This is a genomic window from Janthinobacterium sp. BJB401 (genome assembly GCF_013372745.1).
Classification (GTDB): Bacteria; Pseudomonadota; Gammaproteobacteria; order Burkholderiales; family Burkholderiaceae_D; genus Janthinobacterium; species Janthinobacterium rivuli.
On record NZ_JABXFH010000004.1, the window covers coordinates 1 to 57,671 of the forward strand.

General features: G+C 64.9%; 48 protein-coding genes (1 of these 48 running past the window's edge). 23 read left to right on the forward strand and 25 right to left on the reverse strand.

Annotation, left to right across the window (positions count from 1 at the left end; all coding sequences use genetic code 11):
• Window positions 1–18 precede the first annotated feature (18 nt).
• From HWE17_RS04145 to HWE17_RS04155, 3 genes are all read right to left on the reverse strand, one after another.
• Window positions 19–666, reverse strand: coding sequence for a response regulator transcription factor (locus HWE17_RS04145; RefSeq protein WP_255206107.1), 648 nt, complete (start codon window positions 664–666; stop codon window positions 19–21).
• Between the two features lie 8 nt (window positions 667–674).
• The gene (locus HWE17_RS04150) at window positions 675–1,409 is read right to left on the reverse strand and encodes a sensor histidine kinase (RefSeq protein ID WP_176387909.1); all 735 of its coding nucleotides are present in this window, start codon (window positions 1,407–1,409) and stop codon (window positions 675–677) included.
• Window positions 1,410–1,573: 164 nt separating this feature from the next.
• Entirely contained in the window at window positions 1,574–2,551 is a 978-nt protein-coding gene (locus HWE17_RS04155) for an alpha/beta fold hydrolase (RefSeq protein WP_176387910.1), read from the reverse strand.
• Between the two features lie 187 nt (window positions 2,552–2,738).
• Here HWE17_RS04155 and HWE17_RS04160 point away from each other — a divergent pair, with 187 nt between their 5' ends.
• Window positions 2,739–3,152: a DoxX family protein gene (locus tag HWE17_RS04160; RefSeq protein WP_200880283.1), complete on the forward strand. Its 414-nt coding sequence runs from the start codon at window positions 2,739–2,741 to the stop codon at window positions 3,150–3,152.
• On the opposite strand, the gene HWE17_RS04165 is transcribed toward HWE17_RS04160, so the two are convergent.
• On the reverse strand, window positions 3,149–4,549 hold the full coding sequence (locus HWE17_RS04165) for a PLP-dependent aminotransferase family protein (RefSeq protein WP_176387911.1): 1,401 nt from the start codon (window positions 4,547–4,549) through the stop codon (window positions 3,149–3,151). The two genes, HWE17_RS04160 and HWE17_RS04165, sit on opposite strands and share 4 nt — an antisense overlap.
• Window positions 4,550–4,880: 331 nt before the next feature.
• Between HWE17_RS04165 and HWE17_RS04170 the strand changes: the two genes are divergently transcribed.
• The 6 genes from HWE17_RS04170 to HWE17_RS04195 all read left to right on the forward strand — a co-directional run bounded on the left by HWE17_RS04170 (window position 4,881) and on the right by HWE17_RS04195 (window position 13,183).
• A complete protein-coding gene (locus HWE17_RS04170) occupies window positions 4,881–5,234 on the forward strand; it encodes a YqjD family protein (RefSeq protein ID WP_176387912.1) in 354 nt (117 codons plus the stop codon).
• 256 nt (window positions 5,235–5,490) lie between these two features.
• Entirely contained in the window at window positions 5,491–7,902 is a 2,412-nt protein-coding gene (locus HWE17_RS04175; protein WP_303624189.1) for a catalase, read from the forward strand.
• 207 nt (window positions 7,903–8,109) lie between these two features.
• The gene (locus HWE17_RS04180) at window positions 8,110–9,804 is read left to right on the forward strand and encodes an MFS transporter (protein WP_035821724.1); all 1,695 of its coding nucleotides are present in this window, start codon (window positions 8,110–8,112) and stop codon (window positions 9,802–9,804) included.
• Window positions 9,791–10,960, forward strand: coding sequence for an HlyD family secretion protein (locus HWE17_RS04185; RefSeq protein WP_176387913.1), 1,170 nt, complete (start codon window positions 9,791–9,793; stop codon window positions 10,958–10,960). The genes HWE17_RS04180 and HWE17_RS04185 overlap by 14 nt, the downstream gene beginning before the upstream one ends.
• A complete protein-coding gene (locus HWE17_RS04190; RefSeq protein WP_176387914.1) occupies window positions 10,957–12,351 on the forward strand; it encodes an efflux transporter outer membrane subunit in 1,395 nt (464 codons plus the stop codon). The genes HWE17_RS04185 and HWE17_RS04190 overlap by 4 nt, the downstream gene beginning before the upstream one ends.
• 91 nt (window positions 12,352–12,442) lie before the next feature.
• A complete protein-coding gene (locus HWE17_RS04195; RefSeq protein ID WP_176387915.1) occupies window positions 12,443–13,183 on the forward strand; it encodes a hypothetical protein in 741 nt (246 codons plus the stop codon).
• Between the two features lie 39 nt (window positions 13,184–13,222).
• Here HWE17_RS04195 and HWE17_RS04200 read toward each other — a convergent pair whose 3' ends face one another.
• The 12 genes from HWE17_RS04200 to HWE17_RS04255 form a co-directional block, all read right to left on the reverse strand.
• The gene (locus HWE17_RS04200) at window positions 13,223–14,200 is read right to left on the reverse strand and encodes a hypothetical protein (RefSeq protein WP_176387916.1); all 978 of its coding nucleotides are present in this window, start codon (window positions 14,198–14,200) and stop codon (window positions 13,223–13,225) included.
• A gap of 131 nt (window positions 14,201–14,331) precedes the next feature.
• The gene (locus tag HWE17_RS04205) at window positions 14,332–17,448 is read right to left on the reverse strand and encodes an efflux RND transporter permease subunit (RefSeq protein WP_176387917.1); all 3,117 of its coding nucleotides are present in this window, start codon (window positions 17,446–17,448) and stop codon (window positions 14,332–14,334) included.
• Between the two features lie 9 nt (window positions 17,449–17,457).
• The gene (locus tag HWE17_RS04210) at window positions 17,458–18,615 is read right to left on the reverse strand and encodes an efflux RND transporter periplasmic adaptor subunit (protein ID WP_176387918.1); all 1,158 of its coding nucleotides are present in this window, start codon (window positions 18,613–18,615) and stop codon (window positions 17,458–17,460) included.
• Between the two features lie 12 nt (window positions 18,616–18,627).
• Complete coding sequence (locus HWE17_RS04215; RefSeq protein ID WP_255206108.1) at window positions 18,628–20,040, reverse strand: efflux transporter outer membrane subunit; 1,413 nt, start codon at window positions 20,038–20,040, stop codon at window positions 18,628–18,630.
• Window positions 20,037–20,765 (reverse strand): CerR family C-terminal domain-containing protein, encoded by a 729-nt coding sequence (locus tag HWE17_RS04220; protein ID WP_176387919.1) that lies wholly within the window; start codon window positions 20,763–20,765, stop codon window positions 20,037–20,039. Before HWE17_RS04220 ends, HWE17_RS04215 begins: the two co-directional genes overlap by 4 nt.
• Before the next feature lie 264 nt (window positions 20,766–21,029).
• The gene (locus HWE17_RS04225) at window positions 21,030–22,391 is read right to left on the reverse strand and encodes a response regulator (RefSeq protein ID WP_176387920.1); all 1,362 of its coding nucleotides are present in this window, start codon (window positions 22,389–22,391) and stop codon (window positions 21,030–21,032) included.
• Between the two features lie 142 nt (window positions 22,392–22,533).
• Window positions 22,534–23,268: a 2OG-Fe dioxygenase family protein gene (locus tag HWE17_RS04230; RefSeq protein ID WP_035821707.1), complete on the reverse strand. Its 735-nt coding sequence runs from the start codon at window positions 23,266–23,268 to the stop codon at window positions 22,534–22,536.
• Between the two features lie 102 nt (window positions 23,269–23,370).
• Window positions 23,371–25,407: a TonB-dependent receptor gene (locus tag HWE17_RS04235; RefSeq protein WP_176387921.1), complete on the reverse strand. Its 2,037-nt coding sequence runs from the start codon at window positions 25,405–25,407 to the stop codon at window positions 23,371–23,373.
• A gap of 13 nt (window positions 25,408–25,420) precedes the next feature.
• A complete protein-coding gene (locus HWE17_RS04240) occupies window positions 25,421–25,909 on the reverse strand; it encodes a DUF6702 family protein (RefSeq protein ID WP_176387922.1) in 489 nt (162 codons plus the stop codon).
• On the reverse strand, window positions 25,906–28,281 hold the full coding sequence (locus HWE17_RS04245) for a M1 family metallopeptidase (RefSeq protein WP_176387923.1): 2,376 nt from the start codon (window positions 28,279–28,281) through the stop codon (window positions 25,906–25,908). Before HWE17_RS04245 ends, HWE17_RS04240 begins: the two co-directional genes overlap by 4 nt.
• A gap of 165 nt (window positions 28,282–28,446) precedes the next feature.
• Complete coding sequence (locus HWE17_RS04250) at window positions 28,447–28,908, reverse strand: MarR family winged helix-turn-helix transcriptional regulator (RefSeq protein ID WP_176387924.1); 462 nt, start codon at window positions 28,906–28,908, stop codon at window positions 28,447–28,449.
• Window positions 28,909–28,929: 21 nt separating this feature from the next.
• Window positions 28,930–29,805, reverse strand: coding sequence for an aldo/keto reductase family oxidoreductase (locus HWE17_RS04255; protein ID WP_176387925.1), 876 nt, complete (start codon window positions 29,803–29,805; stop codon window positions 28,930–28,932).
• Window positions 29,806–29,924: 119 nt separating this feature from the next.
• Here HWE17_RS04255 and HWE17_RS04260 point away from each other — a divergent pair, with 119 nt between their 5' ends.
• Entirely contained in the window at window positions 29,925–30,842 is a 918-nt protein-coding gene (locus tag HWE17_RS04260; protein ID WP_176387926.1) for a LysR family transcriptional regulator, read from the forward strand.
• 5 nt (window positions 30,843–30,847) lie between these two features.
• On the opposite strand, the gene HWE17_RS04265 is transcribed toward HWE17_RS04260, so the two are convergent.
• Together HWE17_RS04265 and HWE17_RS04270 are read right to left on the reverse strand one after the other, a co-directional pair.
• The gene (locus HWE17_RS04265) at window positions 30,848–31,669 is read right to left on the reverse strand and encodes a sugar phosphate isomerase/epimerase (protein WP_176387927.1); all 822 of its coding nucleotides are present in this window, start codon (window positions 31,667–31,669) and stop codon (window positions 30,848–30,850) included.
• Window positions 31,669–32,508, reverse strand: coding sequence for a phytanoyl-CoA dioxygenase family protein (locus HWE17_RS04270; protein ID WP_176387928.1), 840 nt, complete (start codon window positions 32,506–32,508; stop codon window positions 31,669–31,671). Before HWE17_RS04270 ends, HWE17_RS04265 begins: the two co-directional genes overlap by 1 nt.
• A 110-nt stretch (window positions 32,509–32,618) precedes the next feature.
• Between HWE17_RS04270 and HWE17_RS04275 the strand changes: the two genes are divergently transcribed.
• Window positions 32,619–33,578 (forward strand): LysR family transcriptional regulator, encoded by a 960-nt coding sequence (locus HWE17_RS04275; protein WP_255206109.1) that lies wholly within the window; start codon window positions 32,619–32,621, stop codon window positions 33,576–33,578.
• 3 nt (window positions 33,579–33,581) lie between these two features.
• On the opposite strand, the gene HWE17_RS04280 is transcribed toward HWE17_RS04275, so the two are convergent.
• Window positions 33,582–34,652 (reverse strand): hypothetical protein, encoded by a 1,071-nt coding sequence (locus HWE17_RS04280; protein WP_176387929.1) that lies wholly within the window; start codon window positions 34,650–34,652, stop codon window positions 33,582–33,584.
• Between the two features lie 258 nt (window positions 34,653–34,910).
• On the opposite strand from HWE17_RS04280, the gene HWE17_RS04285 reads away from it, so the two are divergent.
• Window positions 34,911–35,357 (forward strand): hypothetical protein, encoded by a 447-nt coding sequence (locus HWE17_RS04285; protein ID WP_255206119.1) that lies wholly within the window; start codon window positions 34,911–34,913, stop codon window positions 35,355–35,357.
• 84 nt (window positions 35,358–35,441) lie between these two features.
• Here the strand turns inward: HWE17_RS04285 and HWE17_RS04290 are convergent, their stop codons facing one another.
• On the reverse strand, window positions 35,442–36,944 hold the full coding sequence (locus tag HWE17_RS04290; protein WP_176387930.1) for a hypothetical protein: 1,503 nt from the start codon (window positions 36,942–36,944) through the stop codon (window positions 35,442–35,444).
• The gene (locus tag HWE17_RS04295) at window positions 36,941–37,825 is read right to left on the reverse strand and encodes a hypothetical protein (protein WP_176387931.1); all 885 of its coding nucleotides are present in this window, start codon (window positions 37,823–37,825) and stop codon (window positions 36,941–36,943) included. Before HWE17_RS04295 ends, HWE17_RS04290 begins: the two co-directional genes overlap by 4 nt.
• A gap of 168 nt (window positions 37,826–37,993) precedes the next feature.
• On the opposite strand from HWE17_RS04295, the gene HWE17_RS04300 reads away from it, so the two are divergent.
• Window positions 37,994–38,911: a hypothetical protein gene (locus HWE17_RS04300; protein ID WP_176387932.1), complete on the forward strand. Its 918-nt coding sequence runs from the start codon at window positions 37,994–37,996 to the stop codon at window positions 38,909–38,911.
• A 143-nt stretch (window positions 38,912–39,054) separates the two neighbouring features.
• Window positions 39,055–39,429 carry an apolipophorin gene (locus HWE17_RS04305; protein ID WP_255206110.1) on the forward strand — a complete coding sequence of 125 codons (375 nt, stop codon included), beginning with the start codon at window positions 39,055–39,057 and terminating at the stop codon, window positions 39,427–39,429.
• A gap of 45 nt (window positions 39,430–39,474) precedes the next feature.
• Here HWE17_RS04305 and HWE17_RS04310 read toward each other — a convergent pair whose 3' ends face one another.
• From HWE17_RS04310 to HWE17_RS04325, 4 genes are all read right to left on the reverse strand, one after another.
• The gene (locus tag HWE17_RS04310) at window positions 39,475–41,517 is read right to left on the reverse strand and encodes a tetratricopeptide repeat-containing diguanylate cyclase (RefSeq protein WP_255206111.1); all 2,043 of its coding nucleotides are present in this window, start codon (window positions 41,515–41,517) and stop codon (window positions 39,475–39,477) included.
• A 183-nt stretch (window positions 41,518–41,700) separates the two neighbouring features.
• Complete coding sequence (locus HWE17_RS04315; protein ID WP_176387933.1) at window positions 41,701–43,506, reverse strand: ABC transporter ATP-binding protein; 1,806 nt, start codon at window positions 43,504–43,506, stop codon at window positions 41,701–41,703.
• Window positions 43,496–45,247 carry an ABC transporter ATP-binding protein gene (locus tag HWE17_RS04320; protein WP_176387934.1) on the reverse strand — a complete coding sequence of 584 codons (1,752 nt, stop codon included), beginning with the start codon at window positions 45,245–45,247 and terminating at the stop codon, window positions 43,496–43,498. The genes HWE17_RS04315 and HWE17_RS04320 overlap by 11 nt, the downstream gene beginning before the upstream one ends.
• Before the next feature lie 165 nt (window positions 45,248–45,412).
• Window positions 45,413–46,303, reverse strand: coding sequence for a phasin family protein (locus HWE17_RS04325; protein ID WP_176387935.1), 891 nt, complete (start codon window positions 46,301–46,303; stop codon window positions 45,413–45,415).
• Window positions 46,304–46,672: 369 nt separating this feature from the next.
• On the opposite strand from HWE17_RS04325, the gene HWE17_RS04330 reads away from it, so the two are divergent.
• From HWE17_RS04330 to HWE17_RS04380, 11 genes are all read left to right on the forward strand, one after another.
• Window positions 46,673–47,947 carry an amidohydrolase family protein gene (locus tag HWE17_RS04330; RefSeq protein WP_176387936.1) on the forward strand — a complete coding sequence of 425 codons (1,275 nt, stop codon included), beginning with the start codon at window positions 46,673–46,675 and terminating at the stop codon, window positions 47,945–47,947.
• A 35-nt stretch (window positions 47,948–47,982) separates the two neighbouring features.
• Window positions 47,983–48,501, forward strand: a complete 519-nt coding sequence (locus HWE17_RS04335) for a GNAT family N-acetyltransferase (RefSeq protein WP_176387937.1) — start codon at window positions 47,983–47,985, stop codon at window positions 48,499–48,501.
• A complete protein-coding gene (locus tag HWE17_RS04340) occupies window positions 48,498–49,040 on the forward strand; it encodes a GNAT family N-acetyltransferase (RefSeq protein WP_255206112.1) in 543 nt (180 codons plus the stop codon). The genes HWE17_RS04335 and HWE17_RS04340 overlap by 4 nt, the downstream gene beginning before the upstream one ends.
• 145 nt (window positions 49,041–49,185) lie before the next feature.
• On the forward strand, window positions 49,186–50,448 hold the full coding sequence (locus HWE17_RS04345; RefSeq protein WP_255206113.1) for a sugar ABC transporter substrate-binding protein: 1,263 nt from the start codon (window positions 49,186–49,188) through the stop codon (window positions 50,446–50,448).
• A 169-nt stretch (window positions 50,449–50,617) separates the two neighbouring features.
• Window positions 50,618–51,508, forward strand: a complete 891-nt coding sequence (locus HWE17_RS04350) for a carbohydrate ABC transporter permease (protein ID WP_176387939.1) — start codon at window positions 50,618–50,620, stop codon at window positions 51,506–51,508.
• Between the two features lie 176 nt (window positions 51,509–51,684).
• Complete coding sequence (locus HWE17_RS04355) at window positions 51,685–52,461, forward strand: carbohydrate ABC transporter permease (protein ID WP_369681705.1); 777 nt, start codon at window positions 51,685–51,687, stop codon at window positions 52,459–52,461.
• A gap of 10 nt (window positions 52,462–52,471) precedes the next feature.
• Complete coding sequence (locus tag HWE17_RS04360) at window positions 52,472–53,512, forward strand: NAD(P)-dependent alcohol dehydrogenase (protein WP_176387941.1); 1,041 nt, start codon at window positions 52,472–52,474, stop codon at window positions 53,510–53,512.
• Between the two features lie 2 nt (window positions 53,513–53,514).
• Window positions 53,515–54,639, forward strand: coding sequence for an ABC transporter ATP-binding protein (locus tag HWE17_RS04365; RefSeq protein WP_176387942.1), 1,125 nt, complete (start codon window positions 53,515–53,517; stop codon window positions 54,637–54,639).
• A 35-nt stretch (window positions 54,640–54,674) separates the two neighbouring features.
• Window positions 54,675–55,565, forward strand: coding sequence for an AraC family transcriptional regulator (locus tag HWE17_RS04370; protein ID WP_035821643.1), 891 nt, complete (start codon window positions 54,675–54,677; stop codon window positions 55,563–55,565).
• Between the two features lie 17 nt (window positions 55,566–55,582).
• Window positions 55,583–57,064 carry a xylulokinase gene (gene xylB, locus HWE17_RS04375; protein WP_176387943.1) on the forward strand — a complete coding sequence of 494 codons (1,482 nt, stop codon included), beginning with the start codon at window positions 55,583–55,585 and terminating at the stop codon, window positions 57,062–57,064.
• 167 nt (window positions 57,065–57,231) lie between these two features.
• Window positions 57,232–57,671: the start of a methyl-accepting chemotaxis protein gene (locus HWE17_RS04380; RefSeq protein ID WP_176387944.1), read on the forward strand. It continues 1,186 nt past the right edge of the window; 440 of the gene's 1,626 nt are visible here — the first part of the coding sequence; its start codon is at window positions 57,232–57,234; its stop codon lies off the right edge, out of view.

The window sequence follows — 57,671 nt, forward strand, 5'->3', positions numbered from 1 at the left end:
TCCCCCCGGTTCCGGCAGCTAGAACGCGCCCAGCAAGCCGCGCCGGGCGGCCACCGTGGCCGCCTCGGTGCGGCTTGATACGTTGAGCTTGGTCAAAATATTATTCACGTGAAATTTCACGGTACCCACCTCGATGCCGGCGCTGCGCGCGATCATCTTGTTGCTCTTGCCCGCGGACAGGTGCAGCAGGATGTCGTGCTCGCGTTTCGACAGGCGGTTCGCCTCGATGCGGCCGGCTTGCTGCGCCGCCAGTTCCGGCGGCAGGTAATGTCTGCCGGCGGCTACCTGGCGGATGCACTGTGTCAGTTGCAGGAAGCCGGAATCCTTCAGCAGGTAGCCGCGCGCGCCGGCGCGCAAGGCCCGGTGCACGCTGTCCTCGCCCTGGTAGGTGGTGAGGATGACGATCTTCGCTTGCGCGTCGTCCGCGCAGATGCGCTCGATCGCCTCGACGCCATGCATCTCCGGCATGTTCAAATCCATCAGCACCACGTCGGGCCGCAGCTCCCGGTACAGCTCCACGGCGGCGCGGCCCGTGCCGGCCTGGCCCAGCAGGAGGAAACCTGGGAGGGATGCGATCAGCGAGGCCAGGCCGGCCAGGATCAGCGGGTGGTCGTCGGCGATCAAGAGGGTAATCGGCGGATCGGCCAGGGGCGTGGTCATGTCCATGGTTGTCCTCATAACGCTGGCAGGGTGAAGTGGAAGACGCTGCCGTGGGACGCTCCGGGCGCATGCCACAGGCGGCCGCCATGCGCGTCGACGATGCGGCGGCAGATGGCCAGTCCCATGCCCATGCCGTCCGGCTTGCTGGAATACAGGGTATCGTACAGGCGGCCGGCCGCCTGCGGCGCGATGCCGGCGCCATTGTCGGCGATGCTGAAATGCTGCACGCCCCCATCCAGTTGCGAAGACAGCAGCACCGTGCGCGGCCGGCCGCTCGTGCCCTGCAAGGCTTCGATGGCGTTCATCAGCAGATTCAGGATGACTTGCCGGAATTGCACCGGGTCGGCGTGCAGCAGCGGGCGGCCCGGTGCCAGCTGCGTTTCCAGGTGGATGGCGTGGCGTTGCAGTGGCGCGCGCAGCAACGGCAGCAGGTCTTGCACGGCGTCGTCGGCCACAAAATGATCGTGGCTGCCCGGCGAATTGCAGGCCAGGCCGTGCACGCTGCGCAACACGGCGCTGGCATGGCTGCCGGCGCTGGCGACCAGGGCCAGCGCCGCGCGCGCCTCGTCGATGCGGGGCGGATCGTGGTCGAGCCAGCGCAAGGCGGCGTCGGTATTGAGCGCGATGGCCGCCAGCGGCTGGCGCACCTCGTGCGCGACCGATGCGGCAAATTCGTCCATGCTGCCCATGCGCTGCGCCTGCGCCAGGCTGGCGTCTTGCGTCTGAGGGAAATAATGCATGCTGGCCATCGCCGTGCTCCTGTCGCTGTCGCGGCGGATGCCGCACTGCAACAAGTATGCACGCGCCGTCAGGCAAGGCAGTTATACGAATGGGGGAGGCGGGCGGGTTTTTTATGCGGCGGAGGCGATAAACACCGCCGGGCGGGCCGGCAGTGCGGGGAGCGCAGAACGGATCAGGACTTGATAAAGGCCAGCAAGTCTTCGTTCAGGCGGTCCTTGTGGGTGGCCGGCAAGCCGTGCGGCGCGCCTTCATAGATGACCAGTTTGGCATTCTTGATGAGCTTTGCCGCAGCCTTGCCGGACGCGTCGATCGGCACGATCTGGTCGTCGCCGCCGTGCACCACCAGGGTCGGCACGGAGATTTTCTTCAGGTCGGCCGTGAAGTCCGTCTCGGAAAACTGCTTGATGCAATCGTAGGCGTTCTTGATGCCGCATTGCATGCCCTGCAGCCAGAAGGTGTCGCGCATGCCTTGCGATACCTTGTTGCCTGGACGGTTGGCGCCAAAGAACGGCACCGTCAGGTCCTTGAAAAATTGCGAGCGGTCGGCCAGCACGCCGGCGCGGATGCCGTCAAACACCGACATCGGCAAGCCGCCCGGATTCGTCTCCGACTTGACCATCTGCGGCGGCACGGCGCCCACCAGCACGGCCTTGGCCACGCGTTTTTCGCCATGGCGGCCAATATAGCGCGCCACTTCGCCGCCGCCCGTCGAATGGCCGACCAGGGTCGCGCCCTTGATGTCGAGCGCGTCGAGCAGGGTGGCCAGGTCGTCGGCGTAGGTATCCATGTCATTGCCCTGCCATGGCTGGCTGGACAGGCCGTGGCCGCGGCGGTCGTGCGCGATCACGCGGTAGCCGTGGCTGGCCAGGAACATCATCTGGTCTTCCCAGGCGTCGCCCTGCAATGGCCAGCCGTGGCTGAAGACGACGGGCGTGCCCGTGCCCCAGTCCTTGAAGTGGATGACGGTGCCGTCCTTGACGGTAACGCTATTGACGCTGAGCTTGCCCGGTGCGCTGGCGGCAGCGGCAGGCTTGGCGGCGGCGCTGGCGCCACCGGCGGCCAGCAGGCCCGCACCGGCGGCGACACCGGCGACGCTGACGAGCAGCTTGCGGCGGGAAGTGACTTCTTCGGCTTCGATTTTCTTCGACATGATGCATTTCCTTCGGGGATGGGGGAGGGCGGCCGGTTACGGCCTGGGCCAGTGATGGCATCGGCCAGTCTAGGCCTTCGCGCGCGCCGGCGCCTCTGCCAAAAGACCAGTCGCGCCCAAGTGTCCGCCTGCCTATGATGGCTGGCAGCGGCGCGCCGCGCCGACTGGCTTTCCCACTGGAGTAATCATGAAGAAAAACTCGATGGCGGCGCTGGCCGGCCCCTTTTTACCCGATGCCGGCTTGCTGTTTGCGCGCGTGGCGGGCGCGCTGCTGGTGCTGCACGTGCACGGCTTGCCCAAGCTGCTGCATTTTTCCGAGGAACTGGCGCACATCGACGACCCGCTGCACCTGGGCCGCGCCGTCACCCTGTATTGCGCCCTGTTCGCGGAAATCGTCTGCCCGCTGCTGGTCGCCGCCGGCTTGCTGACGCGCCTGGCCTGCCTGCCTTTGCTGTTCCTGCTGGGCGTATCGATGCTGCTCGTGCACCCTGACTGGAGCATCGCCGACGGCCAGTTCGGCTGGCTGCTGATCATCGTCTTCGGCACGATTGCCATCAGCGGCGCGGGCAGGTATTCGGTCGATGCGCGTTTGCGCCGTTAAATGACGAATTCCCCGTGTACGGCCGGCTTGTGCGCCAGCAGCAGCGATAATTTCTTCAATGCGCTGGCCAGGCGCGCGCGATCGCGGAGGCTGCCCAGCGAGATGCGGATGGCGTTCGGCGGGCGGCTGTCGTAGAAGGCGTCCGAGGCCGTGACGGCCACGCCCTGGGCGCGGGCCGTGGCGGCCAGTTCGCGCGAGGTCCAGTAGCTGGGCAGTGAAAACCAGACATGGATGCCGTCGCTGCGCGGGTGGCTGGCGCCGGTGAGGATGGTGCGGATGATGTCCTGGCGCGCATCCGCTTCGCTGCGCACGCCGGCCAGCAGCGCGTGCGCGGAACCGTCGTGTATCCATTGCGTCGCCAGCGCCGTCGTCAGCGGCGTGGCCATCAGGCTGAAGGACCGCAGCGCCTGCAGCAAGCGCTCGCGCAGCTGCGCGTCGGGCACCAGTGCATAGGCCATGCGCAAGCCGGGCGCCAGGCATTTCGACAGGGTGGCGATATACGACACGTGGCCAGGCGCGTAATGGGCCAGCGGGGGCGGCGCGTCGGACGCCAGCAGCCAGTACGGATCGTCCTCGATGATGTGCATGCCGCAGCGGATGGCCACTTCCGTGATGGCCAGGCGGCGCGCGGCCGGCATGGTGTGCGCCGTCGGATTTTGCAGGGTGGGATTCAGGTAGACGAGGCGCGCATGGTGCTTGCGGCTGGCTTTTTCCAGCGCCTCGGGCAGCATGCCGTCCGCATCCTTTTCCACGACGATGACCTTGCGGTTCAACTGCCCCGCCGCCGAGCGCAAGCCCGGGTACACGGCGCCTTCCGTGAGGATGGCGTCGCCGGGCCGGCTCAGGGTCAGGATCAGCGCCGCCAGCGCCGCCTGCGCGCCAGGGCAGGCCACCACGTGTTCCGCATCGACGTCGCCGAACATGGGCGCCAGCCAGACGGCGCCTGCCGCGCGATCGGCCTTGCCGCCGCCGCCCAGGTGATAGCTCATCAACAGATCGCTGTCCGTGCGCATCAGCACCTGCGCCACGCCCTGTTTCAGCAAGTCGTCAAAATCCACGCCCACCGGCGGCGGCGGGATATTCATGCTCAGGTCCAGCATCTGCGTCAATTCCACTTTCGGCGCCGCCACATAGGTGCCGCGCGCGCCATGCCCTTCCAGCAGATTGCGGCGCTTGGCTTCGTCGTAGGCGCGCGTCACCGTCGTCAGGTCGATCTGGAACAGCGCGGCCAGACTGCGCTGCGGCGGCAAGCGGTCGCCCGGGCGCAGGCTGCCATCGGACAACGCGCGCTCGAGCATGTCGGCAATCTGCAGGTAGCGCGGACCGCCGTGCTGCACGAACGGCGTGATCCACGCATGGGCCCGGCTTTCTTCTTGTATGGCTTTTGATTTGGACATTTGTTTATATGTATGGATATTGCCTCTCGCAATTATGCGGAAAATCCGCTTAAAAATCCATACATATTTGGCTTCCCCGCCCGCCCCACCAGGCCGGTGGGGATTGTTATTTCCAACAGGAATTTAAGTCTGCGCCTCAAGGTGTGGCAGCGCACGGTGGCGCGTGGCGTGGGCAGTTAAGGTAGTGCCAACAGCTTGCTGCTGATCCACTGTTTGATATGGCTCAGTCCGGCAGCGTTTAGCCGCTTCTTTTTCCCCGAAGCGAGGAGAATCATGATTCGGTCACGGCATCGAGCATGGTTGAAATTATTCACTGTTAAAGGAAACCATCATGAACGCGATTGAAAAAACCAGCTCCGATATGAACGGCACCGTCCAGGATACCCGCCAGGATTTGCACCGCACCATCGACAAGGTGGCAAGCCAGGCCCAGCCCCTGGCCGACAAGGTTGCCACGCGCGCCCATGACGGCGTGGACCAGGTGGGCGACCGCATCGGCCAGGTCAGCGACAGCGTCAACAAGGCTTCCGAACGCCTGATGGCGCGCGGCAAGCAATTGGGCGCCGCCTGCCAGCGCGCCGGCGAAACGGGCCGCGATTATGTGCGCGAGCGCCCGGCCGTGTCCCTGCTGATCGCGGCGGCCGCCGGTTATGGCCTGTCGAAACTGCTGGGCTCGCGCAAATAAGCGTAAATAAGCTTTGCGCCTGCCTGGAAGGTTTTGTCGTGGGCGCCGTTCCCTTCGCCGTCATGGCGGGGCGGGCCGGCGCCCACGCGCACAAGGTACAAGGTAGTAGCAGGCAGTAAAGGAGAGTGATGATGCGCTCCATTTTGTTGTGGTTGATCGGCATACCTATTCCCATCATTATTTTGATTGCCCTGTTCGTGCGCTGAATGAGGGAGTTGTAGCGTTCTCCCGGGGCAAACTACTCACAGGAGACGTAATGGCTACCAACAAGAAAACGCCGTCCACGGACGGTGCTGGCTCCGTCATGAGCAGCATGTCCGGCCCATCCGACAGCAATGCGCCGCACAGCTTGGGCGCGGACAACGACGTGACCCGCGCCCTGCTGCGAAAGACGGCCGCCGGCCAGCAGCTGTCCGCCGCCATGGCCGTCAATCCCAAGGAAGACGGGCAGTATGGCGAGGCGGCGCGCACGCCGCCCGAAGGCGTGCATGTGGCAACGGGCGAACCGCTGGCCACGGCCAGCACCACGGGCGAAACGCTACCTTCTCCGAAGACGGGCGCTGGCCAGCCGGCGCTGGGAGAAAATGCGCTGAATAGCTCGCTGGATGGCGCCCGTAGCGACGACAGCGGCTGCGTGCTGACGACGAACCAGGGCGTGCCCGTGGGCGACAACCAGAACTCGCTGAAGGCGGGCTTGCGCGGCCCCACCTTGATGGAAGATTTTATTTTGCGTGAAAAGCTCACGCATTTCGACCATGAGCGCATCCCCGAGCGCGTCGTGCATGCGCGCGGTTCGGCCGCCCACGGCTACTTCGAATGCTACAAGGAGCAAAGCAAGCTGACACGCGCCGCGCCGTTCGCCAGGGCGGGCAAGCGCACGCCCGTCTTCGTGCGCTTTTCCACGGTGGCCGGTGAACGCGGTTCGACCGATACGGCGCGCGACGTGCGCGGCTTTGCCGTGAAATTTTATACGGACGAGGGCAACTGGGATTTGGTCGGCAATAACATCCCCGTCTTCTTCATCCAGGATGCGATGAAGTTCCCCGACGTGGTGCATGCCGTCAAGCCCGAGCCGCACCATGGCATGCCGCAGGCGGCCAGCGCGCACGACACCTTCTGGGACTTCGCCTCGCTGTCGCCGGAAATCACGCACATGCTGATGTGGGTCATGTCGGACCGCGCCATCCCGCGCAGTTATCGGATGATGCAGGGCTTCGGCGTGCACACCTTCCGCCTCGTCAATGCCAAGGGCCAGTCCGTGTTCTGCAAATTCCACTGGTCGCCGATGGCCGGCACGCATTCGCTCGTGTGGGATGAAGCCGTCAAGATCAGCGGCGCCGATTCCGACTTCCACCGGCGCGACCTGTGGGAATCCATCGAGTGCGGAGAATACCCGGAATACGAGCTGTCGTTCCAGGTCTTCACGGAAGCGCAGGCGGAAGCGTTTCCCTTCGACGTGCTCGACCCGACCAAGCTGATTCCCGAAGAAGTCGTCCCGCTCATCCCCGTCGGGAAAATGGTCTTGAACCGCAATCCCGACAATTTTTTCGCCGAGACGGAGCAGGTAGCCTTTTGCACGGCGCACATCGTGCCCGGCATCGATTTCAGTAACGACCCGCTGCTGCAGGGACGCATCCATTCCTATGTCGATACCCAGCTGACGCGCCTGGGCGGCCCGAATTTCCACGAAATTCCCATCAATGCGCCGCTGGCGCCCGTGCACAACAACCAGCGCGACGGCATGCACCGCCAGGCCATCAACCGGGGCCGGGTCGCGTACGAGCCCAATTCGCTGGCGGGCGGCTGTCCGTTCCAGGCGGGCGCGAAGGGCTTCAACAGTTTTCCCGCTTCCGCCGAGGGCGACAAGGTGCGCGGCAAGCCCGAGAAATTCGCCGAACACTACGCCCAGGCGCGCCTGTTCTGGATCAGTCAGACGCCCGTCGAACAAGACCATATCGTGCATGCGTTCCGCTTTGAACTGAGCAAGGTGCAAACGGTGGCCATCCGCCAGCGCATCGTCGCCATGCTGCGCAACGTCGACGAGACCCTGGCGCAGCGCCTGGCCGATGGCCTGGGCCTGGCCCTGCCGCCCGCCATGCCGCGCGCCTCGCTGCAGCCGCTGCCGGCGTATCCGCCATCGCCCGCGCTGTCGCTGTTTTTCCGCCCCGGCAAGACGGGCATTCACACCCTGCGCGTGGCCATCCTGGTGGGACCGGGCAGCGATGGCGCGCAGGTGCGCAACATCTATGCCGCGCTGCTGGCCGATGGCGCCGTACCGCGCCTGGTGGGCAGCCACCTGGGGAAAGTCGACACCAGCGGCGGCGCGCCGCTCGACGTGGAAATTGCGCTTGAAGCGGGACCGTCCGTGCTGTTCGACGCCGTCGTGGTGCCGGACGGCCAGGGCGCCGTGCAGCAGCTGGCCAGCGACGCCAATGCGCTCGACTTCCTGCGCCTGCAATACCGCCACTGCAAGCCGATGCTGGCCATCGGCGCGGGCAAGGACTTGCTGGACAAGGCGGGTGTGCCGCTGACCCTGCCTGATGGCAAGCCGGATCCCGCCATCATCGTCGCGCCGTCCGGCGACCTGGCGAAAGCCGTGGCTGCGTTCAAGAAAGCGCTGGCCGCGCACCGGGCGTTTGCGCGCGAGACGGATCCGCCCCGGGTGTAATTGGCGGCATCAGCACAGGGCCGGCGCCGCCGGCCCTGTTGCCTACCCCGTTTGCGCCGCAGGCGCAACGCCATGCAACAATGTAAACAATAAAAACGTCCTGCGGTGATATGCTGCTGACTAGAACTGTTCATTTGCAACTATTTGCTTGAAGGAAGCAGAACGGCAGCAAGGAACGGCTTCAGCAAACCGGATCGCGATTACTGCATGGACAAGTACACACCTCGCACCTGGGGGCCGGGCGAACGCCCGACCTTGCCCGGGTCGCCATCGATGCCCGAACATTCGACGCCCAAGCGTGTCGCGTATTTCATCGTCGGCCTGATCGTCGCGCTGACGGGGGGGCTGGGCAACGGCCTGGTGACGGCCAATTTGCTGAACCTGCAAGGATCGCTGGCCGCCTATGCCTATCAGATGCAGTGGCTGCCGGCCGCCTACGTGATGACCATCGTCTCCATGAATCTGCTGCTGGTGAAGTTCCGCCAGCAGTTCGGCCTGCGCCTGTTCACGGAAGCGTTCCTGGTGCTGTATGCGCTCGTCACCTTCGCCCACCTGTATGCGAATACCTTGCCGTCGGCGATCGCCGTGCGCGCCGCGCATGGCATGGTGGGCGGCGCGCTCGGGGTGCTGGGGCTGTACTACACCCTGCAGGCGTTTCCCGCGCGCCACCGCCTGAAAGGCGTGGTGCTGGGCCTGGGTTTTGCCCAGCTGGCCTTGCCGCTGGCGCGCATCTTCACCTCCGAACTGCTGCAGATCGGCGAGTGGCATGGCCTGTACCTGTTCGAACTGGGACTGGCCCTGCTGGCGCTGGGCTGCGTGCTGGCCCTGAAACTGCCGCCCGGTGACCGCGTGCAGACGTTCGAGCCGCTCGATTTCCTCACTTTCATCCTGTTCGCGCCCGGCGTGGCCCTGCTGTGCGCCGTGCTGGCGCAGGGGCGCACGGCGTGGTGGATGGAATCGGAGTGGGTGGGCGTGTGCCTGGCGTGCTCCATCGTGCTGATCGCCGCGTCGCTGGCCATCGAACATAACCGCGCGCGCCCGCTGCTCAACACGCGCTGGCTCACCACGGGCAAGATCGCCAAGCTGTTTTTATCCGTGCTGCTGTTTCGCATCGTGCTGTCCGAATCGACGGGCGCCGTGGGGTTTTTGCAGGCGCTGGGCCTGAACACGGACCAGATGCAGAACCTGTTCATCGTGGTCCTGCTGGGCAGCGTGGCTGGCCTGGTGGTCAGCGCGCTGACGATCAATCCGGCCACCCTGAACCGCTCGCTGATGTTCGCGCTGCTGCTGATCGCAGCCGGCGCCCTGATCGACGCGCACGCCACCAGCCAGACGCGCCCCGTGAACATGTATGTCAGCCAGTTTCTGCTGGCCTTTGGCGGCACGTATTTCCTCGGCCCTACCATGGTGGCTGGCATGGGCGCCGTGATCGCCGAACCGCGCAACCTGGTGAGTTTTTCCGTGATGTTTACCATGACGCAGAACCTGGGCGGCTTGCTCGGTGCGGCCATCGTCGGCACCATCCAGACGGCGCGCGAAAAATACCATTCCAGCTACCTGGTCGAGCATCTCACCATGCTTGACCCGCAGGTGGCCGCGCGCGTGCAGTCGGGCGCCGCAAGCTACGGCGGCGTGCTGACGGATCCCGCCTTGCGCAGCGCCCAGGGCGTGGCACGCCTGGGCGCCATCGCCACGCGCGAAGCCAACGTGCTGGCTTACAACGACGTTTTTTTGATGATCGCAGGCGTCGCCATCGCCACCCTGATCTGGATGCTGGTCAGCCAGTCCTGGACCCGCATCACCACCGGCGCGCGCCGCCTGGTCGGCCCCGTGCGCGATGCGCAGACGGCCATGGCCATCGTCCCCATTACCAATTCGGAACCGAGCAATGACAGAAAATAACACCACGCCGCCAGTACAGCCCACCGCACCCGCACCCGCCGCCCCTTCCACGGCGCAGCCGGACCGGCGCCACCAGTGGTTGTCCGCGCTGGCCTTTGCCGCCGTGGCCCTGGTGGGCGTGCTGATCGTGCTGTACGCGTGGCGGCTGCCGCCGTTCACCAGTCCCATCGTGACGACGGAAAACGCCACCGTGCGCGGGCAGGTGACCATCATCGGCACGCAGTTGTCCGGTTATGTGGTGGAGGTGACGGTGCAGGATTTCATGGACGTCAAGGAAGGCCAGCTGCTGGTGCGCATCGATGACCGCATCTACCAGCAGCGCTACGAGCAGGCGCAGGCCCAGCTGGCCGCGCAGCAGGCGGCGCTGTCGAACTGGGCGCAGCAAAAGGCCAGCGCGCAGGCGGGCATTTCCGTCAGCGAGGCCGTGATGGCGAATGCGGAAGCGCAGGCGCGCAAGGCCAGCGCCGACCTCAATCGGGTGGAGCAGCTGGTGGCCGACGGTTCATTGTCGCAGCGCGAACACGACCAGTCGCGCGCCACGCAGGCGCAGATGGCGGCAGCGCTGGCGCAGGCGCGCGCCAATCTCGACATCGCCCAGCAAAGCGTGCATAGCGTGGTGGTCAACAAGCAGGCGCTGGAAGCGGCCGTGGCGAATGCGCAGGCGGCCGTCAAGGCGGCGAAAATCGACCTCGATAACACGCGCATCGTGGCGCCGTCCGATGGCCAGCTGGGTCAGGTGACGGTGCGCCAGGGCGCCTACGTGAATTCGGGCGCGCAGCTGATGGCGCTGGTGCCGCGCCAGATGTGGGTGATCGCCAATTTCAAGGAAACGCAGATGAATGGCGTGCAGGAAGGGCAGAGCGCCACCTTCCACGTCGACGCGCTCGACGGCGCCGTGCTGACGGGGCAGGTCGAGCGCATCTCGCCAGCCACCGGCTCCGAGTTTTCCGTGCTGCCGGCCGATAACGCGACGGGCAACTACCTCAAAATCGCCCAGCGCATTCCCGTGCGCATCCGCATCGATGCGGGGCAGGCAAATGCGCGCCGTCTCGTGCCGGGCATGTCGGTGGTGGTCAGCGTCGACACGTCGGCCATGCTGAACGACTCGGCGGAGAATCCCGCGCCGCCGCCTGCAACGAAGAAGGCCAAGCCATGAAGCGCCGTTTCCTGCTGATGGCTGGCGCGCTGGCGCTGGCCGGCTGCGCCGCCAACGCGCCGCCGCAGCCCGCATCGGCACTGCAGCTGCCATCCGGCTGGCGTGCGCAAGCCATCGGCGCACCGGCGGCGACCGAGGCCCATGTCGAGCAGCTGTGGTGGCAGGCCTTCGGTGATCCGGTCTTGAGCGACCTGGTGGGCGAGGCGCTGGCGCGCAATGGCGACTTGCGCGTGGCGCGCGCCCGCGTGCAGGAGTACCGCGCGCGCCTGGCGCAGGCCGACGCGAACCGCGCGCCCAACCTGGCCTTCGACGGTTCGCCCACGCGCACGCGCACCCTGGCGTCCAGCGGCAAGCCGTATGTGACGAACGTCTTTCAGGCGGAACTGCAGGCCAGTTATGAAATCGACGTGTGGGGCCGGCTGGCCAGTCTGAGCGATGCGGCCGGCGAGAGCTACCGCGCCGAACAGGCCAGCCTCGATGCGGCGGCCCTGTCGATCGCCGCCAGCGTGGCGACGAGCTACCTGAATCTGCGGGGACTCGACGCGCAGCTGGCGCTGACGCAATCGACCTTGCAGCTGCGCGAACAGTCGCGCGAGCTGGCGCGCAAGCAGTTCGAGGTGGGCTACAGCTCGCGCCTGGAATGGCTGCAGGCGCAATCGGAATACCATGCGGCGGCCGAACAGGTGCCGCAGCTGCAACGGCAGATATTCGAACAGGAAAACGCGCTGGCCATCCTCGTCGGCGGCAATCCCGGCCCCATCGCGCGCGGCTTGCCGCTGGCCGAGCTGGCGGCGCCCGGCGTGCCGGCCGGCCTGCCATCCGAATTGCTGCGCCGGCGGCCCGATATCGCGCGCGCGGAACACAACCTGGCGGCCGCCAGCGCCAGCCTGGCCGCCACGCGCGACCAGCTGCTGCCCTCGTTCAAGCTGACGGCCGTCGGCGGCGGGCAAGCCACGACCTTGACCGATTTCCTGCATGCGCCGACGGCCTTGTGGCGCCTGACGGCCTTGGCGGCCGGCCCGCTGTTCGATGGCGGCCGGGTGCAGGCGCAGACGGATGCGGCTGGCGCGCAGCGCGACCAGCTCGTGTACGCGTATGAAAACGTGGTGCGCAATGCTTTCGCCGAAACGGAGAACAGCCTGGGCGCCATCTACCGGCTGCGGCAGCAAGCCGTGGAAAACGATGCGCGCCGCGCGACGGCGGCGGACACCCTGCGCATCGCGCACAACCGCTACCGCAATGGCTATGCCTCGTACCTGGAAGAACTCGACGCCCAGCGCACCCTGTACAGCGCCGATGTGGGCCTTCTGCAGCTGAAGACGCGCATTCTCGTCGCTTCCGTCGACCTGTACCGCGCCATGGGCGGCGGCTGGTCGGCCAAGACGCAATAGGCGCGTCTGCACGGCGCGGCCAGTGTAATATTCTGAGCAGGGAAAGCGGCGGCATGGTGTCGGCTGCTCCCATCACGAACGAGGTCGCAGCATGACGATTTTTGGCATAGGCATCCACATCCTGATCGCGGTATTTTTTGCGATCCACGTGGTGCGCAACGGGCAGCAGCTGTACTGGCTGCTCATTTTATTCATGTTCCCGCTGCTGGGCAGCGTGGTGTATTTCTTCGCCATCTACCTGCCCAATTCGCGCCTGCCGCAAGGCGCGCGCAAGGTCGCGTCGGTGGCTGTGCAGGTGCTCGATCCGAACCGCGAATTGCGCGAGGCGAAAGCGGCCTTCGAGTACACGCCGACGGCGCAAAACCAGATGCGCCTGGCCAGCGCGCAGCTGGAAGCGGGCGATGCGCAGGAAGCGGCATCGACGTACGAAGCCTGCCTGCAGGGAGCGTTTGCATCGGATCTGGAAATTCGCCTCGGCGCGGCGCGCGCCTACCTGGAATGCGAACGGGGCGCCGAAGCGCTGACGCACCTGGAATTCATCCACCGCACGGATATCCAATTTCGTCCCGAGATGGTGTCGCTGCTGACGGCGCGCGCGCTGGCGCAAAGCGGGCGCCAGGTGGAAGCGAAGGCGGAATTCGATGACGCGCTGACGCGCTACAACAGCTTCGAGTGCCGAGCCGAGTGCGCGATCTGGGCGCTGCAGCAGGGCGACAAGGTATTGTCGGACCGCCTGCTGCTCGATATCGACAGCGCCATGGCTCGCTGGAGCAGCCATACGCGTGCCATGTATGCGCCGCTGCTGGTGCGCCTGGAGAAGGCGCGCAGGTAGCTGGCTTGCGTGGGGTCAGACCCGGCGGGTCTGACCCGATTAGACGCCAGGCACCGGGTTCTTTCCCTCGACCAGTTTGTATCCCTTGCCATCGAAGCCATAGCGCGCGTGGCCGTTCAGGGGCGTGGCGATGCGCGGCGGGTCTTCGTCCGGCTTGACCGTGACGCCGGGTTTGATCTTTTCGGAGGCGCCCTTGAAATCGATCAGCAAGTCGTCGTAGGCGCCGCCATTGCGCGCCTGCGCGAAGCGCCAGTTCCCCTTGACCATCCAGCACTCGTCCATCTCAGGCCCGCAGGCGCCCATATTGTCCGAGTACAGGTCGATGCCGCCATCGAGTGCGGTGACCTTGCCGTCGCCGATTTCAAACAGGGCCAGTTGCGTGATGGTGTAACCCTGGCCCGTATAGCCATGGCGGATCGCCAGTCCCGGCTTGTCCGCGCCCAGCATGACCCAGTGGACTTCGCCGAGCTGCCCCGACGATCCGAGGCCGGCGATGTTTTCCAGGCGTTTCACAACTTGCCACTGGCCGTCTTCCGGCTGGCCCTTGGGCGCCAGGAAAAACACGTTCAACAGTCCGGGCGAGGCATGCGCCGATTCGGCCGTTCCTTCCGTGTTGGCCGTTTCCGCATTCGCCACCAGGATGGCGCGGCCATCGGGCAGCAGCTTGTGGCTGACGGCGCTGACCACGTAACTGAGTTTGTCGACGTGGTTATCGGGATCGGACAGGTCGGCCAGCGCATCGTCGCTGTCGCTGCGGTAGTCCTTGCCGAAGACGGCGCGCATCATGCCCACCTCGCGCTCGCGCGCCTGCGGCGTGTTCATCGCTTCCGTCCTGGGGGCGGTGGCGGCCGGTGGCGGCACGTGTTCGGCCGATGCGGTGTCTGCTGCGGCAGCGGCAGCGGGGACTTCGGTGACCACGTCAGCTGCCAGGTCGGCGCTGGCGGGGGCGGTCTTGTCCGAGCAGGCGCCGAGCAGCGCGGATGCCATCAGCAGGACGAGCGGGGTACGGTAATTCATAGGCAGGGCAGATTGCGTTCATGGAGAATGGGCGCAGTATGCCAGATAGATGGCAGCGAGGGAGCGCGGCCTGGCGGCCGATCCCTCGCTTCCTTGCCCGCAGGGGGCGATTTTGCAAACAATGGCGGCGCTTATTTTTCCAGCGCCACCTTGTCATCGCGCCGCGGCGGCGCCTTCTGGCGGCGCAGTTTCGCCATGCCGCGCTTGAGCAGGTGCTCCAGGTCGTCGATGTAGGTGAACACGGCCGGCACCACCAGCAGGCTCAATAGGGTCGACGTGATCAGGCCGCCGATGACGGTGATGGCCATCGGCGAACGGAAGCTGGGGTCGGCGCCCCAGCCCAGCGCCAGCGGCATCATGCCGGCGCCCATGGCGATCGTCGTCATCAGGATGGGACGGCTGCGCTTGTGGCAAGCGTCGACCAGCGCGTCGAAGCGGTTCATGCCCGCCTGGCGTGCCAGGATCGCATAGTCGACCAGCAGGATCGAGTTCTTGGTGACGATCCCCATCAGCATGATCAGGCCGATCATCGACGGCATCGACAGGGCGCTGCCCGTGATCAAGAGCGCCACGAAGGCGCCGCCGATCGACAGCGGCAGCGCCGCCAGGATGGTCACCGGCTGCATGAAGTCCTTGAACAGCAGCACCAGCACGCAGTAGATGCACAGCACGCCGATCAGCATGGCCAGGCCGAAGCTGGCGAACAGCGAGGCCATCTCCTGCGCGTCGCCCAGTTCGGCGATCTTCACGGACGGCGGCAGATTCTTCATCGACGGCAGCGCGCGCGCTTCCACGTTCAATTCACCGAGGGTGCGCGAACCGAGTTCCACGTCCAAGGTGACGTTGCGGCTGCGGTTCAATCGGTCGATCTGCGCCGGGCCGCTTTCCATCGTCACCGTGGCCACGTTCGCCAGGCGCACGGGACCATTCTTGCCGGGCACGGTCAGGCGCTCGATGGCGGCCAGGTCGGCGCGCACGCTGTTGGGCAGCTTGACGCGGATCGGCACTTGCCGCTCGGGCAGGTTCATTTTCGTCAGGTCCGTGTCGTAGTCGCCGGCCGTGGCCACGCGCACGGTTTCGCCGATGGCTGCCGCCGTCACGCCCAGGTCGGCCGCCTTGGCGAAATCAGGCCGCACGATGATTTCCGGGCGCACCAGCGAGGCGCTGGAATTGACGTTGCCGATGCCTTTCAGGCCGCGCAGCTCGCGCTCGACCTTTTGCGCCGCCGCCATCAAAGCCACCGGGTCTTCCGAACGCAGCACCAGCTGCATCTTGACCCCCGTGTCGGGCGGGCCCACCGTGAAGCGGGCGCCGGGGATGGTATCGAGCTTGTTGCGCAGCTGGGTTTCCAGGTCCGCCATCGATTCCTTGCGCTCCGTGCGGTGCACGGTGGTCAGGGTCAGCACGGCGCGGCGCGCCTCGGCTGCCGCGCCGGGGGCGAAGGCGTCGCCGCTGGAACCGCCGCCAATTGAACTGAAGACGCCCTGGACACCCGGCGTGCGCATGGCCGCATCGCGCGCCAGGGCTGCCACGGCCTGCGTTTCGCCCAGGGTGGAGCCGGGCGGCAGTTCCAGGTTGATCTGCGTCTGTGCGCGGTCGGCGGCCGGCACGAAGCCGGTCGGCAGCAGCGGCACGAGCGCGATGGCGCCAACGAAGAACAGCGCAGCGGCGATGGCCGTGATGCCGCGATGGTTCAGGCACCAGCGCATGACCGTCAGATAGCGCGTCATCAGCCAGCCATCCTGCTCTTCCTTGTGCGGCAGCGGTTTCAAGATGTAGGCGGCCATCATTGGCGTGAGCAACCGCGCCACCACCAGGGACGCCAGCACGGCCAGCACGGCCGTCCAGCCGAACTGCTTGAAGAACAGGCCGGGAATGCCGCTCATGAAGGCCGTCGGCAGGAACACGGCCACCAGCGCGAACGTGGTGGCGATGACCGCCATGCCGATTTCGTCGGCCGCTTCCATGGCTGCTTCCATCGGCGACTTGCCCATGCGCAGATGGCGCTCGATGTTTTCGATTTCCACGATGGCGTCGTCGACCAGCACGCCGACGACGAGGGCCAGCGACAGCAGGGTGACGGTATTGAGCGTGTAGCCGAACCAGTAGATGCCGAGGAAAGCGGGCATCACGGACAGGGGCAGGGCGGCGGCGGCCACCAGGGTGGCGCGCCAGTCGCGCAGGAACCACCACACCACCAGCACGGCCAGCAGCGCACCTTCATATAGCAGCTCCATCGAGCCGTCGAAGTTTTCCTCGACGGGGAAGGCATTGTCGATCGACTGCTGCAGCACTACGTTCGGGTTTTCTTTCTGCAGGTCGGCGATGGCGTCGCGCGCGCCCTTGGCGACGGCCACTTCGCTGGCGCCCTTGGTGCGGAATACTTCAAAGGCGACGACCGTCTTGCCATCCTGCTCGGCCAGCGCGCGCGGTTCAGCGATGGTGTCGCGCACGGTGGCGACCTGGTCCAGGCGCACATGGCGCCCGTCCGGCAGCGGCACTTCCACGCGCGACAGTTCATCGGCCGTCTTGACGGTGGCGATGGTGCGCACCGACTGTTCGGCGCCGCTGATGTCGCCCCTGCCGCCAGGCGCTTCACGCTGCACCAGGCGCAGCTGGCGCGACACGTCGAGGGCCGACACCTTCAATGCGGCCATGCGCGCCTCGTCGAGTTCCACCTGGATCTCGCGGTAGACGCCGCCGACACGGGTGACGGCGCCCACGCCGGGCACGGTCAAGAGGCGCTTGGCCACCGTGTTGTCGACGAACCAGGACAGGTCGGGCGCATCGAGCGGATTATCGACACCGGACTTCGCCGTGGCGATGAAAGTCAGCACGACCCGTCCGGCCGTGGAAGCCTTGGTGACGGTGGGGTCGCGCAGCTCGGCCGGCATGTCCGCTTTCACGCGGGCGACGGCGTCGCGCACATCGTTGACGGCTTCGGCGATCTGCTTTTCCAGGATGAATTCGACGGTCACCGTGACGACGCCATCGAGCACCTTGGTGTAGATGTTTTTCACGCCTTGCAAGGTGGCGACGGAGTCTTCGATCTTGCGCGCCACTTCCGTTTCCAGCTGGGCCGGCGCGGCGCCGGGCAGCACCGCGCTGACGGTGACGATGGGCAGTTCGATGTCGGGGAAATCCTGCACCGGATTGGCCTTGTAGGCCAGCAGACCGGCCAGGGTCAGCAGCACGAACAGCATGATGGCCGGGATCGGATTCTTGATCGAGAGGGAGGAAAAATTCATGGCCTCTCCTTATTTTTTCACTGCGGCCGGCTTGGCTGCTGCCGGTGCCTGTACATTCCGTACCAGATCGCCGTCATTGAGGAAGCCTGCGCCGCTGACGACAATCGTCGTGTCGGCCGTGATGCCGCCCAGGATTTCAATGCGGTCGCTCAGGCGCCGTCCTGCCTGCACCTTGATCTGGCTGACCCGCTGGTCGGCATTCAGGCGGAAGACATAACTGAAGCCGTCGCGCACGGCAATCGCCTGCTGCGGCACCGTCAGCGCGCCCGAGGTGCCGAGTTCGAATTCGCCGCTGGCGTACATGCCGGCCTTGAACGGCGCATTCGTGCCCGTGCTGGCCGGCAGGTCGACGTACACGAGGGCGGAACGCGTCTGCGGATCGACGGTGGGGGCGATCATGCGCACCTTGCCCGTCAAGACGCTGCCATTGGCCGCCTTCACTTGCGCCAGGGTGCCCGGTTTCAGATTCAGCAGCTCGGTGGCCGTCACTTCGGCGCGCCATTCGAGGCGGCCCTGGCGGATCATGCGGAACAGCTCCGTGCCGGCACCCACCACCGAACCCACGGTGGCCGAGCGCGAAGAGATGATGCCGCTGTCGGGCGCCACCACCTGCGTGTATTTCAGGCGCAGCTGCTGCGACGCCAGCTGCGCCTTGGCCGACGCGATGCGCGCATTGGCCGTCTGTTCGGCCGTCAGGTACTGGCTGATCTGCTGCGCGCTGATGGCGCCCGTGCTTTGCAGCGAGCGGGCGCGCTGCGCGTTGGCGGCCGCTTCCGCGGCATTCGCTTCCGTTTCCAGCACGGCGGCTTTTGCCTGCGCCACGTCGGCGTTCACCGTGTCGTTCGAGAACACGGCCAGCACCTGGCCCGCGCGCACGACGTCGCCCACATTCACGCGCACGTCCGTCAGACGCAAGCCGTTCGATTCGCTGCCGATGACGGCTTCCTGCCAGGCGGCCACGTTGCCGTTGGCCTGCAGCTTGATGGGCAGGCTGGCCGTTTGCGGCTTGGCCGTGGTGACGGTGAGCGCCGGCTTTTGCGCCGCGTTTTTATCCTTGGCGTCGTCGGCCGCGGTGGAGGAAGGGGAGTACAGGGCCACGCCGGCGCCCAGCATCACGCAAAGGGCGGCAAGGGCGAGCGCCATCGGTTTCAAGGTCAGTTTTTTCATGTTGTGTATCCGTCAGGGGGCGTTGTTGGCGATGGCGCTGCTGCTCCAGCCGCCGCCGGCGGCGCGGTACAGCGCCACCCAGGCGGCGCTGCGTTCGCGCTCGAGATTGACCACCGTGTTTTCGGCGGCCAGGCGCGTGCGGCGCGCGTCTTCCAGTTCGATCAGGCTGGCCAGGCCATTCTTGTAGCGGTCCTCGGTGGCGACGAATGACACGCGGTAGCCTTCCAGGGCCGTTTTCGCATGGCTGCTGCGCTCGTCCGTGCTGGCCAGGTTGACCAGTGCCTCTTCCACTTCGCGCACGGCCTGGCGCACGCCGGCGCGGTATTTCACCACGGCTTCGTCGTAGCGCGCCGTGGCCGCGTCGATCTGCGCCCGGCGGGTGCCGCCGTCGAAGATGGGCAGGCTGACGGCCAGCGGGCCGATGCTCCAGGTGCTGGCCGTGATGCTGGTGCCGCCGGCGCGGATATTGCCCTTGCCGATGGAGCCGGCAAGGCTCAGGCGCGGGTAGCGCTGCGCCTGCGCGCCGCGCACTTCGAAGCTGGCGGCCGCCACTTCGCGTTCGGCGCTGTAGATGTCGGGCCGCTGGCCCAGGGTTTGCGCCGGCAGTTCCGCAATCGCCACGGGCGAAGGCAGGATGGCGGGGCTGGCCGCCAGCTTCTCGCGCAGCGATGCTTCCGGCATGGCCGACAAGGCCACCAGCGCCTTGACATTCACGTCGCAGGCGGCCCGTTGTTCGATGGCTCGGCTGGCGCCTTCGGCCGCGCTGGCGCGGGCCAGGGCGGCGTTGGCGGGCGGCTGGAAGCCGGCGCCGGCGCTCAGTTCCGTCAGGCGCGCCGAGTCGCGGCGCGAGACGGCGTCCTGTTCGGACACGGCCTGCAATTGCTGGCAGGTGCGCAAGGCGTAGTACTGGTTCGCCACTTCGGCGGCCACCGAGACGCGCGCTTCATGCCAGAGCGCGCGGGCGCTGTCGTAGCGCTCCTGCGCCGCGTCGCGCGTGGCGCGGTTGGCGCCGAAGACGTCGATTTCCCACGATGCCTGCAAGGCTGCCTGCGAGGTGGTGCCGCCCGGTTGCGCCGATTGCTGGCTGGTGCGCACCACGCTGCCCGTCGCGTCCAAGGTGGGCGCCAGCGCGGCGCCGCTGGCGATGCGGTCCGCGCGCGCCTGCACGATGCGCGTGCCAGCGGCGGCGATGGTCGGGCTGACCTGTTGCGCATCGCTGATCAATTCCACCAGCAGGCTGTCGCCCTGGCCCTGCCACCAGCTGGCCAGGTCCGTCAGCTTGCCGTTGTGCGGCAGCGGCGCCTGCCACTGCGCGGGCGCGCTGGCGGCCACCGCTGCGGGTGGCCCCTGCAGGGCGCAGCCGCCCAGCGCCAGCACGACGCTGGCGGCGAGGACGCGTTGAACGGTGCATCGAATAGTCGTCATGCTGGTCCTTCTGCTTGTCGTTGAGGTGTAGAGAGTGAGGGAGGCATGGCCAGGTGCCGGCGCTCCACGTCGGCCATGGCCAGCGCGTAGTCGGTCAGGCGCGCCAGCCAGGTGTCGATGGCCTGCGGCGATTCCAGCAATTGCGGGCGCAAGGTTTGCAGCACCTCGGTGCCGACCATGTGCTGCAGGGCCAGCGAGGCGATGGAAAACGCCAGCCGGTGCATGTCGTCGCTGTTGTCGGGGGCGCCCAGGTGGCGCGCCAGCACGCGCGTGAGCGCTTCATGTTCGGGACGGATGTTCTGGTCGATCTCGCGCGCCCACAGGCCCGTCGGTTCGAGCATTTCGCGGCACCACAGACGCATGCAGTCGCGCGCGATGTCGCCCTGCTGCATGGGGGCGAGCAGTTGCGCATAGAAGCCTTCCAGGCTTTGGCGCAGGGTGAAATGCGGCTGGTCGAACAGGGCGATATTGTCTTGCGGGTCGGCTGACTGCTGCGCAAAGGCGGCGCGGTACAGGCCCGCCTTGTCGCCAAAATAATAGCTGATGGCCGCTGCGTTGGTGCCGGCCGCCTGCGCCAGTTCACGCGTGGAGGTCTTGGCGTAGCCCTGTTCGGCGAACAGGCGGATGGCGCTATGCAGCAGCCGCTCGCGCGACTGCTCGCCGTCGGAACGGGGCTTGCGCCCGTCGTCGGCGTGGGAAGTGGGGATGGCGGTTTTTTCAATCATGCCGGAGATTTAATCATATATCTCAAACGATTGATATAACTAAGCCGCTTGATTTAGTTAAGAAAGGATGAAGATAATGAAAAACGCAGGCAAAAAAAAGCCCGCGGTTGTATTCGCGGGCTGAATCCAATGTTCGGAGAACGAATTGGAGGAGACAGTTCTACTATAGCGCTGAAAATGGTGCAGTGCAATACCGTAGAACTACTGTATCGGTGCCTTTTCGATGGCAAAAAGCCGGTATTCCATGCTGCGGCGCACAGAAGCTCAGTCCTTGCTGCGCAGGGCCAGTGTAAACGTGCTGCCGGAGCCGTAGTCGCTGTTGAAGAACAGGGCGCCGCCGATGGCGTTGGCCAGGTTCTGGCACAGGTACAGGCCCAATCCCGCGCCTTCCACGTGGCGCGTGGAGGTGGAATCGAGCTGCGAGAAAGCCTGGAACAGCTTTGCCTGGTCTTCTTCCTTGATGCCGGCGCCGCTGTCGGCGATGCTCATTTCCGTCACCTGCACGCCGTCCTCGTCGCGCTGGGACAGGCTGATGCGCACCGTGCCCTGTTCCGTGAACTTGATGGCGTTGTTGAGCAGGTTGATGAGGATTTGCGTCAGCGCGCGGCGGTCCGTGTCGATGATGGCGGGAGATTGGCCCGGCTCGCCCAGTTCGAGTTCCAGCGCCAGGCCTTTTTGCTGGGCCAGGGGGCGCAGGGTGTCTGCCACGTCGGCCATCAGCTCCTGGCAGTGCACGGGTTCGATCGACAGGGTCAGCTTGCCCGCTTCGATTTTGGCCACGTCCAGGATGTCGTTGATCAGCGAGAGCAAATGGCGCGCGCTGGCGCGGATGGTATTGAGCTGCTTGTCTTGGTCGGACGTCAGGGGGCCGGGCAGTTTCATCAGCAGCGCGCCCGTAAACCCGATGATGGCGTTGAGCGGCGTGCGCAGTTCATGCGACATGTTGGCGATGAAGGCCGACTTCATGCGGCTCGCTTCGGCCAGCTCCAGATTTTTCAGGGCGATTTCGCGGTTGATGGTCTCCAGTTCGGCCGCATGGTGCGCCAGGCGCATGTTCAGCTCGATCACCTGGCGTTCGCGCGCCTGCAGTTCACCGTTGACCTGCACCGCCTGTTCATAGGTCGAGATCAGCAGGTCGAGGATTTGCTGGCGTTCCGCATTGATGAAATGCTTCTGGTCGCCCAGGTACAGGGCGATGCCGATTTCCACATTCTGGTTCTTGCGCAGCTTCTGGTTCATCAGCATGTGGCTGATGCGGTTGAGCAGGTAGTCTTCCGCGTAGGGCTTGCGGATGAAATTGTCGGCGCCGCACTCGATGCCGCGGATGATGTCCTTCGGATCGTTGAGCGAGGTGACGAGGATCACGGGGATGTCGCGCAGGGTCGGATCGGACTTGATGGCGCGGCACAGGTCGTAGCCATTCATTTCAGGCATGACGATATCGGACAGCACCAGGTGCGGCTTGCGCTCGCGGATGGCGGCCAGGGCCAGCTGGCCATTCGCCGCCACGCGCGCGTTGTAGTGCAGTGACTGGATCAGGCGGCGCAAGCGCTCCGCCTGGGTCGGGCTATCCTCGACGATCAGGATCTCGATTTCGTCAGGCTTGATTTGGTTGTTGGAGTCCACAGACCTCTCCTAGGATTTCAGTGTGGTGATGCTGGGCGCCGTGAGCGCGCAATATCGACATCGTATGACTATATCGGATTTAGGTCTGCAAAAGTAACTTCCAAGTAACTATTTTGGCCACAGGGAATGCTGTGGCCGCTTGTCAGTTTTCGCCCTGGAACTGGCCTGCGCGATAGGTCAGCACGAGCGTATCGCGGTGTCCGTGGTCGCCGACGGGCTGGATCGGCGTCGATTCATGGATCACGGCAGCGTCATCGAGCAGCAGCAGCGACCACGGTTCGGTCAGGGTAAAGCGCTTGCCGTTGGGGCCGTCCGCTTCGAAGATGCGCGTCTCGCCGCCCTTGACCTGTTCGCGTCCGATCAGCAGCACGGCGACGAAATCGACGCCGTCGCGGTGCGCGCCTTCCGGCGTGGGCCGGCCGATGCCATCGGTCGTATCGATGCGGAACTGGTGCGCCTCGATGAACCAGGGCTGGCTGCCCTTGACCTGCGAGCAGGCGTCGCCCAGCGCGCGGATCAGCTGCTGCCAGGCCGCTTGCGCGACGATAGCCGCTTCGACCGGTTCGAACAGGCGGTGCATGCCGCCGTGCAGGGCGTTGTATTCCACCGGTTGCCAGTGCGGACGGTGCGCCGTCTGCGTCAGACGCTCGCCGTCCTGCACGAAGCACGAGTGGCGCCGGCGGCGATAGCGGCCGCCATCCTTCAGGTAATTGTCCAGCGCCAGGGTATCCCAGCTTGGTTCCAGCGCGCGCAGCGCGGCCAGCGGACAGCCGGCCAGCGCGGCCACGTCCTGCGGACGCAGGACGGCATAGCCGTCATCGCGCAAGGCTTCCTTGACGTGGGACGGGTCGGTAAAGATCGGTGCGGAAGTGCTCATGGCGGTGCGGCCGCAACGCGGCCTGTCTCAGTTTATCCAGCCTGGCATTCTACGACTTCGCGGCGTTTCCTGTGCGGTGCGACAGGAATTATTCTTGTTGCGTTAAAAATTCTTTACCAGGGTCAGGCGCAGCGAGCGCGATTCCACCGGATGGAAGTGGATATCGTCGACGGGCTGCGCCTCGCCGGGCAGGCGCGAGGCATAGTAATAGTCGATGGCCGAGTCGCGCCGGTTGGCCAGGTTGTAGCCTTCCAGTTCCACGCGCAAGGTTTTGTCGATCCGGTAGGCGATACGCCCGTTCAAGCCCACGCTGGCCGACGAGCGCACGCTGTTGTCTTCCACCAGCGGGCGCGGGCCGAAGTAGCGCAGGCGCAAGGAACCCGACCACGGCCCCGATGGCGTCACCGTCATGGCCAGCTGGGCCACGCCTTCGATGGCGCCGGGGATGAAGTCGCCCGCCGGATCGCTGCCGCGCGAACGCGCGCGCGCATACGCGAGGTCCAGGTCCAGCGACATCCAGCTGGCCGCCTTGTAGTAGCTGGAAAACTCGATGCCGTAGCGGCGGCTGGGGCGGCCCGCCTCGGTGGCGCCGGCGTCGCCGATGAACAGCAGTTCGGAATCGAAGTCCAGGCGGTACAGCGACAGCGACGTTTGCAGGCCGGCGATGGCGGCGCTGCGCAAGCCCAGTTCCAGTCCGCGCGAACGCACCAGGGGCGTGACCTTGTCGGCCGCTTCGCCCGATTTCGGATCGACCGTGATCGTCGTGCCGCGCGCGTCGTTGCTGTGAAAGCCATTGCCGATGTTGAGATACGCTTCCGTATCGCGCCACGGTCCGGCGATCACGCTCAGGCTGGGGCTGAACAAATGGTCGCTGGCCTTGCCCGAATTGGCGGCCCGGTCGCTGCGCACGTCGAAGCGGTAGGCGTCCGCGCGCAGGCCGGCCACGGTGCGCAGCCAGCGCGACCAGCGCGTGCTGTTTTCGGCATACACGCCGAGGCTCGATTCGACGATATGGTCTTGCCGCGTGGTCGACAGGATTTGCCGCTGCCGCGTGTTGTACAGGCCATTGTGGATATTGTCGTTCTGTAGCTGCAGGCCGATGGTGGTGTCGCTGCTGCCCCTGTCCGTGTGGCGATGCCAGGTGTGGCTGGCGTTGACGCCGGACGTCACGCGCCGGTCGGGCTGGGCGAACTGGTCGCCGTTATCGGGATCGTCCATCGCATACGTAAAATTCGAGAACAGGGCCAGGCGGTTGGCGATCACATACGCGCTGACCCTGGACGACATGTCGTCCGTAGTCTGGCGCCAGGCGCCCGACAGGCTGTAGCGCTGCGCCTTGCCGCCGTCGCTGGCATCGATGGCGTCGAAGCGGCCCAGGGTGCCGTCCTGCACGGCGCGCAGCGCAATCTGGTCGGTGGCATTCCAGTTGGCGTCATACGCCATCGCCGTGACATTGAAGCCGTTGTTGGCATAGCCTTCGCTGTAGCGCAGCACGCCATTGAGCTTGCGGTAGCGGTCCGGCTGCGTGAAGGGGCCATCGTTATGCTGCGCTTCGAGCGCATACAGCAGGCTGCCGTCGCCCGCATCGTTGGAATCGGCCAGCAGGGCGCGGCGAAAGCCGTTTTGTCCGATGCCCGCGCTGGCGACGCCCTGCGTCAGGCGGTTCGCATAGACGACGGACGCCGCGCCGGCCGAGGAAAAATCGCCTTGCGCGGCCGAATACGGCCCCTTCCTGTAATCGAGGCGCATGGCCAGTTCGGGGATCAAAAAGTTCAGGTCCGTCCAGCCCTGGCCGTGGCCATGGCTGCGCTGGTTGACGGGCATCTCGTCGACGGTGGTGCGCAAGTCCGTGCCGTGATCGAGGTTGAAGCCGCGCAGGTAGAACTGGTTGGCCTTGCCCTCGCCGCTATGCTGGCTGGCGATCAGCCCCGGCACGGCTTCGAGCAATTCGCCGGGCCGGTAGCTGGTGCGTGCGTCGAGCTGCTGTTGCGTGACGCTGCCCGCGTTGGCCGAATCGGCCACGCCTAGCTGGTTCAGACGCGAACCGTCGACCAGCACGCGCTGGAAGATGTCGTCGGCATGGGCGGCGGTGGCGGAAAACAGGGCGGCGAGGAGGAGGGAAAGAGTGCGTGGCGTCATGGTGTAATGGGGCTTAACGGATCGGCAGTTCCGTGTTCTGGCGGTCGAAAATCAGCGTCTGGATGCTGCCGCTGTCCTGCACGTTGAGGGTATTGCGCTGGCTGGGCAGGAAGTCGATCAGCAGCTGGTTGTGGATGCGCGTGGCGGGGGCCAGGCGTGTGCGTTCGAGCTCCTGGAAGATCACCACATTGTCGGCATTGACCTTCATGCCGACCCAGGTCAGGCGCAATCGCTTGCCATCCGGCGCCACCAGGTAAAACTGTTTTTCGACATAGCGGCGCAGCGCCGCTTCGCTGTCTTCCTGGCCCAGGTCGAACTGGCGCTGGTACAGGTTCGTCAGCAGCGCCTCGACGTCGTGGCCCGTGTAGGTGTGCACCACTTCCGTGCTGCCGCTGGCCGCGTTGTAGCTGATGTCGGCGATGCCCATGTGGAAGTTGTGGGCGCCAGCGGCCATGCTGGCGCAGGCCAGCAAGGCGCAAGCCAGCGCGCGCCAGCGCTTCATGCCTCGTCGCCCTTGGCCGAGCCGCCATTCTTGCCTTTCAGCGGCGTATTAAAATCGCGCATCAGGTTATCCTTGGGCGACTTCTCGCTCTTGAACAGCTCCAGGCGCGATGGCGTGATCTTGCGCGGCCAGCTGTTGTTGCTGGTGTCGATGTCGGCCGTTTCCCAGTACGGGTCCTGCACCAGCCCCACCATCGGCTCATCCGTGATGACGACCTTGGTGATTTTCTTCGGCGAATAGCGCCACACTTCGGCCGGCACGCGCTCGACGTACTTCTTGCCGCTTTTCAGTTCGATTTCGAGGATCAGGGGCATGACCATGCCGCCCACGTTCGACAGGTCGACCAGGTACAAATGCTTGCCCTGTTTCAGCAAGTCCTTTTCCCACGGCTCCAGGTTGGCCAGCGCTTCGGCGTAGGTGTTGCGGTCCTTGTTGGTCACCGTGAAATCGTCGTGCTGGTTGTAGAAATCCTTCAGTTCCGGATGTGCATCGACCCGGCGCGGCATGCCCTTGTTGGCGCGGCTCGTGACGGATTCCGGCTGGGCCTCCTTTTGCGCTTTTTTCCACGCTTTTTCCGTGGCCGGATCTTTCGAGCTCACGCCGTATTCGCTGATGCCGTCGATGCTGATGTCGACCGGGTCGGTCGTATAGAACCAGCCGCGCCAGAACCAGTCGAGGTCCGTGCCGGAGGCGTCTTCCATGGTGCGGAAAAAGTCGGCCGGCGTGGGGCGCTTGAACTTCCAGCGCTGCGCATATTCCTTGAACGCGTAGTCGAACAGTTCGCGCCCGAGGATGGTCTCGCGCAGGATGTTCAGGCCCGCCGCCGGCTTGGCGTAGGCATTGTTACCGAACTGCAGCAAGGACTCGGAATTGGTCATGATCGGTACCTGGTCGCGCGAACGCATGTAGTCGACGATCTCGCGTGGCTCGCCGCGCGAGGCCGGGTAGTTTTCTTCCCACGCCTGCTGCGCCAGGTATTGCACGAAGGTGTTGAGGCCTTCGTCCATCCACGTCCACTGGCGCTCGTCCGAGTTGATGATCATCGGGTAGTAGTTGTGGCCCACCTCGTGGATGATCACGCCGATCAGGCCATACTTGGTGCGCTTCGAGTAGGTCAGCTCGCCCGTCTTTTTATCTTTGACGGGACGGGGGCCGTTGAACGAGATCATCGGATACTCCATGCCGCCCACGGGACCGTTGACGGAAATGGCCGTCGGGTACGGGTAGGCTATGCTGTACTTGTTGTACTGTTCTATCGTGTGCACGATGGCTTGCGTGCTGTATTTTTCCCACAGCGGATTGCCCTCTTTCGGATAGTAGGACATGGCCATCACATCGCTGCCGCCCTTCTTGTAGCCCTGCGCATCCCAGATGAACTTGCGGCTCGAGGCCCAGGCGAAGTCGCGCACGTTGGCCGCCTTGAAATGCCACGTCTTTTGCGCGCGGCTCACTGTTTTCTCTGCCGCTTCCGCTTCCTTCTGCGTGACGATGACGACGGGCTTGTCGCTGCTGCGCGCTTTTTCCAGGCGCTCGCGCTGTGCGGACGACAGCACGTCCTGCGGGTTTTGCAGCTGGCCCGTGGAGGCGACGATATGGTCGGCGGGCACCGTCAGCTGCACATCGTAGTCGCCGAACTCCAGCGTGAATTCGCCGGAGCCGAGAAACTGCTTGTGCTGCCAGCCGGCCGCGTCGTAATAGGCCGCCATGCGCGGGAACCACTGCGCCACTTCGAACAGGGCGTTCTTGTCGTCGAAGACTTCATAGCCGGCGCGCCCGCCCAGCACCTTCTGTTCGTTGATGCGGTAATCCCAGTCGATCTGGAAGACGAAATCCTGGCCCGGTTTCAATGGCTGCGGCAAGTCGATGCGCATCATGGTGCGGTTCACAACATATTTCAACGGCTGGCCATCGGCGCCTTTCAAGGCGCGGATATTGAAGCCACCCTGGAAGTCGCCGCGCGCCAGGATGCCGCGCAAGCCTTCGAATTTCATGGTGTCTTCGCCCGCCGTCCTGGCCCACGCCTGGCGCGACGGTGCCGTGGCCATGCGGCGCGCGTCGGAATCGGGCTTGTAGATATTCTGGTCCAGCTGTACCCACAGGTAGCCGAGGGTGTCGGGCGACTGGTTATGGTAGGTGATGGTGCCGCTGCCGGCGATTTCGCGCTTGGCTTCATCGAGGGTGGCGCGGATCGTGTAGTCGGCGCGCTGCTGCCAGTAGGCGTGGCCAGGCGCGCCGGAGGCGGTGCGGTAGGTATTCGGGGTGGGCAACACTTCTTCGAGCTGGCGGAATTTGTCGTCGAATGGCTCGGCAGCGAAGGCCGACACGGTAAAGCAGAGAGCCAGCGAGGCTACGGAGCCGAAAGGTATGCGCATATTCACCCTGATGTTGTTGTAAGGAAATAGTGGCAACTATTCTATACGCAGGGTGAGGCCATCCATGTATCGATTTGTAATAAAGAAAGGTGGATTTTGCGCCAGCTTTTGCCTGGCGCCGTCGAGGCAATGCTTTACCTGATTTTGCTCGGGAAAGCGGGGCTTTTACTCACTTTTCATCAGGCTGTCGCGCAACTGGTTCAGCTGTTGTTTCATGTCCACAACCTGCTCCACGCTGCAGTGGCTGGCCGTCAGGATCGCTTCGGGCAGCAGGGCCGCTTCGTGGCGCAGCTGGTCGCCCTGCTGCGTGAGGGAAATGATGACCAGGCGCTCGTCGCTGGCGGCGCGCGTGCGCGTGAGCAAACCCGATTGCTCCATGCGCTTGAGCAAGGGCGTCAGGGTGGCCGAGTCGAGGAACAGGCGCTCGCCCACTTCCGACACCGTCAAGCCGTCGCGTTCCCACAGCACCATCATTACCAGGTATTGCGAATAGGTGAGGCCGAGCTTGCGCAGCAGCTTGCGGTACAGCTTGTTCATGGCAAGCGAGGTCGAGTACAGCGCAAAGCACAGCTGGCCGTCCAGGCGCGGCACCTGGTGCAAGGGATTGGGAGCGGTAGTGGTATCCATGGGCACAGTATATATAGTGCGCTACTTAGTTGCAAGCGACCTCAATGCTTCCAGCGCCTGTGCATCGAGCCTGAGCGCGCCCGCCGCGACGTTCTCGCGCAGATGCGCCACCGACGAGGTGCCGGGAATGACCAGCACATTCGGCGCGCGCTGCAGCAGCCAGGCCAGCGCCACCTGCATCGGCGTCGCTTGCATGGCGGCCGCCACCTGGTTCAGGGTGTCGGACTGCAACGGCGAGAAGCCACCGAGGGGAAAGAACGGCACATAGGCGATGCCTTGCGCGGCCAGGGTGTCGATCAGCGCATCGTCCGCGCGGTGCGCCAGGTTGTAGTGGTTCTGCACGCAGACGATGGGGCTGATGCGCTGTGCCTCGGCCACCTGGCCCGCATCGACATTGGACAGGCCGATATGGCGCACCAGGCCTTCGCGCTGCAGCTGCACCAATGTGTCCAGCGGTTCGGCAAGCGACGAGCCGTCCGGGCCGGCCATGCCCGGCGCGCGCAGGTTGACCACGTCGAGCACGTCCAGGCCCAGGTTGCGCAGGTTGTCGTGCACGGCGTTGCGCAATTGCTGTGGCGACGCGGCCGGCAGCCAGGACTGGTCGGCGCCGCGCACGAAGCCGATCTTGGTGACGATGGTCAAACCGTCGCGGTAGGGATGCAGCGCCTCGCGGATGATCTGGTTGGTGACGTGCGGGCCGTAAAAGTCCGAGGTGTCGATATGGTTGACGCCCAGTTCGATGGCTTCGCGCAGCACGGCGACGGCGGCGGCGCGGTCTTTCGGCGGCCCCCAGACGTGCGGGCCGGCCAGTTGCATGGCGCCGTAGCCGAGGCGGTTGAATCCGATGTCGCAATGGGCGGGCGTGAATTGGTCGCGGGCGGGGGAATACGTGTGCATGGCAGCTCCTGTGTGGTGGTCGAGTAAGGAGCCACCATCGTAAGGCTGATTGCGCTGTATGATAATCGGGTCAATCCGGCACAGGCTGTACTCATTTACGCACAATGAAAGCATTCCTCATGCATGCAGACAGCCCTTCCATGGCCGACCTGGCCGCCTTTGCCCTGGTGGCCCGGCACCGGGGTTTTCGCCAGGCCGCGCGCGCCAGCGGCCAGTCCGCGTCCGCCATGAGCGAGGCGCTGCGGCGGCTGGAGCAGCAACTGGGCATCCGCCTGCTGGAACGCACGACGCGCAGCGTCACGCCGACGGCGGCTGGTGCGCTGCTGCTGACGCGCTTGCGCCCGGCGCTTGAGGAAGTGAGCAGCGCGCTCGACGTGCTGAACGACTTGCGCGACAGCCCGCGCGGCACCTTGCGTCTGAACGTGCCGGTCAACGCGGCGCGCTTCTTCCTGCAGCCCATGGTCGACCAGTTCCTGCGCGCCTATCCCCAGATCAGGGTCGAGCTGGTGGTCGATAATAATTTTGTCGATGTCGTCGCCAGTGGCTGCGACGCGGGCATCCGTTATGGCGAGCGGCTGGAGCAGGACATGATCGCCATCCCGATCGGCCCGCGCACGCAGCGCTTCGCGGTGGCGGGCGCGCCGTCCTACCTGGCGCAGCGCGGCGTGCCCGTGCATCCGCGCGACCTGCTGCAGCACGCCTGCCTGCTGGGAAAATTCCTCAGTGGCGCGGTGCCACCATGGGAGTTCGAGCGGGATGGGCAAAAAGTGAGCGTGGAGCCGGACGGCCCCGTGATCGTCACGCCGACGGCGGCTGATTTTGCGGTCAGCATGGCCATCGCCGGCCATGGCCTCGTGTATCTGTTTGAAGAGTGGCTGCAGCCATATATCGATGCGGGCCAGCTGCAGCCCGTGCTGGAAGACTGGGCGATGCCCTTTCCCGGCCCGTTTTTATACTATGCGGGCCGGCGCCATCTGCCTGCGCCGCTGCGCACCTTCATCGATTTCGTGCAGGCCAATTTTGCGCAGCTTCCGTAGTTTCCTTACTCCGCCGGATAGCGTGCGCGCAGCAACTGCAGCATCGCGACATTCTGTTCCCACGCGTCGCTCACGGGCTGCTGCGTGTAAGGCAGGGTTTGCGTGTAGGGCGCGGGACCGAATTCCGGCGTGAACGTCATGCGCTCGGCGCCAGCCGCGCGGCGCAGGGCGACGATGGCGTCCCACCAGGCCAGGTGGACATCGAGCGCCGGTTTCGCTTCCGGCGCGCGGAAGTCGGCTACCTGCGGACCTTGCGCATGGCCCACGCGCGCATGCACGTGACGCACCAGCGGCAGCACTTGCGCCAAGGTCTGCGGCTGGTCTTCCAGCAAGGACTCGCAGGCGCAGCACCAGTGCGACAGGTCGGCCGTCAACGGCAGCTCGGGATACTGCTGCAGATACGGCAGCAGCAGCATCGGGTGGCCGGAAAAACGGCTGCGGTGGATTTCATGCACGATCGGCACGCCGTGCTTTGCCGAGATGGCGGCGGCCAGGTCGATCAGCTGCGCGTTCTGCGCCTGGCTGTAGTAATCCTTGCCCGTGTGCGTGTTGACCAGCACGGGGCGCGCCAGGCAGGCGTTGGCCAGCAGTTCCGCCAGGGCGGCATGGTGCAGCTCGAAGTCGCTGTGGAACACGGTTTCCCACTGCGCGGCGATCAGTTGCAGCCCTGCCTTGGCGATGCGATCCGTCCATTCCTCGCGCAGGGCCGCGTCCAGTGGCAGCGACATCTCGATGCCGTCGAAACCGGCCGCCAACACTTTGTCGATGAAGACGTCGGGCGGCAGCGCGTTATTGCCCCAGTGGGCGGCGAAAACCTCGATGCGCATCAGACGAAGCCCCGCACGGGGAAGGAGTCGTCGCGCTGTATCCAGTTGTGGGCCGCGTATTGCGTCTGGCCGTCGGTGGCGTGCAAGGTGTAGGCGTGGCGCGAGACGGGCGAGCGGTTCGGCGCGCTGTAATGGGGCAGCAAGCCGTGGAAGCAGACGAGGGCGCCCGCCTTGACTTCCAAGGGCACGGCCGTGCTGTCGTCGGGCCATGGCGTGGCGTCGAGTTTTTCCACGCGCACGGCGTCGCCGTTGCGGATGAAGCGTTCGCGCAGGGGGCCGCGGTGGCCGCCCGGTTCGGCCCACAGGCAGCCGTTGTCCAGGGTCGCGTCTTCCAGCGCGAACCAGAAGGTGGTCACGCTGATGGGCGTGGTCTCGAAATACGTGGCGTCCTGGTGCCAGCGCACTTCGCCGCCGATGCCGGGCTGCTTGAAGATGTACATCGATTGCCACACCTGCGCATCCGCCAGACCCAGGTCACGCGCCACTGCTGCCAGTTTCGGATCTGCCGAAAAGCTGCGGAAGACGGGATCCAGGTCATGCATGGCGTGGCCGATCTTGTTGATCGACAGGGATTTCGCCTGCTTCAATTGACCGTCCGGACCGAACGCTTCTTCTTCGAAGAAGCAGCGGATGGTGTTGTCGGAAGCGAGAAAATAATCGTTGGTGTTTTTTGCCTGGTCGCGCGTGGTGAAGATCGACTGGCTGACGCTGGGATCGAATTCGTTGACAATCTGCTCGGCGCGCGCGCGCAGGGCGGCGATGTCGTCCGCACCCTTGAAATCGGGCAGGATGATGTAGCCGTCACGTTGATACTGTTCTTGTTGTTCGATCGTTAGCATGGCGGCGGCTCCGGAAGGTCTATGGAAAGCGCCATTGTAGGATGGGCGAGGGCGGCAAACAATCGCCCAGCGGTTGACAGATTGTCGCCAAAGCGCAGACAATCTTTGACATGGATCAACTAAAAGCGATGGAAATCTTTGTCGAAGTGGCGCGCCAGCGCAGCTTTACGGTGGCCGGCCAGCGCCTGGGCCTGACGCGCGCCATGGTCAGCAAGACCATCATGCAGCTGGAAGAACGCCTGCATGCACGCCTGCTGCACCGCTCCACGCGCGAAGTAAGCTTGACGGACGCGGGCCGCGCCTACCTGGCGCCGTGCATGGCCACCGTCAGCCAGGCGCAGGAAGCGGCGCGCATGGTGGCGCACGTGGCGCAGGCGGGAGCGGGGGCGGAGCTGGCCGGGCCGCTGCGCATCCAGGCGCCGTCGAGTTTCGGCAGCGCGTGGCTGGCCGACGCCGTTGCCCGTTTCAGCCTGCTGCACCCGCAGGTGCAAGCCGAGTTGTTTGTCGACGACGCCCTGCTCGACCCGATACGCCACGGTTTTGATTTGACCATCCGCGTGGGCGGCATCCCGGACAGCAGCGCGCTGGCCATGCGGCCTTTGGCGCCGTGCCGCGCCGTGCTGTGCGCCAGCCCCGCCTACCTGGCGCAATGGGGCGTGCCGCGCACGCCGCAAGAGCTGTTGCAGCACCAGTGCCTGCATTTCAGTCACCTGACCGATGGCACGAACTGGCATTTCCAGCGTGGAGAAGGTGAGTCGCGCGAGGAAGTGAGCGTGCGCGTGCAGGCGGGGTTTACGGCGAATAACGGCCTGGTGCTGCACCAGGCGGCGCAGCGGGGGCTCGGCATCGTCTACAGCACCACGTTCCTCGCCTGGCGCAACCTGCTCGATGGCAGCCTGGTGCCCGTGCTGATGGACTGGGAACTGCCCTTGAATCACTTGAGCGCCCTGTATCCGGCCAGCCGCCAACCCTCGCCCAAGGTGCGCGCGCTGATCGATTTCCTCGTGGCCGAATACCAGCCCGTGCCGCCATGGGACCGCGAGCTGGAAGCGGCAGGTTTTTTCAGCTGAAGGTTAATTGAAGGCGACCGGTTCCACCGTCCATGCGCCATCGGCGTACACGCGCTCATCGTCCAGGTAGACGGCCTCGGTGACGGCGAAGATATCGACGTGGTAGCGCGCATCCTTGCGCTTGAATTGCGGCTTTGTGTAGACGCCGTGCTTGGCGCCCAGCGACAGATGGATGCCGCACATGCGTTCATACGTGCCGATGTCGTTGACCAGCTGCTCGCGCGAAAAGGCGCGGTTCATGCCGAAGCCCAGCTCGCGCACCCACACCTCGCCTTCGTGCGCACGAATGATCTCCAGCATGGCCAAAAATTCCGGCGTGGCGTTTTCCGTGCCCGTGACTCTGCCCTTGTCGATGATCAGGGTGATCGGCGTGTCGGGGCGGTTGACCATGAAGTGCGTGTCGCCAAAAACGAAAATGCGCACGCGGCCGTTCACCGCTTCCAGGTCCTGCGCTTCCGTAAACACTTCGCCCAGCGGGAACTGGCCGCCGATATTGTTCATGCCGCAGTAGTCGCCGATATTGAGCTTGGCCGATTCGAACGGCGAAGCGAAGACCAGCTGCTCGCCGCCGCTGTCGACCATGCCGTGGCGGGCTTTGTCGATGCGCGTCTTCAGCGCATGGCCGACGCCGCGATAGTAGGCGGGGTCGTAGGCCAGCGAAGCGATGTAATGCAGCCCTTGCACGCCGGGCATGCGCGACAGGTGCACGTGCTCGATCACTTTCAGGCCCCGCTTGAACAGTTCGATGCGGATGCGGAACGCTTCCAGGCGGAAGCTGGTCGACTGGATCAGCACGACGAGGCTGCCGGCCGGCAGTTCGGCAAACGCGGCCAGCACGGCGTCGGGCGTGACCTCGTCGAAATCGATGAAGGCCGCGTCCGGCAAGGCCTGGCGATACGCTTCCGTCAGGACGACGTTGAGCCAGCTGCGCTTGTCGCAGACGATCAGGGCCGGTTCGTCCGGGCGGTGGTAGATGGCCATGGCCAGCAAGTCGGCCACGTTTTGCGCGGCCACTTCGGTGGCGGCGGCGCTGATGGCGTCGAGCCGGCTGGTGTCATTCTCGGGAAGCGTCATGGTGCGAAGGTGGGGGACGTGAAGTAATCGCAGCATTATAAGGCGATTGCCCCGGACGCCACCATTCCCCATCCGGCGCAGGACGGGCGGCCGCCATGCCGCTGATTATCTTGTGTAGTGCTTTACGGCAATGTATTATTTGATAAACACAGCCTGGCAGCGGCCCGGCGCAGCGGCAAACGCACGCATGCGCAGGGAGTCCGCTTTCAGTGATGCAGGGACAACAAGCCAGCAGGCAATGATTAAGAGTGTGATGTGATGAGCATAATCGGACAAGATATTCCCATGGAGCGGCCGGATACGGATGGGCGCGCCGCCGTCTTCGTTCCCGTCACGGGCGTCAAGGAAGATGTCCTGTTGACCATACGCAAGGGTGCGGCCATCGTCGGCTTTGCCAACCACGACCGTACCATCACCGTGTATTTTGAAAGCAATCGCTTTGATGATCCCGTGCTGGCCAAGTGGGAACACAAGGCGCGCAAGGCCTACGACCGCCTGGTCGACAATGCGCCCACCGTATCGAAACTGACCACCAGTCCCGCCAATTTCGAGCAGATCGGCTATATCAATGGCAAGGGCATCACGATACGCCGCATGGAAAGCCTGCAGCGCTGGCTTGCGTATTCGGAGGCGATGGATACTTGCCCGGCGACGGATATCATTCCGCGCACGCTTATTGCCAAGGCTGAAAGCGTCAAGGTGTAGGTGTGCATACGGGAGCCAACAATGTTGTCGGATTACGCGGGGCTTTGCCCCGCTAATCCAACCTACGCCTGACCTCGCTTCTTACTACACCACGACGATATTTGCCTGCGCCTTGAGCGGGCAGGGTAATGTATCGTCGAAGGTGATTTCGATGGCGCTGGCGACGAACATGCCGCCGATGTGCTGGGCGGCGATTTCCGGCGGCGTGCCGGGCTTGGTCAGGTTGACGTCCTGGGCGAAAACGAAGACTCGCCAGGTGCCGTAGACCTTTTGATCATATTGCAGCAGGGTGCGGTAAGCGCGCTTCAAGTCCAGGCTGCCTGCATACACGCCATCGTTGGCGCCCGGGTCGAAGCCCAGGCCGTCGTCGGTCAGCGATTCCACGAAATACAGTCCTTGCGGCGCCTGGAACAGCACGAAGGCATACAGCTCCGTGCCGCGGAAGACATTGCCATTGTCGCGCTGGAAGCTGGCGCGTATCCACAGCGGTTCATACGCCTGCACGACGGCGGGCGTATCCGTTTCCACGGGCCCTGCCACGTGGATGTTGACTTGCGTTTCGGTGACGGCATGCTGGTAGGTGGCGCCCGTGGTGAAACGCTGATATTCCCAGCTGATGTCGGCCGTGTAGGGCAGGCCCGCGTTCGGCGCTTCGGGCAGCACCCATTTCGCCACCACGCGCTCGGCCAGGGTCAGTTCGCCGGCGGCCGGTGGTGTTGCTTCCTGGCCACGCCAGAACGGGTCCGCGATATCGGAGCAGGCGACGGCGATGGCGCCCGAGGCGATGGCCGAGGCCACACCCGCCACCGTGAATTCGGGCTGGCCCGAGCCGGCCCCTTCGAGCGAGCAGCAATCGACGCTGGGATCGGTTTCCTCGAAACTGCCGCCCACGCTGAAGCTGGCCTTGCCTGAACCGAGCGCGGCAGAAATGATGGCCACCAGCGCGGCGATAATGGCGATGATAATGGCAAGAACCTTCCACCACGGATCGGAAAACGGCAGCTCGCCATGCGTGCCGGCGTAGGCGGGATTCGGCGTCCAGACGAGGGTCATGCCGGTCGGCACGATCGGTCCCAGGCCGGGCGGACAGCGGCACTCTTTTCCATCATTGCCCGTGCTGCCCCAGCGCTTGCCCGGCAGGTGGCCTTGCGGCTTGGACAGTTCCAGGGTGCCTTCCTCGACCGTGCACGTGTAGGTATTGGTGGCGCTGTCGAAGCGCGTTTGCGACACAAAAATCTGCTGGATCGAGCGGTGCGGCGTGTAGCCGTCCGCCTTGGCGACAAAGCTGACGAGGCGCTTGCCGGGCGCCGCATGCTGGAAGTCGGCATCCCACATCACCAGCATGGCCGCGCCGGCGGGAATACTGGCAAAGAAAAAGGTGCGCGCCACGGGCACGATGCCGGGGTCGCCCACGCTTTCCAGGTACACGGTGACATTCGTCAGGACGCTGCCCGACGTGTTGGTGACGTGGGCGGCGATGCGCAAGCCATAGATGGCATTGTCGAAGATGCCATCGGGCAGCATGATATTGGTGACGGGTTCGATCGCGAACGGCCGCGTCAGCACCTGCAGGGGGGTATCGCTCATGATGCTTGCTCCTCGGGGCTGTGCTGCTCTTGCGTCTGCTCTTGCGCTTGCTCTTTCTCCAGGTCGGTGACGACATACGTGACGCCGCCCATGAGCTTGCCATCCTGGTTCTCCAGCACGCGCAGCAGCGCATACTGGCGTGGCGGCAAGGCTTCGGCGCGCAGGCTCAGGTACACGGCTTGCGCCTGGCCGCGCGGCACTTCCAGCGCCAACGTTTGCTCGCCGGGTGCATCGCCATTGCAATGGGGCGTGCGCGCCAGGCCCGCTACCAGGCGCGCCTCTTTGGCTGGCTGCCATCGCTCCAGTCCCAGGGTGGCCAGCAGGCGCTCGGGCAGCTCGCCGCCCTGCTCAATGTGCAGTTCCACTTTTTTTGTTGCGCGGGGCAGGGCCGCCACCGCGATGGACAGCAATTGCGCGCGCCGGGCTGCCAGCACCACGGTGACGTTGCGCTGGGCGATCTGCTCGTGCTGTTTGGGCTGAAAGGGAAAACCGTTGGGCAGGGGATCGGGCAGCGGATTGATGTCGCCCGGGCCGTGGGCCACGGCCAGCAGGCATTCGTGGCCGCCATTGACGATGACGGGGACCCAGGGCACCAGGCACAGCACTTCTTGCGTGGCGCCCGGTGGCAAGTCGGCAAACGCGGAGCCGACCTGCGTGGCGGCGCCGACGGCGATCTGGCCGGAAGGGTCGGCCCAGTAAAAATCCACGCGCACGCCGTTCGAGGCGCTGTCGCCCGTGTTGTGCACGCGGCCCCACAGGTAGTTGGTAGTGCCGGCGATGGGCGCGCCGGGCGGACCATTCGGATCATTGCCCGGCACGACCCAGATATCGGCGCTGTCCCACCAGGGCTGGCCGTCTTCGATGATCAGGTGGGCTGACATGGCGTTCTCCTTGTCCTTGACCGGTGCTTCCAGCTTAGGCCGCGGCGGCGGATGCTTTTTGATCGGTATCAAGGCGATGGAACACGGCGCCGGTGCGCCGTTGCCGTGCTTGCGTAAGGTAATATTGCGGCAGAACGCAGTGGAATGACTCCAGGAAAAGGTTGGAATGTGCTTGAAACAGTGAATGATGTTTGCATCAGCGCCGCTTGCGGCCGGACCTTGCCGCTGCGCGTGGCGCATTGCCCATTTTGCGGCGCGCGCCAGGTGGCGCAAGCGCCTGTTCTGGAGAAAACCGTGGCGCCGCCGCAGCCGCGCATGCCGCCGCCGGTGCCCGTGGCTCAGCCCACTCCTGCGCCGCAGCCTGTGCCGACAGTCTCCGCTCCCCAGCCTGCCCCGCCACCGCCACCGCCATCGCCTGCCGCGCCAGCCAAGGCGCCGCCCGCCAAGCCTGCCGCCAGGGGTTCTGTGCCGCCGCCGCGCCCGCCCGTACGCTTGCGCACGTGGATCGCGGCGGCAGTGGTGCTGACCGGTATCTGGTTCTTCAACAAGCCGGCCGACAAGCCGGCCAGCGTGGCGGAACAGGTCGAGGCCGCCACTGCGCTGGCGGCGCAGTGCGACCTGGACGGGGCGCGCAGCGCGCTGGCCGTGCTGAAAAGCGCCAAGGCGCCCGCCGCGCAGATGAAGCGCTTGCAGGCGAGCATCACCAAGTCCGCGGCGGCTTGCGACAAGCAACAGCAGCGGGCGCAGGCGTGGCTGGCGCTGCAGGGCAGCGTCAACCAGGCGCTGGACGCGGGCAAGCCGGAGCTGGCCGCCACGCGCCTGGCCATCTACGTGAAACGCTGGGGCGACGATCCCGACACCCTGGAACTCGACGCCAGGGTGAAGGTGGCGCAGGCGAGCGTCCAGCTCGATGCTGCCGACGCCTGTCTGGCCAAGGGCGACCGGGTCTGCCTGGAAAACAGCCTGATCGCCGCCGAGCGCTACAAGCGGCCGGAACTGGCCGCGCGCACGCAGACGCTGCGTACGGCGCTGTCGCAATTGCTCGAACGTTCGCTGCTGGATGCGGCCCCGGTCCAAGGCCAGTAGCGCAAAGCAGTGTCCCTGTCATGCCCGCTTGGCGGGGGAAAGGCGCCGTGAAAAATATCAAGATACCATTGCTTACAACTACGCCACAAAAGCGTGTTTTTATGTGCGTTAGCGAACGCTAGAAAATTTTAGGCCGGTGTATATTGCAAACTGATCTGTGTCTTTTGATAACAATGAAAGGGAATATCATGAAAGTAAGCAAAAATTGGATGACCGTGTGCGCCGCCGGGATGATGGTTGTGGCACTGGCTGCCTGCCAGAAGAAGGATGATGTCGCTGCCGGTCCTGCTGAACAAGCTGGCCAGAAGATCGATGCGGCCGCTGCCAAAGCTGAAGCCGACATCAAGGCCGCCGCTACCAAAGCCGATGCTGCCGTGAGCCAGGCCGCTGCCGATACGGGCGCCAAGATGGACCAGGTTGCCGCTGACGCCGACAGGAAAATGAGCGAAGCGGCCGATGCCGTCGGCAAGAAAGTGGAAAAAGCCGGCGAAAAGATGCAGGACGCCGCGCACAAGTAATCTCGCCAGGGCCGGCCAGCGCCGGCCCGGTTCCCGCAGTTGCCGTCAGGTGATGGCAGCTGCGGCGACGCCATCGCTGGCCTGTTTTGCTTGCGTCACCGACTTTTCCATCCCGTCCGTCCCCCCCAGCACCACGCTCAAATCGACAAAGCCGTCGCGCCAAGCGCGTTCCAGGTCTTGCTCCACCGCTTCCAGTGTCGTTTTTTCCACCTGCCGAAAACCGCGCAAGCCATACGCCCGGTTGCGCCCGTGCGCCTTGGCCAGGTACAGCGCCATGTCGATCAGGTTGACGCTGCGTTCCCACGTGAGCGGGCGTCCCAGCGGCGCCAGCGGATAGGGCGCAAAACCGACGGATACGTGCACCTGGATGGCCTGTCCCTGGTAGTGGATGCTTTGCGCCGCCATGCCGTTGAGGATGCGCCGCGCGATATCGTCGAGCCCGTCGCGCGCGACGGCCGGCAGGAAGGCGAGGAATTCCTCGCCGCCCCAGCGCACGATCATGTCCGTTTCGCGCAACACCTCGTGCAAGGTTTCGGCGATCGTCGTCAGCACCAGGTCGCCCGCCGCATGGCCGTAACGGTCATTGATGTGCTTGAAATGGTCGACGTCGAGCAGGAACAGCGCACCGACGACATCGGTACCGCCATAGGAAGGCTGCGGCTTGCCCGCATGGCTGCGCATGAATTCCTGGAAATGGCGGCGGTTGTACAGGGACGTCAGCGGGTCGCGCGAACTCTGGCGCTTGAGTTCCTGGTTTTTCACCTTCAGCTGCACGTTCGCGTGGCGCACCTTGCGGTACAGCAAGCCGACGATGACGGACGCCATGGCCAGTACCAGCGCCAGCAGCCACCACACGCGCTGCTGCAGGCGGCGGTTGTCGATTTCCGTGCTCTTGAGCTGATTCTCGCGGCTCAGCAGCTCGATCTGGCGCTGTTTCTTTTCCGCCTCATACTTTTCTTGCAGCTCATACACGGCCTTTTGCCGCTGCTTTTCGAACAGCTGGTTAGAGATGCCCCGTTCACGGTGGTAGGCCGTCACGGCGCCGCGCATGTCGCCCGCCTTTTCCAGCGCCATGCCGTATTCCAGCAGCACGGCCTGCATGTCCGGCTGGTTGGCCGTGCGTTCGTAGTAGGCCAGGCCCGTGGCCACGCTTTGCTTGCCTTCCTGCAAGCGTCCCTGGCCGATCAGCGCCTGGCCGATGTTCAGGCGCGCCGTCGCTTCCACCTGTTCATTGTTGACCAGGCGCGCCGCCGTGATGGCTTCATTCGCATAGCGCAGGGCGCGCGCGTAATCGCCTTCCTTCAGGTAGCTGTCCGACAGATTGACGAGGGTCACGGCCACCATGCCGCGCGCGCCCAGCTGGCGTTCCAGCGCCAGGGCCGCCAGCAGGGCGCGCTGGCCCCGCTGCGGCTGCTGCGCGTCGAGCGCCAGCCCGTATTCCGTATTCTTTGCCTGCGCCATGCGGCCTGGCGATGCCAGCGTGCCTGACACGGCCAGCAATTCGTCGAGCACCTCGAAGCCCTTGTCGTATTCGCGCATCTGCGTGTATAGCAGGGTGAGGGCATTCAGGGCGGCGGCCAGGCTGGAAGGGGAATTGCTCTGGCGCGCCAGGTCGACGGCCGCCTGCAGCTTGGCCAGCGCAAACGGGAAATTGCCTTCCTCGGCCCACGACTGGCCCGCGCTGATGGTGGCCTGCACGCGCACGGGCAAGTCGTCGGTGCGGTTGGCGATGCGTTCCGCCTCGAAGGCCAGCAAGTGCGAGGCGCGGCGCTCGTTCATGGCGAACGTGACGTAAGCTTTGCAGAGCATGCCTTTCGCCAGCGCCACGTCGCTCTTGTTCAGGCGGGCGTAGGCGATCAGCTCCTCGGCCAGCTGCATGGCGATATCGTTCTGCCCCAGACGCATGCGGACGGTACTCAGCTGTGTCAGGAATTCCGCGCGCACGGGCAGGGGCGCGCTGCGCGCCTGCGTTTCCACCTCCTGCAGGCGCTGCAGGGCGCGCGCGGGCACGAAGCGGCCATCTTCGCGCACGGCGGCAATATGCTGCTCCAGCTTGCTGACCTGGGCATGGGCGGCGGGCGGCAGCATGCAGGCCAGTACCAGCAGCCAATGCGCCTTTCGCCATGATGCCCGTCTCTGTCTGCCTGCCAACGTCCCGCTCCCGCAATGACCACCTGTCTGTAACAGATTATATTCTGTTGCAATCAAGAAATATCATGCGGTGCGCAGAAATTTGCGAAAGTGCACACGGCAGGCATTGACAAGGCAGCCTTACTGCGCCAGCTGCTGCAGCAGGTACAGGCGCTGGTACAAGCCGCCTTCGATCTGCATCAGGGCGTCGTGCGGCCCCGCTTCCGTGATGCGGCCATGGTTCAGCACGATGATACGGTCGGCCTCGCGGATGGTCGACAGGCGGTGGGCGATGGCGACGATGGTGACCTTGCCGCGCAACTCGTTGAGGGCCAGCTGCACGATCTGCTCCGTCTGGCTATCGATGCGCGACGTCGCTTCGTCCAGCAGCAAGATGCGCGGCTGGCCGGCCAGCGCGCGGGCAATGGCGATCAGCTGCTTTTGCCCCGACGACAGGCGCGAGCCGCCTTCGCCCAGCGGCGTATCGTAGCCGTGTTCCAGCGCGGCGATGAAGTCGTGCGCATGCGCGGCGCGCGCGGCCGTCTCGATCTGCGCCTGCGTGTAGCCGCGGCCCATGTCGATGTTTTCGCGCGCCGAGGCGGCCAGCAGGAAGGGGTCTTGCGGCACCAGGCCCACGTCGGCGCGGAAGTGCTCGTTGTCGATGCTGTCGAGGGCCACGCCATTGATGGCGATGCTGCCCTGCGTGACGGGGTAAAAGCGCAGCAGCAAGGAGAGCAAGGTCGACTTGCCGCTGCCCGTGTGGCCGACGATGCCGAAGAACGCTCCTTGCGGTATCGACAGCGACAGCTCGTGCAGCACGGGCTGGTTTTCCACGTAGGCGAACGTCAGGTTCTGGATGTCGACGGCGGGCAGGGCGCTGTCCGCTTTTGCCTGCCGCAGGGCCGGTGTTTCCCTTCCCTGTGCATGTTCGAGCGCCTGCGCTTCGTCCAGCAGGGCCGAGACACGCGCCGTCGCCACCACCGATTGCTGCAGCTGGCTGAATTGCATGGTGATCTGGATCAGCGGCTCAATCACGCGCGCGATGTAGCTGATGAACGCGTACAGCACGCCCACTTCCACGGCGCCCATCTCGCGCCGGCCGAAGCTGAAGATGACGACGGCCAGCAGCACGATATTGAGCATGTCGAGCGCGGGGCGCAGCAGCCAGGCGTTGGCGCGCAATTCCTGCATGCGCGCCGTGTAATGATTTTGGTTGATGCCCGTGAAGCGCGCGCCGAAGCGCTTTTCCGCGTTATTCGCCTGCAGCACGCTCATGCCGCCGATCGATTCGGCGATCTGGCCATTGATCTCGCTGCGCAGGGCGCGCGCGCGCGTGACGGCCGGCGCGCTCCAGCGCTGGTACAGGAAGACGATGACCAGCACGGCCGGCAGCAGGGCCAGCACGATCAGCATCAAGCGCCAGTCGAGGAAGGCCATGGCGGCCATGGTGCCGACCAGGACGATGGAGCTGTCGAGGATGACGAACAGCACCTGCACGTACAGCGATTTCACCGCCTCCGTGTCGTTGGTGACTCTGCTGACCAGCTGGCCCGTGATGGCGCGGTCGAAAAAACTCATCGGCAGGCGCAGCACGTGCTGGTAGACGGTTTCGCGCAGGCGCTGCACCGAGCGCATGGCCAGGCCGGACAGGCGCACCAGCTGCAAATAGCGCAGGCCGGAAGCGACCCAGCCCGTCAGCAGGCAGCCACCCAGCAGTAATGACATGCGCGTCCAGTCCAGGTTGCGCGGCAGCAGATGCTGGTCGATCAGGGCCTTGCCCAGGATCGGTCCCGTCACTTCCAGGGCGGCGGCGAGGATCAGCCAGAACGTGGCCCAGTATAAATGGCGCAGGTCGGGCGCGGCGGCGCGGCGCAGCAGGCCGATGGCTTGCGCGGCCTGGCGGCGCACGGATTGCGTGGCGTTGGCTTGGTCGGTCTTAGATGGCATCGAGGCTGGCTTCCAGTTGTTGATAGCGCCACTGGCTGGCATACCAGCCGTCGCGCTGCATCAGCGCGTCGTGGTTGCCCGTTTCCGTGACGTGGCCGTCGCGCAGCACCAGGATCAGGTCGGCGTTGACGACGGCGCTCAGGCGGTGGCTGGCGATGATGGCGCTGCGCTCGGGGCGGCGCGCGCGCAGTTCTTCCAGGTGCTGCAGGATGCGCGTTTCCGTGCCCGTGTCGACGGCGGACAGCGCATCATCGAGCAGCAGCAAGCCGTTGTCGGCCAGCAGCGCCCGGGCAATCGCCACGCGCTGGCGCTGGCCGCCGGACAAGGTGATGCCCTTTTCGCCCACGTGGGTGGCATAGCCTTCGGGAAATTGCAGGATATCGTCGTGGATGTCGGCCAGCTGCGCCGCCCGTTCCACTTCCTCGCGCGTGGCGCCGGGGCGGGCCAGGGCGATATTGTCGGCGATGGTGGCGGAGAACAAAAACGACTCCTGCGGCACCCAGCTGATGGCCGCGCGCAGCGCGTGCAGGGTGTAGGCGTCGAGCGCCTCGCCATTCCACGTGGCTTGACCTGATTGCGGCGTCACCTGGCGCAGCAGTACGCGCAGCAGGGTCGACTTGCCGCTGCCCGTCGGGCCCACCAGACCCAGGGTCTGGCCAGGTTGCAAACGCAGCGAAATGCCGGACAGGGCCGGCGCCGTCTGGCCCGCGTAGGCGAAGCCGACGTCCTGCAATTGCAGGGGGCCGGGCGTCAGGGTGGCGATGGTGCCATGGTCGTCGATGGCCAGCGGCGCGTCTAACATGGGTTGCAAGCGCTGCCAGGCGGCGCGGCCCCGTTCGATCAAGGAGAGTACCCAGCCGGCGGCGAACATGGGCCAGATCAGCTGGCCCAGGTACATGGAAAAGCTCGTCAGCGCACCGATGGTCAGCTGGTCTTGCCATACGAGGTAGCCGCCCAGGCCCAGGGTCAGCGCCGTGGCGGCCGTCAGGGTCAGGCCGACGGCCGGTTCATACGCCGCTTCCCAGCGCTGCGCCGTCAGGCTGGCGTTGGCCGCGTGGCCGGCCAGGGTGGAGAACTGCTTGCTGCTGCGCTCTTCCAGGCCCAGCGCGCGCAAGGTGCGCACGCCCGACAAGGATTCCTGCACATGGTCGTTCAGCGCGGAAAAGCGCTTTAAGGAATCCGTCGACGCCGTGTGGATATGGCTCGAGATGCGCCAGAAGGCCAGTCCCATCAACGGGAAGGGCAGGAGGGCGATGCAGGCCAGACGCCAGTCCACGCCCAGCAGCATGATGCCCAGCACCATCAGCAAGGTCAAGGTGCCGTCGAAGCCGGCCAGCATGGCTTCGCCGGCGGCCATTTCGATGGCGTCGATGTCGTTTGTCGCCAGCGCCATCAGGTCGCCCGTGCGCTGGTTCTGGTAAAACGACGCGCCCTGCTGCGACATGCGCGTGTAGAAACGCGTGCGCAGCATCACGCCCAGCTGGTAGGCGGCCTTGAACAGGGTGATGCGCCAGCCCACACGCAGGAAATAGATGACGACGCCAACGGCGAGCAGGGTCAGCAGCTCAAGCCACAGTTCGGCCGCCGTCATGCGGTGCGCGGCCAGTGCGTCGATGATGGCGCCCACGCGGCGCGGGATCCAGACGGTCAGTGTTGCCACGCCTGTCAGCATGACGGCAGCGGCGGCATACGCCGGCCAATGCTGACGCACGAAGCCGGCGATGAGCCTCGATAAACTCATGGTTACCTTTTGTTTTTAGTAATGGGGTGTCGCGGGGCGGAAGGACGGGCACGCGGACGGAAAGTACGCGTAGGATACAACAAGGCGGAAAAGCGCGCTGTGGACGGGCACGCAAAAAACGGGCCGTAGCCCGTTGTTTTGCTGCGTCAGTGGCGTGCGCGAGGCTTACTTGCGGCCGCTGCCGCTGCCTTTGCCGCCGCCCAGCATGTCGAGCTGTTTCGATGGCGTGCCCTTGGGCGCAACCTTGGCTGCCGGCTTGGCGGCTGGCGCTGGCGCGTGCCTGACGGCGGCCTTGGCTACGGTCTTGCCGGCGGCGCTGGCCGGCTTGGCGGCCGGTTTGCTCGAAGGAACTGGTTTGGCGGCCGGTTTGGCCGGTGCTGGCGCGGCGGCTTTCGCTGGCGCAGGTGCAGGTGCAGCTGCAGGTGCGGGCTTGGCCGCTTCCGGCTTGGCTGCCGGTTTGGCCGCCGGCTTGACTTCCACGGCTTTCACTGCTGGCTTGTCGGCAACCTTCTCGGCAACCTTGGCAGGCGCTGCCGCTGGCTTGGCTGCCGGTGCGGCGACAGGGGCAGGCGCGGGCGCCGCCTTGGCGACGGGCTTGGCCACTTCGGCAGGCTTGGCGGCAACGGGCGCTGGCGCCGCTGCTGGCGCTGGCGCAGCAAGGGGAGCGGCAGGTGCCGGTGCGGCAGCGACAGGAGCTGGGGCGGGTGCGGCAACAGGGGCGGCCGCATCGAGGCGATCCTTGGCCGAAGCCAGCAATTCAGCCTGGGTGCTCGAAGCGATGCCGAACAGCTGGCGGCTGTAGGCCAGCACGCTCTCGATGTTCGGTTGTGCCTGGCTGCTGCTGTAGCTGAAGAAGTCGCGCGGGTCCTGCGTTTCCAGCAGGTGCTGCGCCGTTTCCGCCGTCTGCGAGATGGCGGCCTTGCCGGCGTTCAGGTTCAGCGCGATGATTTTCTCGGCGCTTTCAAAGACTTTGCTGGTCAGGGTGCTGAAGATTTGCAGCTGGCTTTCCAGTTGCGACTTGGCGGCGCTGGAAAATTGTTCAGGAAGCGGAAACATATTTACTCCTTTGTACGGATTAAAATGCTGGCAAAACGCTCTGCAAAATCCCGAAAACCAGAGTTGGCCGCGTTTTGTAAAGTAGGTAGCGCGCGAATAGACTGTTTATGATGCAACGCAATATGAATATTCTAGCGGTGATTCGAGTTAGTTGAAAGCTATTTTCTCAAGGGCGTGCGCCGCAGGCTTGCCGCATTTAGGCGCCCGGCAGCATTTGCCGGAAGTTTGCGCGCGCGCAAAGCGTTGTCAGGGAATCTATGGCTACGCTTTTGCCAGTGACTATATTCTTGCACTGCAGCATCCTTGAAGCGATAAGCTGACAATGCACTGGAAGCGCCAGATACCGTAGTCAACCGAAGGAGTGTCCGCATGGACCTAGTCATCCGCAATGCCAGCCTGCCCGACGGGCGCCGCGCCATCGATATCGCCATCGAGGGCGGCCGCATCGCCGCCGTCGGCACCGCCTTGCCCGTGACGGGCGCGCAGGAGATCGACGCCGCCGGCGACCTCGTCACGCCGCCGTTCGTCGACGCGCACTTCCACATGGACGCCACGCTCAGCTACGGCTTGCCGCGCGTGAACGCTTCCGGCACCCTGCTCGAAGGCATCGCCCTGTGGGGAGAATTGAAACCGCAACTGACGCAGGACGCGCTGGTGGCGCGCGCCTTGCAGTATTGCGACTGGGCCGTGGCGCGCGGCTTGCTGGCCATCCGCTCGCACGTCGATATTTGCGACCCGCGCCTGCTGGCCGTCGAAGCGCTGCTCGACGTCAAGCGGCAAGTGGCGCCGTATCTCGATTTGCAACTGGTGGCCTTCCCGCAGGATGGCATCCTGCGCAGTCCCGGCGCCTTCGACAATCTGAAGCGCGCGATTGCCATGGGCGTCGACGTGGTGGGCGGCATCCCGCATTTCGAACGCACCATGGCCGACGGCGCGGAATCCGTGCGCCTGCTGTGCGAATTCGCCTGCGAGCGTGGCCTGATGGTCGACATGCATTGCGACGAGTCGGACGACCCGCTGTCGCGCCACATCGAAACCCTGGCCTTCCACAGCCAGCGCCTCGGCATGCAGGGCAGGGTGACCGGCTCGCACCTGACGTCCATGCATTCGATGGATAATTATTATGTGAGCAAGTTGTTGCCGCTGATCCGCGAGGCGGGCGTGGCGGCCATTGCCAACCCCCTCATCAACATCACCCTGCAGGCGCGCCACGATACGTATCCGAAGCGGCGCGGCATGACGCGCGTGCCCGAGATGCTGGCCGCCGGCATCCCCGTCGCCTTTGGCCACGACTGCGTGATGGACCCGTGGTACAGCCTCGGTTCGGGCGACATGCTGGAAGTGGCGCACATGGGCTTGCACGTGGCGCAGATGACGGGCCAGCAAGCGATGCACGACTGCTTCCTCGCCGTCACCGAGACGCCGGCGGCCATCCTGGGCCTCGATGGCTATGGCATCGCGCCCGGCTGCCATGCGGACTTGCTGATCCTCGATTGCGGCAGCACCGTGGAAGCGCTGCGCCTGCGCGCGGCGCGGCGCCTGGTGCTGCGCCGCGGGAAAGTCGTCAGCGAGGCGCCCCGCGCGCAATCGCGCCTGCACCTGCCGGGGCGTCCGGACAGTGTGAACTTCCGCCTGGGCCGCTGATACAATCAGCCATCACTTGTTATCGGAGCACCGCCTTGAAAGAAATTGATATCCGCCCGGCCAGCGAAGCCGACTTCGACGCCATGTGGGAAATCTTCCACACCCTGGTGGCCGCCGGCGACACCTATTCCTTCCCCGCCGACACGACGCGCGAAGAATGCCACGCCTACTGGTTCGGCCCCGGCGTGCAAAGCTTTGTCGCCGTGATGGGCACGGAGCGGCTGCTGGGCATGTACAAGCTGGTGGCGAACCAGCCGGGCCATGGCGCGCACGTGGCCAATGCCTCGTTCATGGTCGATCCGGCCGCGCAGGGCGTGGGCGTGGGCCGCATGCTGGGTGTGCACTGCATGGAAGAAGCGCGCCGCGCGGGCTACCTGGCGATGCAGTTCAACTTTGTCGTCAGCACCAACCTGGCCGCCGTCACCCTGTGGAAAAAGCTGGGCTTCACGGTCGTCGCCACCCTGCCGCTGGCCTACCGCCACGCGCAGCTCGGCTATGTCGATGCCTACGTGATGTACCAGCTGCTGACCGACCCGATGCAGTGGCCGGCATGAGCGGCGCCGCGACAGAGCCGATGACCGTGATCGAGACGCCCCGTCTGCGCCTGCGCACCGCCACCCTGGACGATGCGGCCTTCTACATGGAGCTGGTGAACGACCCGTCGTGGATCGCCAACATCGGCCAGCGCAACATCCACACGCTGGAGGCGGCCCGCGCCGCGCTGGAAACGGGACCCATGGCGCAGTTTCGCGCGCATGGTTATTCGCTGTACATCGTCGAGCGCCGCAGCGATGGCGCGCCCGTGGGCATGGCCGGCCTGGTGCGCCGCGACAGCCTGCCCGGCCCCGATATCGGCTATGCCGTGCGTCCCGCCTACTGGGGCCAGGGCTATGCCTGGGAGGCGACGGCGGCCATTGTGCAGCATGCGCAGCAGGTGCTGCGCCTGCGCACCCTGTACGGCATCACCTCGCAGCAAAACCAGGCATCGATCAATCTGCTCAACAAGCTGGGGCTGCGCTTCGAACGTTTCTCGCGCCTGCCGCCCGAGGGCCGGGAGACGAATATCTACCGCAAGGATTTTCGCCTGGATTGAGGCGGCAAATACGTACCGGAAAAGTGAAAAATAGTATTTAAAATCTGGCCGCTTTTGTAGTGGTGGTGCGCGGTCTTTGTTTTTATAGTTGGCATACCGGTGGAAAACCGCCGGACTATAAAAATGGAGACGTGTTATGAAAATCATGACTGCTGTTGCATGGGGCGCCCTCATGTCCGCCGGGTTTGCAGACGCCTCGGCGCAAAGCTGCTCGGTGCCCGTGCTCAAGGTGCTGGCGCAAAAAAGCCTGGGCTTGACGGTGATGGAAAAGACCCTCGCCGAGTATGAAAAGAAAAGCGGCACCAAGGTACAAATCAGCTATTTCGGCGAAAACGACCGCCGCTCGAAAGCCAGGCTCGACGCTTCCACCAAGGCCGGCTCCTACCAGATCTATTACATCGACGAAGCCAACGTGGCCGAATTTGCCACGGCAGGCTGGGTCGTCCCGCTGCTCAAATACCTGCCCAAGGAGGCCGATTACGAGGACTTCCTGCCGGGCCGCCGCGCCGTCGCCTCGTACAAGGGCGTGGCGTATTTCGCGCCCCTGATCGGCGGCAGCGACTTCCTGTTCTACCGCCGCGACTTGCTGGAAAAGGCCGGCATCGCCGTGCCGAAGACGCTTGACGAACTGGTCGCCGCCGTCAAGAAAATGAACAGCCCGCCGAATGTGTACGGCTGGGCGGCGCGGGGGCAGCGTGGCTCGGGCATGAATGTCTGGCGCTGGTCGCCGTTCATGCTGGCCGCCGGCGGCAAGTGGGAAAAGGACGGCGTACCCACCTTCAATTCGCCGCAGGCCGTGAAGGCCACGACCCTGTACCGCGACCTGTTCAAGTATTCGCCGCCGGGCGGTGCCACCTACGACTGGAGCAATGCGCTCGAGGCGTTCAGGTCGGGCAAGGTGGCCTTCATGATCGAGTCGACGCCGTTTGCCGACTGGATGGAAGACCCGAAGAAATCCTCGGTGGTCGACAAGGTGGGCTACGTGCGCCCGCCCGCGCCGCTGGCATCTGCCGCCTACGGCCATGGCCTGGCCATCTCCGCCACGGGCGCCAGGGATGAATGCACGCGCCAGGCGGCCGGCAAGTTCATCGCTTTCGCCACGGGCAAGGAGCAGGAGCAGGCGCGCCTGAAGGACAACGTCTTCAGCGACTACAACCGCACGAGCACCATCAACAGCGACTACTTCCGCAAGCACGTCAAGCCGCAGATCCAGGCGGGCCTGACGGACACCACGCCCGTCTCGCGCGTCACCATCTGGCCTAGTCCCGAGTGGCCGGATATCGGCGACAACCTGGGCGTCGTGCTCGAAGAAGTCTTTACGGGCACACGCGGCGACGTGCAAAGCGCGTTGGATGAGGCGAATGAGTATGCGACGGAAGTGATGCAACGGGCCAGCAAGCGCAAATAGAGACATCTGACCAAACCTACTGCGCGTCGGTATAGGCGGCCTGCGATGCTCACTATGCATAAAGCACAGTTCCGCTTCTCGGCCACCTCTACCTTCCGCTCGCTACGGTTTTGTCAGGTGTCGTGACGCAGCCTGTTTGCTTGTCCGTTCTCGTTTGAAAGCCATCACCATGCCGCATTCCATCCGTAAAAAACGCCACACCTGGCTGCCGGCCGTGTTCCTTACACTGCCGCTGCTGGTCCTGCTGGTACTGGGCCTGGTGCCCAGTATCGCCGCCATCAACCTGGCCCTGCAAAACCGCGTGCTGCGCTACAGCGACAGCGAATACGTCGGTTTTGCCAATTTTCTCCGCCTGTTCGGCGACCGCCGCTTCGTCAATGCCGTGCAAGTGTCGGCCATCTGGGAAGTGGTGACCGTGGCCGGCTCGCTGATCGTCGGCGTGCTGCTGGCCGTGTTCCTGTTTGAAAAAGTGAAGGGCCGCACGCGTGACATCATCGCGTTGCTCTTGATCGTGCCCGTGCTGCTGCCGCGCGTGTCGGCTGCCTTCATCTGGAAGTTCATGTATTCGCCGCTGATGGGCATCCTCAACTGGATGCTCGAATGCGTGGGACTGGGCGGCACGGCCCTGCTGTCCGACCCCGCCACGGCCCTGTATGCGGTGGCGCTGGTCGACATCTGGCAGTGGGGCCTGTTCTTCGGCGCCGTGATCCTGAAGCTGCTGGAAACCCTGCCCGGCGAACCGCTGGAAGCGGCGCGCCTCGACTACGCCAGCACGCTCCAGGTGTATGCCTACATCGCACTGCCCATGCTGAAGGTGCCCATCATGAGCCTCGTGTTCATCAAGATGGTCGAGTCGCTGCGCTCGTTCGACCTGATCTACGTGATGACCAAGGGCGGCCCCGGCATCTCCACCGAAACCCTGGACATGTATGCGTATGCGCAAGGCATCGGCCTGATGGGCAAGGTGTCGTACGCATCCAGCATGGCCGTGCTGATGATGCTGGCCACGACAGTAATATTCACCCTGCTCTGGAAGCGAGTCGCCAAATGGGAAAACTGACTAAGAACACCCTAACCAAACCTACTGCGCAGCGCGATTTGCGGCCTCCGATGCTCACTGTGCATGCGCACAGCTCCGCTTCTCAGCCACAACTCACATCTGCTCGCAACGGTTTTGTCAGGTGTCTTAGGGTGCTGCGCACCCCGGGCGGCGCCAGCGCCGTCACCACCACCGCCATCACCACCGTGATTATTCTGGTGGCGCTGTTCCCGATCCTGTGGGCCGTGCTCAATTCCTTCAAGGAGCTGATGGATATCGTCACGCCCGTGCCGCGCTTTTTCTTCAGCCCGACCCTGGCCAACTACAAGCAGGTGCTGGCCAGTCCGGAAGTGCTGACGGGACTGGGCAACAGCGTGGCCATCGTCGGCGTGGCCGTGTTGCTGGGCGCCGTGCTGGGCGTGCCGGCCGCGTATGCGATCGCCCGTTATCCGATTCCCGCCAAGAAGGACATCCAGTTCTTCCTGCTGTCGCTGCGCTTTTTGCCGCCGGTCGCCGTCGCCATTCCCTTGATCTCGATCTGGATCGACCTGGGTCTGTACGACTCGCGCCTGTCGATGGTGGTGACGTATCTGCTGGTGACCCTGTCTACCATCATCTGGCTGTCGATTCCCGCGTTTGCCCGCATCCCGAAAGAGATCGAGGAAGCGGCCGCGCTCGACGGCTACGGCCCCTATCAGGTGTTCTGGCACGTGGCCCTGCCGGTGGCCTCGAAAACCCTGATGGGCGGCATCGTCTTCAGCTTCGTGCTGGTCTGGAATGAACTGATGATCGCGCTGGCGCTCACCTCGTCGAAGAGCATGACATTACCCGTGGTGGCGTCGGCCTTCACGTCGATGGGCCAGGAAGTGCCGTGGGGCGTGGTGAACGCTTCCACCGTGCTGCTGGCGCTGCCGCCGCTGCTGTTCGTCGGCATCCTGGGACGGCTGCTCAACTCCATGCTCAAACATAAATAAGGAATTCATCATGCAAGCTCTCGTACTGGAACAAGCGGAAAAAATCACCCTGCGCGACATCGACCTGCCGCTGGCCGTCGGTCCGCGCGACGTGAAAATCAGGATTCATACCGTGGGTATCTGCGGCAGCGATGTGCATTACTTCAAACATGGCAAGATCGGCCCCTTCGCCGTCGAAGCGCCGATGGTGCTCGGCCACGAGGCGTCCGGCGTGGTGGCCGAAGTGGGCGATGGGGTGACGCACCTGAAGGTGGGCGACCGCGTCTGCATGGAGCCGGGTGTGCCGCAGTTCGATTCGCCGGCCACCATGCGCGGCCTGTACAACCTCGATCCTGCCGTGCGCTTTTGGGCCACGCCGCCCATCCACGGTTGCCTCACGCCGTACGTCGTGCATCCGGCCGCCTTTACCTTCAAGCTGCCCGACAACGTCAGCTTCGGTGAAGGCGCCATCGTCGAACCGCTGGCCATCGGCCTGCAGGCGGCGAAGAAGGCGGCCATCAAACCGGGCGACGTGGCCGTGGTGATCGGCGCCGGCACCATCGGCGCCATGAATGCGCTGGCGGCGCTGGCGGGCGGCTGCTCGCGCGTGATCCTGGCCGACCTGGTGCCGGAAAAGCTGGCCCTGTTCGCCGATAACCCCGCCGTGACCACGGTCGACGTGCGCCAGTCCAGCCTGGCGGACACGGTGCGCGCACTGACGGACGGTTGGGGCGCCGACATCGTTTTCGAGGCCAGCGGCAGCATGCGCGCCTACGACAAGATCGTCGACTTGCTGTGCCCGAACGGCTGCCTGGTGCTGGTCGGCATGCCGCCGGATAAGGTACCTTTGGATATCGTCGCCATCCAGGCCAAAGAAGTGCGCATCGAATCGGTGTTCCGCTACGCGAACATCTTCCCGCGCGCCATCGCCTTGCTCGCTTCCGGCAAGATCGACGTCAAGCCCTTCATTTCGCGCACCTTCGGTTTTGCCGATGGCGTGCAGGCGTTCGAGGAAGCGGCCAAGGGCCACCCGCGCGACGTCAAGATTCAAATTGAACTGGCAGGAGACTGATCATGGCAAACATCGCCTGCAGGCAGCTGCACAAGACGTATGACGAGAAGACGGCCGTGCTGCAGCCGTTCGACCTGGAAATCGATGACGGCGAATTCATCGTCCTGCTGGGGCCATCGGGCTGCGGCAAGTCGACCCTGCTGCGCATGATCGCTGGGCTGGAAGACATCAGCGGCGGCGAGCTGCTGATCGGCGGCGCCGTCGTCAACGATTTGCCGCCCCGCGCGCGCAATGTGGCGATGGTGTTCCAGAACTACGCGCTGTATCCGCACATGACGGTGTACGACAATATCGCCTTCGGCCTGCGCCGCCTGAAGGTACCAAGCGACGAGATCGAGCGCCGCGTGCGCGAGGTGGCGGCCATCCTCAGCCTGGACAGCCTGCTCGAGCGCAAGCCGCGCGCCATGTCGGGCGGCCAACAGCAGCGCACGGCCATTGCACGCGCCATGATCAAGACGCCGCAGGTGTTTCTGTTCGATGAACCGCTGTCGAACCTCGACGCCAAGCTGCGCGCACAGCTGCGCGCCGACATCAAGCGCTTGCACCGGCGCCTGCGCACCACCACCCTGTACGTCACGCACGACCAGCTCGAAGCGATGACCCTGGCCGACCGGGTGGTGCTGATGAAGGGCGGGCATATCGAGCAGATCGGCACGCCGGCGGAACTGTACAACCATCCGCGTACCCTGTTCGCGGCCGGGTTCATCGGCACGCCGGCCATGAACTTCATCGATGGCGTCGTCGAAAAAGACGGCGGCCAGACGGTGCTCGTGTGCGCCGGCTACCGCTGGCCATTGATATCGCCCCGCTTCGCGGCGTTGCAGGCGGGTGCGCGCGTGGTCTTCGGCCTGCGCCCGAACCACTTGCGCGCGGCGCTGCCGCAGGAACACGCCGGCAGCCATGGCCTGGCGTGCACCATCGACCTGGTCGAGCTGCTGGGCGCCGAAGCGCTGATCAGCTTTCAGTGCGGCTCCTTGAGCCTGTCCGCGCTGCTGCCGGCGAACGCGGCCAACAGCGCGGCGCAAGTGGGCCAGACCCTGGCGCTGGCCTTCGATGAAGAGCACATGCACCTGTTCGACGCCGACAGCGGTCTGGCTTTGGCGCTCAGTGCTCAGCTAAGTGGTTAGAATAGCTGGCAACGAGACCGCGCAAGGGAACTGCCGTGACGCCTGACCTGGAACTGATCCACAAACCGATCCACGAATCGTTTCGCGCGTGGGCGCACGGCTTTCCGCACACCGTGGCGAAATGGCATTTTCATCCCGAGTACGAACTTCACTTCATCATCACATCGAATGGAAAATTTTTCATCGGCGACCATATCGGCAGTTACGGGGCGGGCAATCTGATCCTGACGGGGCCGAACCTGCCGCACAACTGGGTCAGCGAACTGCCGGAAGGCGTGATCCTGCCCGAGCGCGACCTGGTGCTGCAGTTTTCCGGCGACTTCATCGAACGCTGCGCGCTGCTGTTCCCGGAAATGGCGCCCCTGAAAGCCCTGCTGGGCGAGGCAGGCAGGGGTTTGCAATTTCCCGATGCGCTGGGCCTGCGCCTGGTGCCGCTGATGAAGGAATTGACGACGGCGCAGGGCTTGCGCCGGGTCGAACTGTTTACGCGCCTGTTCGGCGAGCTGTGCGAGTGCCGCGAGCGGCGGCCCCTGGCCAGCGTCACTTACCTGGCGCAGGCGGGCCGCTACATGTCGTCGACCATCAACCTGGTGCTGGCGTATATCAAGCAGAACATCACGCTCGATTTTTGTGAGCAGGACGTGGCCGACGTGGCGGAAATGAACACCTTGAAATTCACGCGTTTCTTCCGCAAGCATACGGGCACGTCGTTCATTCAATACGTCAACCAGGAGCGCATCGCGCTCGCTTGCGAGCTGCTGATGAACACGGACATGAAGGTCACCGATATCTGCTACCGCACGGGCTTCAACAACCTTTCCAATTTCAACCGCCAGTTTTTGGCGCACAAGCAGATGTCGCCGTCGAAGTTCCGCTCCTGCCTGCTGATGAACATGCCCGAGCCGTCCGGCGACGGCCATTCTTAACTTTCTTCTGGAATCAAATGACATATCTCGGTATCGATATCGGCACCTCCGAAATCAAGGCCATCCTCACCGATGACGCTCAGGCCATCCTTGCCAGCGCCGGCGTGGCCTTGCGCGTGTCCAGTCCCCATCCCGGCTGGTCGGAACAGAATCCCGAAGACTGGTGGCACGCCACCCTGGACGTCATCGCCGCCATCCGCGCCGCCCAGCCGGTGGCGTTTTCCGGCTTGCGCGGCATCGCGCTGTCGGGCCAGATGCATGGCGCGACCCTGCTCGACAAGCAGCAGCACGTGCTGCGCGCGGCCATCCTGTGGAACGACACGCGCGCCTTTGCCGAATGCGTGGAACTGGAGGCACTGGTGCCCGAGTCGCGCGCCATCACGGGCAACCAGGCCATGCCCGGCTTCACGGCGCCCAAGCTGCTGTGGCTGCAAAAGTACGAGCCGTCGCTGTTCCGCGCCACGGCCAAGGTCTTGCTGCCCAAGGATTACGTGGCGCTGCGCCTGACGGGCGAGTATGTGTCCGACATGTCCGACGCTTCCGGCACCCTGTGGCTGGACGTGGCCAAACGCGACTGGTCCGAGCGCATGCTGGCGGCGACCGGTTTGACGCGCGAGCACATGCCGCGTCTGGTCGAAGGCAGCGCCGCCGCTGCGCAGGTGCGCCCGTCGCTGTGCCAGGAGTGGGGCATCGCGCACACGGTGCTGCTGGCCGGCGGCGCGGGAGATAACGCAGCAGCCGCCGTGGGCCTGGGTGTGGTGGAGCCGGGCGCCGGCCTGCTGTCGCTGGGGACGTCCGGCGTGCTGTTCGCCGGCAGCGATGGTTTTGCGCCGAATCCGGGCCAGGGCGTGCACACGTTTTGCCATTGCCTGCCCGAGCGCTGGCACCAGATGAGCGTGATCCTCAGCGCCGCGTCCAGCCTCAGCTGGGTGGCGCGGCTGACCCAGTCGAGCGACATCGGCGAATTGGTCAAGCTGGCGGAAAGCGTCGAGGCGCGCACGGCGCCCATCTTCCTGCCGTATTTGAGCGGCGAACGCACGCCGCATAACGACGCCTCCGCGCGCGGCGTGTTTTTTGGTTTGTCGACGGAACACGGGCGCGCCGAACTGGCCTACAGCGTGATGGAAGGCGTGGCCTTTGCCATGGCCGACGGCAATGCGGCCCTGCGCAGCGCCGGCACGCACCTGGAAGAAGCGTCGTTCGTGGGCGGCGGTTCGCGCAGCCGTTTCTGGGCGCAGCTGTGCGCGAATGCCTCGGGCTTGAACGTGCTGCGTCACGACCACGGCGCGGCTGGCGGCACCATGGGCGCGGCGCGCCTGGCGCAGATGGCGGTGACGGGCTTGCCGCCCGCGCAGGTGTGCACGCGCCCAGCCGCGCAGGAGACAATCGCGCCGCAAGCGTCCGCCGTGCTGGACGAGCGCCTGGCGCGCTACCGGCGGCTGTACCCGCTGCTGCGCGCGGAGTTCGCCGGCGCGCCAGGCGAAGGCGTGGCTGGATAGTCAACTTTCCATTGTAATTTGTTGTTTCTATGTTGAAAGTGTTTCTCTAGCGAAAGCGCTGCTTGGTTTTTCCCGGGGCGCGCTCCATGATTTCCCTATTTGGTGAGAATTGGATAGTTTTGGTGGCGCCTTTGTTGCCATCCTGTTCTTGCTGCCGGGAGAAACACATGCAACTTGCGAATCTGAAAATCTCCGTCCGCCTGGGTCTGTTGGGCGCCTTTTTCTTTCTTGCGCTGGTGTTCGTTGGCGCGCGTGGCTGGAGCGCGCTCGACGCGGCCAGTGTGCGCAGCGCGGACGCCATGCAGCGTTCCGTCGCCCTGACGGAAGCGGTCGACGCGGCGCGCAGCGCGCAAGTGGAATTCAAGATCCAGGTGCAGGAATGGAAAAACATCCTGCTGCGCGGCGGCGATGCGGCCGCCTTCCAGCGCTACCGCGAAGCGTTTGTTGCCAGCGGCGCGCAGACGCGCAAGGAATTGAAAAGCCTGCAGACGATGATGGCCGCGCTGGGGCTCGACACGGCGCCCGTGGAGCAGGCGCTGCAGGCGCATGACGCGCTGGGCGTGAGCTACCTGGCGGCGCTGCAAAAGTTTGATGGCGCGCGCGCCGA

Bases quoted from the DNA above. Each gene is read 5' to 3' on its own strand.
- HWE17_RS04145 (WP_255206107.1), bottom strand. From the start codon at position 666: ATGGACATGACCACGCCCCTGGCCGATCCGCCGATTACCCTCTTGATC.
- HWE17_RS04150 (WP_176387909.1), bottom strand. From the start codon at position 1,409: ATGGCCAGCATGCATTATTTCCCTCAGACGCAAGACGCCAGCCTGGCG.
- HWE17_RS04155 (WP_176387910.1), bottom strand. From the start codon at position 2,551: ATGTCGAAGAAAATCGAAGCCGAAGAAGTCACTTCCCGCCGCAAGCTG.
- HWE17_RS04160 (WP_200880283.1), top strand. From the start codon at position 2,739: ATGAAGAAAAACTCGATGGCGGCGCTGGCCGGCCCCTTTTTACCCGAT.
- HWE17_RS04165 (WP_176387911.1), bottom strand. From the start codon at position 4,549: ATGTCCAAATCAAAAGCCATACAAGAAGAAAGCCGGGCCCATGCGTGG.
- HWE17_RS04170 (WP_176387912.1), top strand. From the start codon at position 4,881: ATGAACGCGATTGAAAAAACCAGCTCCGATATGAACGGCACCGTCCAG.
- HWE17_RS04175 (WP_303624189.1), top strand. From the start codon at position 5,491: ATGGCTACCAACAAGAAAACGCCGTCCACGGACGGTGCTGGCTCCGTC.
- HWE17_RS04180 (WP_035821724.1), top strand. From the start codon at position 8,110: ATGGACAAGTACACACCTCGCACCTGGGGGCCGGGCGAACGCCCGACC.
- HWE17_RS04185 (WP_176387913.1), top strand. From the start codon at position 9,791: ATGACAGAAAATAACACCACGCCGCCAGTACAGCCCACCGCACCCGCA.
- HWE17_RS04190 (WP_176387914.1), top strand. From the start codon at position 10,957: ATGAAGCGCCGTTTCCTGCTGATGGCTGGCGCGCTGGCGCTGGCCGGC.
- HWE17_RS04195 (WP_176387915.1), top strand. From the start codon at position 12,443: ATGACGATTTTTGGCATAGGCATCCACATCCTGATCGCGGTATTTTTT.
- HWE17_RS04200 (WP_176387916.1), bottom strand. From the start codon at position 14,200: ATGAATTACCGTACCCCGCTCGTCCTGCTGATGGCATCCGCGCTGCTC.
- HWE17_RS04205 (WP_176387917.1), bottom strand. From the start codon at position 17,448: ATGAATTTTTCCTCCCTCTCGATCAAGAATCCGATCCCGGCCATCATG.
- HWE17_RS04210 (WP_176387918.1), bottom strand. From the start codon at position 18,615: ATGAAAAAACTGACCTTGAAACCGATGGCGCTCGCCCTTGCCGCCCTT.
- HWE17_RS04215 (WP_255206108.1), bottom strand. From the start codon at position 20,040: ATGACGACTATTCGATGCACCGTTCAACGCGTCCTCGCCGCCAGCGTC.
- HWE17_RS04220 (WP_176387919.1), bottom strand. From the start codon at position 20,765: ATGATTGAAAAAACCGCCATCCCCACTTCCCACGCCGACGACGGGCGC.
- HWE17_RS04230 (WP_035821707.1), bottom strand. From the start codon at position 23,268: ATGAGCACTTCCGCACCGATCTTTACCGACCCGTCCCACGTCAAGGAA.
- HWE17_RS04235 (WP_176387921.1), bottom strand. From the start codon at position 25,407: ATGACGCCACGCACTCTTTCCCTCCTCCTCGCCGCCCTGTTTTCCGCC.
- HWE17_RS04240 (WP_176387922.1), bottom strand. From the start codon at position 25,909: ATGAAGCGCTGGCGCGCGCTGGCTTGCGCCTTGCTGGCCTGCGCCAGC.
- HWE17_RS04245 (WP_176387923.1), bottom strand. From the start codon at position 28,281: ATGCGCATACCTTTCGGCTCCGTAGCCTCGCTGGCTCTCTGCTTTACC.
- HWE17_RS04250 (WP_176387924.1), bottom strand. From the start codon at position 28,908: ATGGATACCACTACCGCTCCCAATCCCTTGCACCAGGTGCCGCGCCTG.
- HWE17_RS04255 (WP_176387925.1), bottom strand. From the start codon at position 29,805: ATGCACACGTATTCCCCCGCCCGCGACCAATTCACGCCCGCCCATTGC.
- HWE17_RS04260 (WP_176387926.1), top strand. From the start codon at position 29,925: ATGCATGCAGACAGCCCTTCCATGGCCGACCTGGCCGCCTTTGCCCTG.
- HWE17_RS04265 (WP_176387927.1), bottom strand. From the start codon at position 31,669: ATGCGCATCGAGGTTTTCGCCGCCCACTGGGGCAATAACGCGCTGCCG.
- HWE17_RS04270 (WP_176387928.1), bottom strand. From the start codon at position 32,508: ATGCTAACGATCGAACAACAAGAACAGTATCAACGTGACGGCTACATC.
- HWE17_RS04275 (WP_255206109.1), top strand. From the start codon at position 32,619: ATGGATCAACTAAAAGCGATGGAAATCTTTGTCGAAGTGGCGCGCCAG.
- HWE17_RS04280 (WP_176387929.1), bottom strand. From the start codon at position 34,652: ATGACGCTTCCCGAGAATGACACCAGCCGGCTCGACGCCATCAGCGCC.
- HWE17_RS04285 (WP_255206119.1), top strand. From the start codon at position 34,911: ATGAGCATAATCGGACAAGATATTCCCATGGAGCGGCCGGATACGGAT.
- HWE17_RS04290 (WP_176387930.1), bottom strand. From the start codon at position 36,944: ATGAGCGATACCCCCCTGCAGGTGCTGACGCGGCCGTTCGCGATCGAA.
- HWE17_RS04295 (WP_176387931.1), bottom strand. From the start codon at position 37,825: ATGTCAGCCCACCTGATCATCGAAGACGGCCAGCCCTGGTGGGACAGC.
- HWE17_RS04310 (WP_255206111.1), bottom strand. From the start codon at position 41,517: ATGCTGCCGCCCGCCGCCCATGCCCAGGTCAGCAAGCTGGAGCAGCAT.
- HWE17_RS04315 (WP_176387933.1), bottom strand. From the start codon at position 43,506: ATGCCATCTAAGACCGACCAAGCCAACGCCACGCAATCCGTGCGCCGC.
- HWE17_RS04320 (WP_176387934.1), bottom strand. From the start codon at position 45,247: ATGAGTTTATCGAGGCTCATCGCCGGCTTCGTGCGTCAGCATTGGCCG.
- HWE17_RS04325 (WP_176387935.1), bottom strand. From the start codon at position 46,303: ATGTTTCCGCTTCCTGAACAATTTTCCAGCGCCGCCAAGTCGCAACTG.
- HWE17_RS04330 (WP_176387936.1), top strand. From the start codon at position 46,673: ATGGACCTAGTCATCCGCAATGCCAGCCTGCCCGACGGGCGCCGCGCC.
- HWE17_RS04340 (WP_255206112.1), top strand. From the start codon at position 48,498: ATGAGCGGCGCCGCGACAGAGCCGATGACCGTGATCGAGACGCCCCGT.
- HWE17_RS04345 (WP_255206113.1), top strand. From the start codon at position 49,186: ATGACTGCTGTTGCATGGGGCGCCCTCATGTCCGCCGGGTTTGCAGAC.
- HWE17_RS04350 (WP_176387939.1), top strand. From the start codon at position 50,618: ATGCCGCATTCCATCCGTAAAAAACGCCACACCTGGCTGCCGGCCGTG.
- HWE17_RS04360 (WP_176387941.1), top strand. From the start codon at position 52,472: ATGCAAGCTCTCGTACTGGAACAAGCGGAAAAAATCACCCTGCGCGAC.
- HWE17_RS04365 (WP_176387942.1), top strand. From the start codon at position 53,515: ATGGCAAACATCGCCTGCAGGCAGCTGCACAAGACGTATGACGAGAAG.
- xylB (WP_176387943.1), top strand. From the start codon at position 55,583: ATGACATATCTCGGTATCGATATCGGCACCTCCGAAATCAAGGCCATC.